At 64.9% G+C, this 56042-nt stretch carries 52 protein-coding genes and 1 tRNA gene (2 of these 53 running past the window's edge); 20 read left to right on the top strand and 33 right to left on the bottom strand.

Translation table 11 applies throughout. The features are described 5' to 3' along the window. The 3 genes from AC07PQ_RS05860 to AC07PQ_RS05850 all read left to right on the top strand — a co-directional run. Positions 1-291: the 3' end of a CoA transferase subunit B gene (locus tag AC07PQ_RS05860; RefSeq protein ID WP_007920581.1), read on the top strand. 369 nt of this gene lie to the left of the window's left edge; 291 of the gene's 660 nt are visible here — the last part of the coding sequence; the start codon falls outside the window, past its left edge; it ends in the stop codon at positions 289-291. A gap of 14 nt (positions 292-305) precedes the next feature. Further along, on the top strand, positions 306-1484 hold the full coding sequence (locus AC07PQ_RS05855) for an acetyl-CoA C-acetyltransferase (RefSeq protein WP_007924669.1): 1179 nt from the start codon (positions 306-308) through the stop codon (positions 1482-1484). Positions 1485-1831: 347 nt separating this feature from the next. Further along, a complete protein-coding gene (locus AC07PQ_RS05850; RefSeq protein ID WP_493185148.1) occupies positions 1832-2422 on the top strand; it encodes a hypothetical protein in 591 nt (196 codons plus the stop codon). 21 nt (positions 2423-2443) lie between these two features. Here AC07PQ_RS05850 and AC07PQ_RS05845 read toward each other — a convergent pair whose 3' ends face one another. Beyond that, entirely contained in the window at positions 2444-3634 is a 1191-nt protein-coding gene (locus AC07PQ_RS05845) for an MFS transporter (RefSeq protein WP_037036276.1), read from the bottom strand. Between the two features lie 90 nt (positions 3635-3724). Next, a complete protein-coding gene (locus AC07PQ_RS05840) occupies positions 3725-4648 on the bottom strand; it encodes a LysR family transcriptional regulator (protein WP_007932667.1) in 924 nt (307 codons plus the stop codon). Positions 4649-4784: 136 nt separating this feature from the next. Between AC07PQ_RS05840 and lysA the strand changes: the two genes are divergently transcribed. Next, on the top strand, positions 4785-6023 hold the full coding sequence (gene lysA / locus AC07PQ_RS05835; RefSeq protein ID WP_007932666.1) for a diaminopimelate decarboxylase: 1239 nt from the start codon (positions 4785-4787) through the stop codon (positions 6021-6023). A gap of 159 nt (positions 6024-6182) precedes the next feature. On the opposite strand, the gene AC07PQ_RS05830 is transcribed toward lysA, so the two are convergent. The 10 genes from AC07PQ_RS05830 to AC07PQ_RS05785 form a co-directional block, all read right to left on the bottom strand. Further along, positions 6183-6599, bottom strand: a complete 417-nt coding sequence (locus AC07PQ_RS05830) for a fascin domain-containing protein (RefSeq protein ID WP_007932660.1) — start codon at positions 6597-6599, stop codon at positions 6183-6185. A gap of 347 nt (positions 6600-6946) precedes the next feature. Further along, positions 6947-7240 (bottom strand): DUF3144 domain-containing protein, encoded by a 294-nt coding sequence (locus AC07PQ_RS05825; protein ID WP_007932658.1) that lies wholly within the window; start codon positions 7238-7240, stop codon positions 6947-6949. Between the two features lie 128 nt (positions 7241-7368). Next, positions 7369-7998 carry a glutathione S-transferase family protein gene (locus AC07PQ_RS05820; protein ID WP_007932656.1) on the bottom strand — a complete coding sequence of 210 codons (630 nt, stop codon included), beginning with the start codon at positions 7996-7998 and terminating at the stop codon, positions 7369-7371. A 43-nt stretch (positions 7999-8041) separates the two neighbouring features. Continuing rightward, entirely contained in the window at positions 8042-8956 is a 915-nt protein-coding gene (locus tag AC07PQ_RS05815) for a hypothetical protein (RefSeq protein WP_493185149.1), read from the bottom strand. Continuing rightward, positions 8956-10032: an RNA 3'-terminal phosphate cyclase gene (rtcA, locus tag AC07PQ_RS05810; RefSeq protein WP_493185150.1), complete on the bottom strand. Its 1077-nt coding sequence runs from the start codon at positions 10030-10032 to the stop codon at positions 8956-8958. The genes AC07PQ_RS05815 and rtcA overlap by 1 nt, the downstream gene beginning before the upstream one ends. Before the next feature lie 8 nt (positions 10033-10040). Next, positions 10041-10829: a nucleotidyltransferase domain-containing protein gene (locus tag AC07PQ_RS05805; protein ID WP_493185151.1), complete on the bottom strand. Its 789-nt coding sequence runs from the start codon at positions 10827-10829 to the stop codon at positions 10041-10043. Between the two features lie 71 nt (positions 10830-10900). After that, positions 10901-12244 carry a HEAT repeat domain-containing protein gene (locus AC07PQ_RS05800; RefSeq protein ID WP_493185152.1) on the bottom strand — a complete coding sequence of 448 codons (1344 nt, stop codon included), beginning with the start codon at positions 12242-12244 and terminating at the stop codon, positions 10901-10903. Positions 12245-12248: 4 nt separating this feature from the next. Next, on the bottom strand, positions 12249-13475 hold the full coding sequence (locus AC07PQ_RS05795; RefSeq protein WP_493185153.1) for an RtcB family protein: 1227 nt from the start codon (positions 13473-13475) through the stop codon (positions 12249-12251). Between the two features lie 124 nt (positions 13476-13599). After that, positions 13600-13736, bottom strand: a tRNA-OTHER gene (locus AC07PQ_RS05790). Positions 13737-14175: 439 nt separating this feature from the next. Beyond that, positions 14176-15726 carry an RNA-binding protein gene (locus AC07PQ_RS05785; protein ID WP_123574082.1) on the bottom strand — a complete coding sequence of 517 codons (1551 nt, stop codon included), beginning with the start codon at positions 15724-15726 and terminating at the stop codon, positions 14176-14178. Positions 15727-15930: 204 nt separating this feature from the next. Between AC07PQ_RS05785 and rtcR the strand changes: the two genes are divergently transcribed. Further along, positions 15931-17538, top strand: a complete 1608-nt coding sequence (gene rtcR / locus AC07PQ_RS05780; RefSeq protein ID WP_493185154.1) for an RNA repair transcriptional activator RtcR — start codon at positions 15931-15933, stop codon at positions 17536-17538. A gap of 56 nt (positions 17539-17594) precedes the next feature. Here the strand turns inward: rtcR and AC07PQ_RS05775 are convergent, their stop codons facing one another. Then, complete coding sequence (locus tag AC07PQ_RS05775; RefSeq protein ID WP_007932643.1) at positions 17595-18008, bottom strand: PaaI family thioesterase; 414 nt, start codon at positions 18006-18008, stop codon at positions 17595-17597. 216 nt (positions 18009-18224) lie between these two features. Here AC07PQ_RS05775 and AC07PQ_RS05770 point away from each other — a divergent pair, with 216 nt between their 5' ends. Continuing rightward, complete coding sequence (locus AC07PQ_RS05770) at positions 18225-19013, top strand: DUF4349 domain-containing protein (RefSeq protein ID WP_493185155.1); 789 nt, start codon at positions 18225-18227, stop codon at positions 19011-19013. 354 nt (positions 19014-19367) lie between these two features. Continuing rightward, positions 19368-19808 carry a phage infection protein gene (locus AC07PQ_RS05765; protein ID WP_493185156.1) on the top strand — a complete coding sequence of 147 codons (441 nt, stop codon included), beginning with the start codon at positions 19368-19370 and terminating at the stop codon, positions 19806-19808. A gap of 97 nt (positions 19809-19905) precedes the next feature. Here AC07PQ_RS05765 and AC07PQ_RS05760 read toward each other — a convergent pair whose 3' ends face one another. Continuing rightward, a complete protein-coding gene (locus tag AC07PQ_RS05760) occupies positions 19906-21003 on the bottom strand; it encodes a DUF1615 domain-containing protein (RefSeq protein ID WP_493185157.1) in 1098 nt (365 codons plus the stop codon). Positions 21004-21189: 186 nt separating this feature from the next. On the opposite strand from AC07PQ_RS05760, the gene AC07PQ_RS05755 reads away from it, so the two are divergent. The 3 genes from AC07PQ_RS05755 to AC07PQ_RS05745 are packed head-to-tail and all read left to right on the top strand — an operon-like array spanning position 21190 to position 23779. Next, on the top strand, positions 21190-21558 hold the full coding sequence (locus AC07PQ_RS05755) for a VOC family protein (RefSeq protein ID WP_493185158.1): 369 nt from the start codon (positions 21190-21192) through the stop codon (positions 21556-21558). A gap of 33 nt (positions 21559-21591) precedes the next feature. Then, positions 21592-22206, top strand: a complete 615-nt coding sequence (locus tag AC07PQ_RS05750) for a LysE family translocator (RefSeq protein WP_493185159.1) — start codon at positions 21592-21594, stop codon at positions 22204-22206. 52 nt (positions 22207-22258) lie between these two features. Further along, a complete protein-coding gene (locus AC07PQ_RS05745; RefSeq protein ID WP_493185160.1) occupies positions 22259-23779 on the top strand; it encodes an FAD-dependent oxidoreductase in 1521 nt (506 codons plus the stop codon). Positions 23780-23934: 155 nt separating this feature from the next. Here the strand turns inward: AC07PQ_RS05745 and hemB are convergent, their stop codons facing one another. After that, positions 23935-24909: a porphobilinogen synthase gene (gene hemB, locus AC07PQ_RS05740; protein ID WP_493185161.1), complete on the bottom strand. Its 975-nt coding sequence runs from the start codon at positions 24907-24909 to the stop codon at positions 23935-23937. A 499-nt stretch (positions 24910-25408) separates the two neighbouring features. On the opposite strand from hemB, the gene AC07PQ_RS05735 reads away from it, so the two are divergent. After that, complete coding sequence (locus tag AC07PQ_RS05735) at positions 25409-25951, top strand: Hsp20/alpha crystallin family protein (protein ID WP_493185162.1); 543 nt, start codon at positions 25409-25411, stop codon at positions 25949-25951. 67 nt (positions 25952-26018) lie between these two features. Here AC07PQ_RS05735 and AC07PQ_RS05730 read toward each other — a convergent pair whose 3' ends face one another. The 9 genes from AC07PQ_RS05730 to AC07PQ_RS05690 all read right to left on the bottom strand — a co-directional run bounded on the left by AC07PQ_RS05730 (position 26019) and on the right by AC07PQ_RS05690 (position 38020). Further along, complete coding sequence (locus AC07PQ_RS05730) at positions 26019-26423, bottom strand: DUF1801 domain-containing protein (protein ID WP_493185163.1); 405 nt, start codon at positions 26421-26423, stop codon at positions 26019-26021. A 300-nt stretch (positions 26424-26723) separates the two neighbouring features. After that, on the bottom strand, positions 26724-27959 hold the full coding sequence (locus tag AC07PQ_RS05725) for a saccharopine dehydrogenase family protein (protein WP_062822877.1): 1236 nt from the start codon (positions 27957-27959) through the stop codon (positions 26724-26726). A 26-nt stretch (positions 27960-27985) separates the two neighbouring features. Next, positions 27986-29083, bottom strand: coding sequence for a carboxynorspermidine decarboxylase (gene nspC, locus AC07PQ_RS05720; RefSeq protein ID WP_087089297.1), 1098 nt, complete (start codon positions 29081-29083; stop codon positions 27986-27988). 249 nt (positions 29084-29332) lie between these two features. Continuing rightward, positions 29333-30748: a sensor domain-containing diguanylate cyclase gene (locus AC07PQ_RS05715; RefSeq protein WP_493185164.1), complete on the bottom strand. Its 1416-nt coding sequence runs from the start codon at positions 30746-30748 to the stop codon at positions 29333-29335. 286 nt (positions 30749-31034) lie between these two features. Then, entirely contained in the window at positions 31035-32543 is a 1509-nt protein-coding gene (locus AC07PQ_RS05710) for a tripartite tricarboxylate transporter permease (RefSeq protein WP_007932619.1), read from the bottom strand. Between the two features lie 24 nt (positions 32544-32567). Then, positions 32568-33062, bottom strand: a complete 495-nt coding sequence (locus AC07PQ_RS05705; RefSeq protein ID WP_493185165.1) for a tripartite tricarboxylate transporter TctB family protein — start codon at positions 33060-33062, stop codon at positions 32568-32570. A 1-nt stretch (position 33063) separates the two neighbouring features. Next, complete coding sequence (locus AC07PQ_RS05700) at positions 33064-34035, bottom strand: Bug family tripartite tricarboxylate transporter substrate binding protein (protein WP_493185166.1); 972 nt, start codon at positions 34033-34035, stop codon at positions 33064-33066. A 251-nt stretch (positions 34036-34286) separates the two neighbouring features. Continuing rightward, positions 34287-35225, bottom strand: coding sequence for a Ppx/GppA phosphatase family protein (locus tag AC07PQ_RS05695; RefSeq protein WP_493185167.1), 939 nt, complete (start codon positions 35223-35225; stop codon positions 34287-34289). 293 nt (positions 35226-35518) lie between these two features. After that, the gene (locus AC07PQ_RS05690) at positions 35519-38020 is read right to left on the bottom strand and encodes a flavin-containing monooxygenase (protein WP_493185168.1); all 2502 of its coding nucleotides are present in this window, start codon (positions 38018-38020) and stop codon (positions 35519-35521) included. Between the two features lie 195 nt (positions 38021-38215). Between AC07PQ_RS05690 and AC07PQ_RS05685 the strand changes: the two genes are divergently transcribed. Continuing rightward, complete coding sequence (locus tag AC07PQ_RS05685) at positions 38216-39247, top strand: AraC family transcriptional regulator (protein WP_493185169.1); 1032 nt, start codon at positions 38216-38218, stop codon at positions 39245-39247. Positions 39248-39286: 39 nt separating this feature from the next. Here the strand turns inward: AC07PQ_RS05685 and AC07PQ_RS05680 are convergent, their stop codons facing one another. Then, entirely contained in the window at positions 39287-40129 is an 843-nt protein-coding gene (locus AC07PQ_RS05680; protein WP_493185170.1) for a PhzF family phenazine biosynthesis protein, read from the bottom strand. Between the two features lie 210 nt (positions 40130-40339). Beyond that, on the bottom strand, positions 40340-41044 hold the full coding sequence (locus AC07PQ_RS05675; RefSeq protein WP_087088322.1) for a glutathione S-transferase family protein: 705 nt from the start codon (positions 41042-41044) through the stop codon (positions 40340-40342). Positions 41045-41372: 328 nt separating this feature from the next. Here AC07PQ_RS05675 and AC07PQ_RS05670 point away from each other — a divergent pair, with 328 nt between their 5' ends. Together AC07PQ_RS05670 and AC07PQ_RS05665 are read left to right on the top strand one after the other, a co-directional pair. Next, on the top strand, positions 41373-42047 hold the full coding sequence (locus tag AC07PQ_RS05670) for a hypothetical protein (RefSeq protein ID WP_007932610.1): 675 nt from the start codon (positions 41373-41375) through the stop codon (positions 42045-42047). A gap of 182 nt (positions 42048-42229) precedes the next feature. Next, positions 42230-43285 (top strand): permease, encoded by a 1056-nt coding sequence (locus tag AC07PQ_RS05665; RefSeq protein ID WP_007932609.1) that lies wholly within the window; start codon positions 42230-42232, stop codon positions 43283-43285. A 123-nt stretch (positions 43286-43408) separates the two neighbouring features. Here the strand turns inward: AC07PQ_RS05665 and mnmH are convergent, their stop codons facing one another. Continuing rightward, positions 43409-44512, bottom strand: coding sequence for a tRNA 2-selenouridine(34) synthase MnmH (gene mnmH / locus AC07PQ_RS05660; protein ID WP_007932608.1), 1104 nt, complete (start codon positions 44510-44512; stop codon positions 43409-43411). Next, a complete protein-coding gene (selD, locus tag AC07PQ_RS05655; RefSeq protein ID WP_493185171.1) occupies positions 44512-45546 on the bottom strand; it encodes a selenide, water dikinase SelD in 1035 nt (344 codons plus the stop codon). The genes mnmH and selD overlap by 1 nt, the downstream gene beginning before the upstream one ends. Before the next feature lie 423 nt (positions 45547-45969). Here selD and AC07PQ_RS05650 point away from each other — a divergent pair, with 423 nt between their 5' ends. Together AC07PQ_RS05650 and AC07PQ_RS05645 are read left to right on the top strand one after the other, a co-directional pair. After that, complete coding sequence (locus AC07PQ_RS05650; protein WP_053260500.1) at positions 45970-46926, top strand: nucleoside-specific channel-forming protein Tsx; 957 nt, start codon at positions 45970-45972, stop codon at positions 46924-46926. A gap of 23 nt (positions 46927-46949) precedes the next feature. Beyond that, the gene (locus tag AC07PQ_RS05645; protein WP_493185172.1) at positions 46950-47993 is read left to right on the top strand and encodes a purine-nucleoside phosphorylase; all 1044 of its coding nucleotides are present in this window, start codon (positions 46950-46952) and stop codon (positions 47991-47993) included. Positions 47994-48142: 149 nt separating this feature from the next. Here the strand turns inward: AC07PQ_RS05645 and AC07PQ_RS05640 are convergent, their stop codons facing one another. From AC07PQ_RS05640 to AC07PQ_RS05630, 3 genes are all read right to left on the bottom strand, one after another. Continuing rightward, a complete protein-coding gene (locus AC07PQ_RS05640) occupies positions 48143-49099 on the bottom strand; it encodes a quinone oxidoreductase family protein (RefSeq protein ID WP_493185173.1) in 957 nt (318 codons plus the stop codon). 43 nt (positions 49100-49142) lie between these two features. Further along, positions 49143-49316, bottom strand: a complete 174-nt coding sequence (locus AC07PQ_RS05635) for a DUF1427 family protein (RefSeq protein WP_493185325.1) — start codon at positions 49314-49316, stop codon at positions 49143-49145. A gap of 388 nt (positions 49317-49704) precedes the next feature. After that, the gene (locus AC07PQ_RS05630; RefSeq protein WP_493185174.1) at positions 49705-50484 is read right to left on the bottom strand and encodes an AraC family transcriptional regulator; all 780 of its coding nucleotides are present in this window, start codon (positions 50482-50484) and stop codon (positions 49705-49707) included. A gap of 213 nt (positions 50485-50697) precedes the next feature. Between AC07PQ_RS05630 and AC07PQ_RS05625 the strand changes: the two genes are divergently transcribed. Continuing rightward, the gene (locus AC07PQ_RS05625) at positions 50698-50925 is read left to right on the top strand and encodes a DUF6555 family protein (protein WP_007930743.1); all 228 of its coding nucleotides are present in this window, start codon (positions 50698-50700) and stop codon (positions 50923-50925) included. Positions 50926-51076: 151 nt separating this feature from the next. Here the strand turns inward: AC07PQ_RS05625 and AC07PQ_RS05620 are convergent, their stop codons facing one another. Together AC07PQ_RS05620 and glcC are read right to left on the bottom strand one after the other, a co-directional pair. Further along, a complete protein-coding gene (locus AC07PQ_RS05620; protein ID WP_007930741.1) occupies positions 51077-51247 on the bottom strand; it encodes a metallothionein in 171 nt (56 codons plus the stop codon). A gap of 103 nt (positions 51248-51350) precedes the next feature. After that, positions 51351-52115, bottom strand: a complete 765-nt coding sequence (gene glcC, locus AC07PQ_RS05615) for a transcriptional regulator GlcC (protein ID WP_085530397.1) — start codon at positions 52113-52115, stop codon at positions 51351-51353. A 260-nt stretch (positions 52116-52375) separates the two neighbouring features. On the opposite strand from glcC, the gene glcD reads away from it, so the two are divergent. The 3 genes in view from glcD to glcF are tightly spaced (at most 15 nt apart) and all read left to right on the top strand, a layout consistent with a single transcriptional unit that may run on beyond the window. Then, positions 52376-53875: a glycolate oxidase subunit GlcD gene (gene glcD, locus AC07PQ_RS05610; RefSeq protein WP_493185175.1), complete on the top strand. Its 1500-nt coding sequence runs from the start codon at positions 52376-52378 to the stop codon at positions 53873-53875. Further along, the gene (gene glcE, locus AC07PQ_RS05605; RefSeq protein WP_493185176.1) at positions 53875-54939 is read left to right on the top strand and encodes a glycolate oxidase subunit GlcE; all 1065 of its coding nucleotides are present in this window, start codon (positions 53875-53877) and stop codon (positions 54937-54939) included. Before glcD ends, glcE begins: the two co-directional genes overlap by 1 nt. Positions 54940-54954: 15 nt before the next feature. Continuing rightward, on the top strand, positions 54955-56042 hold the 5' portion of the coding sequence (glcF, locus tag AC07PQ_RS05600) for a glycolate oxidase subunit GlcF (RefSeq protein WP_493185177.1). It continues 163 nt past the right edge of the window; the window shows 1088 of its 1251 coding nt (coding positions 1-1088); its start codon is at positions 54955-54957; the stop codon falls past the right edge of the window.

Below are 56042 nucleotides of genomic sequence, written 5' to 3'. Positions count from 1 at the left end.
AAGGGCATGGGCGGCGCCATGGACCTGGTGGCCGGCGCGGACAACATCATCGTCACCATGACCCACGCCTCGAAAGACGGCGAGTCGAAACTGCTGTCGCGCTGCAGCCTGCCGCTGACCGGCGCCAACTGCATCAAGCGCGTGCTGACCGACCTGGCTTACCTGGAGATCGAGAACGGCGCGTTCATCCTCAAGGAGCGCGCCCCGGGCGTGAGTGTCGAGGAAATCGTCAGCAAGACCGCCGGCAAGCTGATCGTGCCGGCCCACGTGCCTGAAATGCAGTTCGCCTGAGGAGCAACCAGACCATGCAAGACGTCGTAATCGTTGCCGCCACCCGCACCGCGGTCGGCAGTTTCCAGGGTTCGCTGGCGAACATTCCCGCGGTCGATCTGGGGGCCGCGGTGATCCGCCAGCTGTTGGCCCAGACCGGCCTGGACGGCGCCCAGGTCGATGAAGTGATCATGGGCCAGGTGCTCACCGCCGGCGCCGGGCAGAACCCCGCGCGCCAGGCCGCGATCAAGGCCGGCCTGCCCCACGCCGTGCCGGCGCTGACCCTGAACAAGGTCTGCGGCTCCGGCCTCAAGGCCCTGCACCTGGGCGCCCAGGCGATCCGCTGCGGCGACGCCGAAGTGATCATCGCCGGCGGCCAGGAGAACATGAGCCTGGCCAACTACGTGCTGCCCGGTGCCCGCACCGGTCTGCGCATGGGTCACAGCCAGATCGTCGATAGCATGATCAGCGACGGCCTGTGGGACGCCTTCAACGACTACCACATGGGCATCACCGCCGAGAACCTGGTGGACAAATACGCCATCAGCCGCGAAGCCCAGGATGCCTTTGCCGCCGCCTCGCAGCAGAAGGCCGTGGCCGCCATCGAGGGCGGACGTTTCGTCGATGAGATCACCCCGATCCTGATTCCCCAGCGCAAGGGCGAGCCCGTGGCCTTCGCCACCGACGAACAACCGCGCGCCGGCACCACCGCCGAATCCCTGGGCAAGCTCAAACCAGCCTTCAAGAAAGACGGCACGGTCACCGCCGGCAACGCCTCGTCGCTGAACGACGGCGCCGCCGCGGTGATCCTGATGAGCGCCGCCAAGGCCCGGGCCCTGGGCCTGCCAGTGCTGGCGAAGATCGCCGCCTACGCCAACGCCGGCGTCGACCCGGCGATCATGGGCATCGGCCCGGTGTCGGCCACCCGCCGCTGCCTGGACAAGGCCGGCTGGTCCCTGGAGCAGTTGGACCTGATCGAGGCCAACGAAGCCTTCGCCGCCCAGGCGCTGTCGGTGGGCAAGGAACTGGGTTGGGACGCGAGCAAGGTCAATGTCAACGGCGGCGCCATCGCCCTCGGCCACCCGATCGGCGCCTCGGGCTGCCGGGTGCTGGTGACCCTGCTGCATGAAATGCTCAAGCGCGATGCCAAGAAAGGCCTGGCCACCCTGTGCATCGGTGGCGGCCAGGGCGTGGCATTGGCCATCGAACGCTAACGCTTACCGCGCACCACGGCCCGCCCTCGGACCCACGACATCCGGCGGCTGGCCGGCAATACGCCCGGCGCACCCCATGGTGCGCCGGGTTCATTTTGCGGCCCGGCAGACGCCGGACAGAGGCCGCTGGCAGCCCCCCATCCGTCAGCTACATTCAACTCATGCGGCTGGCGAGACTCGTTTTCCACTCCTTCCTGCCCACTGACTCACGGCTGAAACAGTCCAGCCCGGTGCGTGGAGCCTTATCCGTAGAAGCCGGATCACAGCGCTCAAGCCCGAATGGGCAGAGCCCGGTATGCCACCCAGCCCTTCGCCTGCTTCATCGACCCGATAACGAGGAGCGGAACATGCGCCCGATCAGATGCCTGCTCTACACCGGCTTTTGCATAGTGCTGGCGGGGCTGGCCAGCCTCCAGGCCAGTGCCGGCCCCTCCTTCGACGCGGACAGAAAAGGACTCGAGAAACTCTCGACCAACGCCGGCGCCGAGCTGCACCGAGGCTTGCAGAAATTCCACGAAATGCTGATGTACCTCGAACTGCGGGACACCTTGCATGCCACCGAGGCCAAGGCAGCGGCCCTGGAGCACTTCAACGAGTCGGTCGCCCTGTACAAGAAAGTCACTGCAAGCGCCCCCGAGCAGAAGATCCTCTACCAGCCCCGGGATGACAGTGAAAAAGACGCCATCAGCGCCTTCCAGAACCGCTTGCAAGAGTTGGATATCGCGGTGCCCGACACTGAGAAACAGCTGGCCAACCTGGCCGTCACCGTGGTGACCAGGCATATCCATGTGCTGGAAAGGTCCAGCTTCAAGGCGACCAAGGCTGACTACCCATCCTTGCGCAAGGTCCTGCGCTCACAGGCCCTGTTGCTCGACCTGGGCATCCTCAGCTCGATTGTCTGGGGCCTGTCGGTCGATCAGCCCGGCGGGAGCCATTAGCGCCTTGCCCCCCTGAGGCTGTCACTGCGACTTCGGCTTGCCCATCAGCAACAGCAGCGACAAGCCGGCAAACCCCGCTCCGGCGTAGAACGTCAGCGCCGCGCCATGAGCCTGCCACAGCCAGCCGGCAATCACGCTGGCCAGCAGCAGGGCGATCCCGCTCAACAGGTTGAACACGCCAAAGGCCGTGCCCTTGAGGTCGGCAGGCGTGGTGTCGGCCACCAGGGTGGCGAGGATGCCCTGGCTGAAGCCCATGTGCAGGCCCCACAGGGCGACGCCGAGCAGCACCAGCGGCACCGATTCGGCATAGGCCAGCACCAGGTCGGCGAGGATCAGCAACAGCAGGCCGACGCTGAGCAAGGCGCTACGGTTGATGCGGTCCGACCATTTGCCGACCGGATAGGCCGAGACCATGTAGAACCCGGCCATGACCACCATCACCAGCGGCACCCAGGCGGCGGAGAAGCCCAGTTGCTGGGCCCGCAACACCAGGAACGCCTCACTGAAACGGGCCAGGGTGAAGGCCGCGCCGATGGCCACCACCCACCAGTAATGCCGGGAAAACCGTCGCAGCGAGGCCAGCCGCAATGGCGACTGGAAATGCCGGCTGCCGGGGGCGTGCTCGGGTTCGCGGATGGCGAAGACCAACAGGGCCACGGCCAGCGCCGCGGGAATCACCGCCAGCCACAAAACCTGGGCGATATCGTTGGCCAGCCACAGCATCAGGCCGATGGCCAGGATCGGGCCGAGGAACGCCCCCACGGTGTCCAGCGACTGGCGCAGGCCAAAACAGGCGCCGCGAATTTGTGCCGGGGCCACGTCCGCCACCAGGGCATCCCGTGGCGCGCCGCGAATGCCCTTGCCGATGCGGTCCAGCAGGCGCGCGCTGAACACCAGTTCCGCCGAGCTCGCCAGGGGGAACAGCGGTTTGGTCAGCGCCGCCAGGCCGTAACCCAAGAGCAGCAGTTCCTTGCGCCGGCCGATGAAGTCGCTGAGGGCGCCGGAAAAGACTTTCACGATCAGCGCCGTGGCTTCTGCCACGCCTTCGATGATGCCGACCGCCAGCATGCTGATGCCCAGGGTGCCGACCATGTACAGCGGCAACAAGCTGTGCACCAGCTCGGACGACACGTCCATGAACAGGCTGACGAATCCCAGCGCCCAGACCGTGCGCGGAATGCCGCGGCTCAGGGGCTTTCCGGTGTCGCTCATTGCAGGTTCCGACATGACAGACAGTCCTCAAGGGGTACAAACGCTACCGGTCGCTTCAAGCCTAGGCGCACAACGGCGGCCCTGCTGCCTTCACTCCCGTCGCAGCCGGCGCTCGAGAGCGGCGGCCAACACCGAGGCTTCCTGTTTCAAGGAGGCGCAGAAGGCCTCGACGAAAATCGACGACGGCCGGAAATCCGGGCGGATCAGCATGACCCGGTACGGCACCGACAACTGCAGCGGGCGGATCGCCAGGCCCCTGCCCGCCTCCTCCATGGCACTCAGCGGGTTGATGATCGCCACCCCCAGCTGCTGGCGCACCATGGCGCAGACCGAGGCGGCATTGGTGGTCTCGATCACCACCCGGCGGTCGACGCCGGCCTGGCGAAAATGCTCGTCGAGGGTCTGACGATAAATGTCCAGGCCTGACAGGTTGATGAAATCCACCCCGCGAAAGTCTTCGCTGTGCAGCAGCGGCTTGGCCAGCAACGGGTGCCCTTCCGGCAGGATGCACACCATGTCGGCGCAGAACAGCAGTTCGCCCTGGGTGCCCCGTGGCAGGTGTTCGCTTTCGGTCAGGCCCAGGTCGTGGCGCTGGGCGCTGAGGGACTCTTCCAGCAAGGGCGATTCCTGGGCGGTGATGCTCAGGCCGATGCCGGCGTGTTGCTCCTGGAAGTGCTTGCACACCCGCGGCAGCAAGGTCTGGGAGAACAGCGGCAGGCAGGTCAGGCTCAACTGGCCGTGCTCGAAGCGGCGGATCGATTGCGCCACGCTGTTGATCCGCTCCAGGCCGACATAGGCCCGCTCCACTTCTTCCAGCAACAGCATCGCCTGGGCGGTCGGCAACAGGCGGCCGCCCTCGCGATCGAACAGGCTCAGCCCGGACAGGCTCTCCAGCCGCGCCAGCTCGCGGCTGACCGTGGGTTGCGAGGTGAACAGCAGGCGCGCGGCGCCGGTGACGCTGCCGGCCTGCATGATGGCGCGGAACACCTCGATATGGCGCAGGGAAATGTCCACCGCTCGCTCCTTGGTTTGAGACGTTGATTCACACAACCCATATCAAAACTGAATCGAGATACAAAGAATAGATATTTTATTGAATACATCACCCTCGGCATCATGCAGGCCTCCTTCCTCGCCACAGACGATTGCCATGGCCATTCCCTTTTCTCCCGAGCAACTGACCGCCGCCGCCCGCCAGTACGGCACCCCGTTGTGGTGCTACGACGCGCGGACCATCAAGGTGCGCATCCAGCAATTGAAGGCCTTCGACGTGGTGCGTTACGCGCAGAAAGCCTGCTCCAACCTGCAGGTGCTGCGCCTGATCCGCGAGGCCGGGGTGCGGGTGGACGCGGTGTCCCTGGGGGAAATCGAGCGGGCGCTGCTGGCCGGTTTCAGCCCGCAAGGCGATCCGGCTGGTATCGTCTTCACCTGCGACCTGTTCGACACCGCCACCCTGCAACGGGTGGTGGAGCTGAACATCGAGGTCAACGCCGGTTCCATCGACATGCTGCGCCAGCTTGGTGAGAAATCCCCGGGCCACCGCGTGTGGCTGCGGATCAACCCGGGCTTCGGCCACGGCCATAGCCGCAAGACCAACACCGGCGGTGAAAACAGCAAGCACGGCATCTGGCACGAGCAGGTCGGCGAAGCCCTCGCGGTGATCCGCCAGTACGGCCTGAAGCTGGTGGGCCTGCACATGCACATCGGCTCCGGCGTGGACTACGGGCACCTGGAGCAGGTCGGCGCGGCCATGGTGGCCGCGGTCAAGTCCCTGGACCACGACATCGAGGCCTTCTCCATCGGCGGCGGCCTGTCCACCCCGTACCGCGCGGGCGATGAGCCGGTGGACGTGCGGCGCTACGCCAATGCCTGGCGCCAGGCCCGCGAAGAAATCGAAGCCTGGCTCGGCCACGGCGTGCGCATGGAAATCGAACCCGGGCGTTTCCTGGTGGCCGAGGCCGGCTGCCTGGTCAGCGAAGTGCGGGTGGTGAAAGACGCCGGTAACCATCACTTCGTGCTGGCCGACACCGGCTTCAACGACTTGATGCGCCCGGCCATGTACGGCGCCTATCACGCCATGAGCCTGATCGACGCCAACGGCCAGGCGGTGCAGCGTCCACTGCGGCCCACCGTGGTCGGCGGCCCGCTGTGCGAGTCCGGCGATATCTTCACCCAGGACGACGAAAGCCTGACCCCGCAGTTGCTGCCCCAGGCCCGGGTCGGCGACCTGCTGGTAATCCACGACACCGGTGCCTATGGCGCCAGCATGTCCTCCAACTACAACAGCCGGCCGCTGCTGCCGGAGGTGCTGTTCGAGGATGGCCAGGTGAGACTGATCCGCCGGCGCCAGCCGCTGGCGGACCTGCTGGAACTGGAGATGGGGTTGTAAGGGCCTGAGACGCAACATCCCAGGTAAGCGGGGGGACGATCTGCCTGTCCCCCCTTCCAGACATCGCCCCTTGATCGACGCCGGGACTTCGTGGCCAGCCGCTGGAGTGCTGGCCACGCCAATCAAGAAACCTGCCCCGACGCCGAGTACCGCCTGGCGCTAGCCCTCGACCACCACCAGGAACTGGCTGTAGCGATCGATGCCGTCCTTGGACAGTTCAAGCCCGGTCTCGCCCATGCGCGACATCCACTTGCCGTTGTCGCCACGCAGGGAAATCTGCCCGCTGGCGGTATCGATGGCATAGGAGAACTGGCAGTACTGATCGATGCTGTCCTTGGACAGTTCAAGCCCCGTCGCCCCCATCCGCGACATGAACTTGTTGGTGTCGCCCTGCAATGCCAGCTTCTTGTCGTTGCCGATCTGGATCAGGGTGACCCTGAACTTGCAGTACTGGTCGATGGCGCCCTTGGACAGTTCAAGCCCTGTCGCGCCCATCCGCGACATGTAGTTGCCCGAGTCGCCGCGTAGCGAGATGACAGTACCGTTTTCAATCACACGTTGAGGAAGAACGATCATGTTTGGCACTCCTTGCTGATTGGGTAGGTTCCCTGGTGTAACCACAGGCGCAGCAATGCCTTGGCAACTCATGACCGTGCTCATCCCGGAGGGATATTCAACGCCTCTGGATTGCCTGCCGCAGGCGCAGTGTAGTCGAGCCTTTGCCGGCTCCCGGGGCGCCCGGGAGACAACTGGACCAGCGGTTGCCGCGGCCCCGCCGCCCTCAGATCAAAGCGCTATGCACGGCCAAACGCAGACGCCACAAGGCTATAAAAAACCGCGGAGTGCCCATGCTCCGAAGAGCCAGGAGTCGAGTGTCGGGACAGCTTCACAGCTGGGCTGTGAAGCCTGTCGGGGGGAAGGATTCAGTCTTGCTGGGGGTTCATGTACCGCGAGAAATTCTCGATGTAGTCGGTGAGGTTCTCTTCCATCATCAGGCGGAATTCCTCGACGAAATAATCCACCGCCTGCTGCTTGGCCGCCGCCAGTTCTTCGGCGTTGCGGCAACCGCAGGCGCTGACCCAGGCGGCGAAACGCGAGTTGGCGTACATCAGCGAGGCACTGGCCTTGCCGCGGCTGCTGTCGCCGATATGGGTGTTTGCCAGTTCGATGATGGCATCGGCGCGGTTGTAGAAATCCTGATCCGTTTCGTTGGCCAAGGGGCATTCCTCTTGAAAGTGGGCAGTTGAGCAATAGGCAATGAAACATGAGCCTGAAGACAGCCGGCGAGTATAAGAGCCTCGCGCCCAACCATCGACGGCTTTTGCTGCCTCGCGCCCTGCCGTATTCAGCCAGGCCAATGCCGCGCCAGCACCTGCGCCACCTGCGGGTGGCGGTCGATGCGCTCCAGCAGATCACAACACTCGGGGCGTTCGCGCCGCAGATGCTCGCGCGTGCCGCACCAGCGCGACACCACCGCCGCCTGGAAATCCAGGGCCGCCAGGGGTGAACCACTGGCGTACAGCTGCGTGGCGAACTGATCGGCGAACACCTCCCAGTTGCGGTGCAGGCGCTCATGGGCCGCGTCCCGCACCCGCGCCTTCAGCGCTTCATCGGCGCCCTGCAGCCAGCGCTCCGGGTAATCGATCACGCTGATCGCCGAGTAGCAATTGGCAGCGATAAACACCAGGCCGCGAATGGCCTGCGCCCGGGCGCCCTCATCCTCGGGCAGCAGCGCCGAGCGCGGATAACGCAAACCCAGTTCGATCAGGATCGCCGCGCTCTCGGTGAGGACACTGCCGTCCGGCAGTTGCAGGGTCGGGACCTGTTTCAGCGGATTGAGCCGCGCCAGCTCGTCGGCCCCGGGCGACGGCGCCCAGGACGAGGCTTCGACGATACGGTACGGCACCTGGCAACACTCCAGGGCGATCTCGACGATGGCCGAGCCTGAGCCTTGTGTCCCATAAAGTTGATACATGACCATCCCCTCGCTTGACTGGGCCTTACATCTGACGGGTGGCTTACGTGGGTTGTTCACTCCAGTGCCGGAAGTCCGCGAGGCGATAGGTCGGATGCTGGTGAACAGCCTCGGCCGGCACGCGCAGAACGGTCCCACGGTAGCTCAGGCGATAGGTGAAACCGCCATACATGATCTTGCGGTCGGGGTCCGGATGCACCTTGAGGAAGGCTTGGCGATCGGGATAACCGGTAGGGTCCGGAAACCGTGCCAGCTTATCGAACAGCACCACGTCCTCGGCCACCTCCTCCTCGGCCAAATCAACCAGATAACGAGAATAGGTGATATTCATCGAAGGTAACCGTGGCCCCTTGGCAAGCAACCCATCAAGCCTGCGATCCAGATGCCCGAACACCGCGCGATAAGCACTCACCAGCAGCGCCCGCCGATAAAGGCTCATCGGTTTGGGAGCCCGCATACGCTGCACCAGAGAGTGGATCAATCGGTTGAGCATCCCGAAGCACGCGATCTCCAGCCTCATGCCGCCTTTTACTTCTAAAAACTTGCCGCACGCGGAAAATCGGGTCTTGTGATGGACAAGCTTGTTGCGCACCGTGATCGCGTAATCGAAAACCATGACCTCGATATGCCTGAGCAACGGATCGGGCTGCCGATTCTGGCGCCGGAAAATACTCAGCTTGTCCCGGAACAACTTGTCGCTCGTCCCGTAGTGCTGGTCGACTATCAGGTCCAGATAGTCAAAGACCACGGGGAACATCGAGAGATGCTCATGGCTGTCCAGAGACTTGCGGACCAACGAGGGGTGATAGGTTTTTGCATCGAAATAGCTATGCGACACCCCGTCCTTGATCGTGGTTTTCTGACCGTAGACCGCCAGATCATTGGCAATATCGAACCCCTGCAACAGCTGTTCGGTAAGGCGCAGTTTCTTCTGCAAAAAGACTTCCGTGATAGTCATCAAATACTCTCGTGTTCAGTAGGTCCGGCAACGCAGACATTGCGCTCAATGGCGCGGGGTAGAACCTCGATGCGCAGCACCCCGTGAGCGCCCGTCGAACAGTCGATACGCACCGGTAAAAATGCCTCGATCACCCGGATATTGCTCTGCAGGTGCTCGCTCATGCGCGGGGTGGTGAAGCTTCCGCCGCCGGCCAGGGCCATGGGCAGCAACAGTTGATCGGCCAGGTGCTCGGCCACCGCCGCGCCGGAATCCAGCCAGTCCCGGGCCTGGTCGATGGCGCGATCGGCCACGCTTTCGGCCCGCAGGCTGCTCTGGCCAAAACCGCTGAACAGCTCGGTCAGGTGCTCGAAGACGAACTCCAGCAACAGCACGTTGCCCGGGCCGCATTGCTCATCCAGGCGCACCGGGCTCAGGTGCTCCCGAGGCAGCTCCAGGCGAGTGCCGACCCGGCGCAATTCGCGCTCCGCCACATGCTCCGGCAGGCCGGCGCTCAGGGCCCAGGCCCGACGCCCGAGCAGCTCGCCACGCTGTTCCAGGTGCAGGGGTTGCAGGGTCGAGGGCTGGATAAAGGCTTGTAGCTCGCCACCGCCGGCGGGAACGAAGCCATGGCGCAGCAGCTGCAACTCCACCTGCCCGCCCATGCGCCGCAGTTGCGGCAGCCAGGCCTGCTGGAGGAAATCCACCGGCGGTGCCAGCGGGTTGTGGGTGCCGCCGCTGATGCTCACGCGGCTGGGCTCCGGGGCTTGCAACAGGGCTGGCAGCAGGGTCTGCAACACCAGGGTGCAGCTGCCGGCGGTGCCGATGGCGAAACGGTAGTCGCCGCCGCGAATCGGCCCCGGCTCGAAGGTCAGCGCCCGGGAACCCAGCTCGGCGCCCGAAACCCTGGCCGCGCAGACCTGCGCCGCCGCCAGCACCGCGGTCAGGTGCTGGCGCAGCAACCCCGGGCGACTGCGCCGGGCCCGTATGTTGTGGATGCGCAGGGTCTTGCCGGTGAGCATCGACAGGCTCAGGGCACTGCGCAGGACCTGGCCGCCGCCAATGGCGCCGTCCAGTTCGATGACATCCTGTTTCATCACATTCCTCAGGCATAACGCCGGACGCTGTCTCGCAAGTAGGCGTCCAGCACAGCGTTGTCTTGATGGGTGCGCGCCAGCTTGGGCACCGGGCGCTCCAGTTCAGCGGCGATAAAGGCGTGCAGCGCCGGGCGCCGCGGCCCGTAAGCAGACTCGTCGGCGCTGCGCTTCAAGACCAGCAACTCATCCACCTCGTCCAGCAGTGGCCGATGGTCGACGGTGCCCAGCAGCTCGGCGAAGGTCATCGGCGGTCGGCCGCGCCCCTGATCGATCCAGCGCACCGCCAGCAACGGCCGGAGCACGTAGAAGTACTTCTTGAACCGCACGCTGTCGCCTTGCAGGTAGCCACGGAAGTTCTTCCTGGCCATCGACAGGTAATGATTACGGGCCGCCGGCGGACTGTAGAAGGCCTCCGCCAACTCTCGCAGACGCGCGGTTGCCGCCGGCTCGCTGCGATACACCAGGGGCGAATCCAGCCACTCCAGCAGGGTCGGGTTGGACTTGCGCAGCAACCCGAGGGTCTTGCGCAATTCCCAGCCGCTGATGTCCAGCTCGTCGTCCAGCGGCCGCTCGATCACGTCCCGCCCGGTGTCCACCTGGATGAACCACTCGGGCTTCTCCACATAGACGAACCGCACATCGTAATCGCTGTCGGTGGAGGCAAAACCCCAGGCACGGCTGCCCGATTCGCAGGCATACAACACCTGCACGTTACGCTCGCGCTCGATCCGCGCCAGCTCATCCAGTACCCGCTCGCGCATGGCGCTGCTCAGCGGGTAGCGTTCATTGAATTGCATGATTCCTTGTCCTGTTCAATCGACGATCGCCAGCACCTCAGCGCTGGCCTGATCGCCTTGTACATCGGTATTCACAACAGGCGCTTGAGCGATCCCCGAGGCACTTCACCGGCCTCCTCCATCGCCTGCAACCGCTGCGCCAGTGCTTCTCGCAGTGGCTTGGGGGTCACCGGGTCGAACATCGCGTAACGGGCATCGCACCAACGGGCCAGGGTCTCGCGCCAATAAGCGGCTTCGCTGCCCGCCCGATCCAGGCGACACAGCAAGTACTGCAACTGGCGCCAGCCCGGCTTGAGCCCCAGCAAGGCCCAGCGACGCGCCTTCGGCAGCGCATGCCAGTGCTGGTCCAGACGCTGTTCCAGGGCCTCCTCGAACGCCGACCAGGGCTGCTCGCGCAGCAGGCCGAGGGCGCAGTCGAAGACCTTGTCCGACGGATCGTCCAGGGCCGCCAGCTGCTGGGCCAGGCCACGTTCGCCGAGGGTCTGCAGGGCCAGCAGGCGCACGTTCAGCGCCTTCGAGGCCAGGGTCTGTTGCAGCATGGCGTCGGCCTGTGGCTCCCGCAGTTCCTTGACCAGCCCCAGCAGGCCCAGCCACTGGCGCTTGTTGCCCGGAGCCGGCTGCTGCAACCGGGCCAGCAGCACTTGCCGTGGGTCCAGCCCATGGTGTGGCGCGGCCCAATGGGCCAGGCAACGCAAGGCCCCCGAAGGGTCGAGCAGGGCCTGCGCCAGGTACCCGCGACAATCGGCCAAGCGTGACAACAGCAGCCGCAAGGCCTTGACCCGCACACTGGCGCCACAGCTGCGCATCACCGCTTCCAGCAAAGGCACCGCCTGCTCGTCGGGCAGTTCGGCGCAGGCATCCACTGCCATCTGCCGCACGCTGACCTCGGGGTGGTGCAACGCCATGGCCAGCAGCGCCGGCCGGTCCTCGACGCCCTTGAGCAACAGCTCGAAGACAAAGCGCGCAGCCTTGCCCCGGCAATCGCCAAAGGCCCCTTGCACTTCGTCGCGCACCTGGGCCAGTTGCAACACCGCGGTGGCCCGCTCCAGAGTCGCGCCGTGGTCGGCCCGCCGCTTGCTGGTAAGGGCCAGCAACGGTGCCAGGGTCTGCAACAGCAGCCCGGCGTGCTCCGGCGCCCAATACGCCTCGACGGCCGCAGCCGCCTCCTGGCGAACCTGGGGCACCCAATCGTTGAGGCGTTCCAGCAAGGCGGCCAAAGCCTCGGCCGATGGCTGCGCGGACAACCCTCGCACCGCCGCCTGCCGCACGAACCCATTGCCGAAGCGGCTCAGTTCCAGCCAGGCGCTGTGCCTGTCCAGGGTATCCATCACTTCCCGCACCCGGCGGGCTTCGTAGTCGCTCAGCTGGTAATGCCAACTGGGCGGGGCCTCTATCACTGCGTCCATGTCGTGCATTGTTCTACCCCTTGACGCACACCACCTGACGCAGGGTGTGCAGCACTTCCACCAGCTCGCGCTGAGCGTGCATGACGTGGTCGATGTCCTTGTAGGCCATCGGGATTTCATCGATCACCGCGGTGTCCTTGCGGCATTCCACATGGGCGGTGGCGCGGATCTGGTCGGCCAGGGTGAAGGTGTTCTTGGCCTTGGTGCGGCTCATGGTGCGCCCGGCACCGTGGCTGCAGGAGCAGAACGCCTCCTCGTTGCCCAGCCCGCGAACGATGAAGCTCTTGGCGCCCATCGATCCCGGGATGATCCCCAGCTCGCCCTTCTTCGCCGATACCGCGCCCTTGCGGGTCACCAGCACCTCTTCACCGAAATGACGCTCCTTCTGCACGTAGTTGTGGTGGCAGTTCACGGCCTCCAGCGCCACCTCGAAGGGCTTGCGGATCACCTGGCGGGTGGCCTGGATCACCAACTGCATCATCAGTTCACGGTTGTGCCGGGCAAAATCCTGGGCCCAAGCCACGGCCTCGACGTAATCGTCGAAGTGCTGGCTGCCTTCCTCGAAGTAGGCCAGGTCGCGGTCCGGCAGATTGGCGATGTGCTGGCGCATGTCCGCCTGGGCCAGGTGGATGAACAGGTTGCCGATGGCGTTGCCCACGCCACGGGAACCGCTGTGGAGCATGAACCAGACCCGGTTGGCCTCATCCAGGCAGACCTCGATGAAGTGGTTGCCGCCGCCGAGGGTGCCCAGGTGCTGGCGGTTGTTGCTGTTGGCCAGCGCCGGGTACTTGTCGGTGATCGCCTTGAAGCGTGGCTGCAAGGCCGCCCAGGCGTGGTCGGCCTGGCGCGGCACGTCGCCCCAGGCGCCCTTGTCGCGGCCGCTGCGCGGCGAGGTGCGGCCATGGGGCACCGCCTGTTCGATGGCGCTGCGCAAACCGTGCAGGTTATCCGGCAGGTCGGCTGCGGTCAGCGAAGTGCGGGCGGCGATCATGCCGCAACCGATATCCACCCCGACTGCCGCCGGGATGATCGCGCCCAGGGTGGGGATCACGCTGCCGATGGTCGAGCCCTTGCCCAGGTGCACATCCGGCATCACCGCCAGGTGCTTGAAGATGAACGGCATCTTCGCGGTGTTCATCAGTTGCTGGCGGGCTTCGTTTTCCACGGGCACGCCCTCGGTCCACATCTTGATCGGCTTGCCGTTGGCGACTTCCAGCAGTTGGTAGGTCTTGTGTTCCATGTTCCTGACTCTTTTTTCTGTGGCTGAAAATCCAGCCTTGTTCGGTGGCCGGTGGTCCGGCATAAAACGGCGACCCGTGAAGGCGGAACATGCAGCGCGCTCTGCCACTGAGCTAGCCCCTTGCGGTTGGCGGGAATCGAACCCGCGACCACGCTGTCCTGTAGTTCCACCGGCATTCGCCGGGTCAATCGGTGCAGGCCAGGCCTGCGGACAGCGACAAGAGAACAGGCACATGCGCTCTACCGACTGAGCTACAGCCTTGCGGCTGGCGGGATTCGAACCCGCGACACGATGTAGTACCTGTGGCATTCGCTGCCATCCCGCTCGGGCGGGAGAAAAAACTGCGACGACAAGGGTCGATGAAACCGTGCACTCGTGTTCTGACCTTTGAACTACGGCGCCTTTTCAGGCACCGGCGGGACTCGAACCCGCATCACGAATCTGGGATGTAGTTCCATCAGCATTCGTCGCTGAAATCGCAAAACAAAAAAAGGTGGCACGACAAAAGGAGTGACTGATCGCCGGAATCGAACCGGCATAACCAGGATGTACAGCCACTGGCATTCGTGCCTTCACAGGCCCTGACAAGATTTGCTGAGACGTCTTTGGATGTAGTCACAGCGGCATTCGGGGCCTATGAACAAAAATTCTTCGGCGTGCGCCGGGTGAGCGGCGCACGGTTTATCTCATGCCTTGCCGATCAGGGCGCCATCGCCTCGATCGCCTCGACCCAGTGCTGCGCACCGTAGTTGCCTGCGGTGAACTGCTGGATCACATCGAACACCGCGTCACTGAAACCGCCGACGTTGAGGATGTCCTCGCGGTCCGGCGCCTGGGTGGTGGCCCCGGGTTGCATATCGATGCACACCAGCCGCGCCTGCGGGTTGATGGCCTTGATCCGCTCCCACTGGCGCAGGGTCTCGGTCGCCCCATGGCGCCGCGCATCGATCCACGACTCGTTGTCCGAGACCAGGATCAGGGTGTCCACCTTGCACTTGGCGTTGGCCAGTTGTGCCAGGGGCGCCGAGCAGTTGGTCCCGCCACCGCCGATGGCCGCCAGTTTCTGCGCATTGCTCATCACGCTGTCCCGCGGGTTGAGGCGGATATCCACCACCCCGACCTCGAACGGCATGACCCGCGCCGCCGGCTGCTTGCGCAACACCGCTGCCGCCACCAGGGCCGCCACATCGATGCAACGCACCGCCGTGGTGGCGCCCTGGCGATAACCGGTGACCGGGCTGTGCATCGACCCCGAGACATCCGGGCACACCACCACCGCGCCTTGCAGCGCCGGCACGTTGGCCAGCGACAGTTCCAGGGCATCCTGCAACGCCTCGCGCACCGGCTGCGGCACCTCGTCTCCGGCCATACGGTAGGCCGCCAGCAACTGGTACGGGTAGACCCGGGCCTTGGCCACTTCGGCGGCATCCGCCAGCCGCGCCGCCACATACTCGGTGCAACCCGGCACCTGGAACGCACCGTGGCGGGCCAGGGTATTGAGGTTCATGCGCAGCCCCTGCCAGCCCATATTGTGCGCCTGTTCGGCCCATTGCTCGCGGCTCAGGGTTTCATTGCCGAGCAACTGGAACGGCACCTGCGGCACCGCCGTGGTCGCACCGCTGCGAAAGGCCAGCAAGGCGCGGGTCAGCTCAGGCAACGCCTGCGCATCCACCGGCTTGCCGATCAACCAGGCGAAGAAGGCTGCGCGCCAGGCCTCGCCTGGCTTGGGGTGAACCATCTTGACCACGTCCGCCAGCGACGGCTGGTTGCCCACCGCAGCCTGCAACAGCTGACGCTCGGTGGCGCTGTTCAACCAGTTCTGCACCAGGCGCTTGGGCTGCGACCCCAGGGATTTACGCCCGGTCGCCCCGCTGCGCAGGATCTGCACGAAGTTGCGCAGCATCTTGCCGTTGTCCACCACCTGGGCGAACAGCTCCGGCACCAGGGCCGAGCGTTGCGCGGTCAACGCCGCCAGCAGCAAGGCCGGCATGTCTTTCATATGACCCTGTTGCCGAGCGTAACGCGCGGCCTGGGCGACGAAACGGCTGTCGACTTCGTTCACCAGTTGCAGCACCGCTTCCAGCTGACCTTCGGGCGAGGTGTAGAAGGTCGAGTTCAAGCAACCGGTCACCGCCAGTTGGGCCAGGCGATGCTTGGCGTTGTAGGCATAGGCCGGGGCCTGGGCGGCGTTCAGGGTGTTGCTCGCTGGCGCTTTGGCCTGTTGGGTGTTGAACAGCTGGAAGTTGGCCATCTTGGCGTCTCGCTCTGTTGTCTTGTTCGTTGCCAGAGAGATTGCAGCCGCTGTGCCAGTTTTATTTTTTTCCGCGAATTATTTTTTAAATGATTGATTTATAACGATTTTATTTTTAGATGATTTTTCCTTGGCGAGTCTGCGAGACAAAGCTTCTGATAATTTTATATCTTTGTTTATCGTTTTTTATCTTCAGGTATAAACATGTCGGGCAAGCCCACGGTCGCCATAGGTTTTGTCGGTTCCACCCTCGATCGCGTCGGCAAGGGCGCCAACCGCTGGAACCATTGGCGCCCCAGTGTCGGCCTGTGCCAGCAGCAGGACGTGCTGATCCACCGCCTGGAGCTGATCCACGGCATTGACGCCCGGGACGTCAGCCTGGCCGAGCGGGTGGCCAACGACATTCGCCAGGTATCGCCGCAGACCGAGGTGCGCCTGCACCCCATGGGCCTGAAGAACCCCTGGGATTTCGAAGAGGTGTACGGCGCCCTGCACGACTTCACCAGCGCCTACCCCTTCGACACCGAGCGCGAGGACTACCTGGTGCACATCACCACCGGAACCCACGTGGCACAGATCTGCTGGTTCCTGCTGACCGAGGCGCGCTACCTGCCGGCGCGGCTGATCCAGACCTCACCGGCGCGGCGCCGCGACCCGGAGCAGCACGCCACCGGCACCCACGCCCTGATCGACCTCGACCTGTCGCGCTACGACCGCATCGCCTCGCGCTTCGCCGGCAAACGCCTGGAGGGCCTGGCCTTCCTCAAGTCCGGGATCGCCACCCGCAACGCCGCGTTCAACCGTTCCATCGAACAGATCGAGCGGGTGGCCCTGCGCTCCAGGGCACCGATGCTGCTGATCGGCCCCACCGGGGCCGGCAAGTCGTTCCTGGCCCGGCGCATCTATGAACTCAAGCGCGGCCGGCATCAGGTCCAGGGGCGTTTTGTCGAGGTCAACTGCGCCACCCTGCGCGGCGACGGCGCCATGTCGGCGTTGTTCGGGCATATCAAGGGCGCCTTCACCGGCGCCCAGAACGCCCGCGACGGCCTGCTGCGGGCAGCGGACGGCGGCATGCTGTTTCTCGACGAGATTGGCGAGTTGGGGCTCGATGAACAGGCGATGCTGCTCAAGGCCATCGAGGAGAAACGCTTCTTCCCCATGGGCTCGGACAAGGAAGTGGACAGCGACTTCCTGATCATCGCCGGCACCCACCGCGACCTGCGCGGCCGAGTCGCCCAGGGCCTGTTCCGCGAGGACCTGTATGCGCGGATCAACCTCTGGACCTTCAACCTGCCGGGGCTGGCCGGGCGGCGCGAGGACATCGAGCCAAACATCGATTTCGAACTGGAACGCCACGCCCGCGAGCAAGGGCGCCTGGTGCGCTTCAACCTCGAGGCACGGCGGCGCTACCTGGCGTTTGCCAGTTCCAGCGAGGCGGCGTGGCTGGGCAACTTCCGCGAGCTGTCGGCGTCCATTACCCGCATGGCCACCCTGGCCGACAGCGGGCGTATCGACGAAGCCCAGGCCGAGGAAGAAATCGAGCGGCTACGGTATGCCTGGGGCTTGAGCCAGGAGCAGGATCCGCTGGCCACCCTGCTGGGCGACACGGCCGAACTCGACCTGTTCGACCGCCTGCAACTGCAGGCGGTGATCGAAGTCTGCCGCCAGGCCGACAGCCTGTCCGATGCCGGGCGCAAGCTGTTTGGCGTGTCCCGCCAGACCAAGGCCCAGCCCAATGACGCCGACCGCCTGCGCAAGTACCTGGCGCGCTTCGGCCTGGAGTGGAAGCAGATAGTGGCGCCCGCGGATTAAGGAGAACTGCCTGCGGCAGCGGCTACACAAAGCTGTCGCTGGCGATACGTCCACTCTCAACCGCCGGGCACCGCGAACACCGCGTTGGCCCTGGCCACCACCCGCTCGCCGACCTGCAGGGTGACGGTGGCAAAGGCCATCTGCCGGCCGCGCTTGGAATGTTCCAGGCGCACGTCGATCCACTCGCCGACCTGCACCGCGCCGAGGTAGTCCAGGTGCATGCTGGCGGTGATCAGCGGCAGCGGCGGGTCGCTGGCGAAGGCCATGGCGTAGCCCATGCCGATATCGGCCAGGGTGGCGAGGATGCCGCCGTGCACGGTGCCACGACCGTTGGCGTGACGGCGGTCGGCGCGCAGGCCGATCTCCAGCTGCAGGCCGCTGCCACGGCAATACACCGGTCCGATCAGCTCCAGCAGCGGGCTGCTGCGGGACAAGGGGGCATAACCTTCGGGTAACTCGAGCGAGCTCATGACGGGTCTCCGTTGCCGATGGCGATGACCGAGGCACGGGTCATCGGTCCCCGAGGTGTACCCCGAAGCGGTGCCCGCGCCCAGCCGAATCCATCCGGCAAATCCCTGGCGATAAGTCGCGGCGACACGACATCCGCCCCTCCCCGGGCAATCGACGATAAGATACGCAGCCGTCCCGCCTGCCCCGGGCACGATCATTTATTTCAAGGAGCGACCATGCACCCTCAGGACGACACCCCCACCCCGCTGCGCAGCCTCGCCGTGGTGCTGCTCAGCACCCTGCTGGCCGCCTGTTCCCCCAGCGATCGTTCGTCCTCGGTGGCGGTCGGCGGCGCCCAGGGCAAGGCCGGCGCGCAACTGGCCTATGAACATGAACTGAGCCTGTCGCTGCCCTCGGCGCAGATCGCGCCGCGCCTGGCCGCCACCCGCGAAGCCTGCGAAAACGCCACGTTCGGCGCCTGCAATATCCTGCGCCTGCAACAAGGCCAGTACCGCGCCCAGGTGATCCTGCGTATCGTGCCCGACGGCGTCGAACCGATAGTCGCGCTGGCCGCCCAGGGCGCCGAGATCGGTGAACGCATCACCAGCGCCGAAGACCTGGCCGACGCCGTGGCCGACGTGCAGCGCCAGCAGGAACGGCTCAAGGCCCAGCAGCAACGCCTCGACCAGTTGGCAGCGCGCAAGGACATCACCGTCAGCGACCTGATCGCCCTGAGCAAGGAACAGGCGAGCATCGAGAACGACCTGCAGGCCCTGGCCCAGGTCGCCGCCGGGCACCAGCGCCGGCTCGACACCAACCGCCTGACCCTGAACTTTGTGCCCACCGACAGCAGCCAGCGCGGCTCGAAACTGCAACAGGCCTTCGACAACCTGCTGGACAACCTCGCCTACGGCACCGCCGAAGCCCTGGAGAAAGGCAGCTATGTGCTGCCGTTCCTGATCCTGGCCTTCCCGCTGGTGATGATCTGGGTCTGGCTGTGGCGCCGGTTCGTGCGCCGTCGTTGAGTCGATGGAGCGCAACCCGATAAAAAGCCCGGCCTGATGTGCCGGGCTTTTTTATGTTGGCGTTTGGCAACGGCGGGGCCTGGGATTTTTATCGCGAGCAAGCTCGCTCCTACAGGTAACGCGCAAGGCATGAGACATGGGTGCTGGAGGATGCCGCCCTCTCTGTAGGAGCGAGCTTGCTCGCGATCCGCACCGCGGCCTGCCCCCCGAACTTAATGCGAGGCTCTATTCCAGGCCTTCCCGCAGCTATCATTGGCGTCGATGGTCACCATCGACCCAATGAAATTCTCAAAAAAAATCCGCCACGTAACATCTGCTCCATACCAACCAAACAACACCCCGGAGCACACCACCATGAAACGCCAAATTCTTCTCAGCATCGCTTTCTCGGTTCTTGCAGCAAACGCTTTTGCCGCGTCCTCGGCCTACCCGGTGGTCGCCGAAGGCGGCTCGGATCGCCTGATTGAAAAACGTCTCGCCGAAGGTGGCGCCGATCGCTTGATCGAACGCCGTGTAGCCGAAGGTGGTTCCGATCGCTTGATCGAACGCCGTGTTGCGGAAGGTGGTTCTGATCGCTTGATCGAGCGCCGTGTTGCCGAAGGTGGTTCCGATCGCTTGATCGAACGCCGCGTTGCCGAAGGTGGCTCCGATCGTCTGATCGAGCGCCGTGTCGCTGAAGGTGGTGCTGATCGTCTGATCGAGCGTCGCGTCGCTGAAGGTGGTGCAGATCGTCTGATCGAACGTCGTGTAGCTGAAGGTGGTTCCGACCGTCTGATCGAGCGTCGCGCCGTATGATTGCGCGGTCCGCAGTACTCGAAAAAAAGCCCGGCCTTATCAGCCGGGCTTTTTTCATTTCAGGGCGTCGGGATTCCCCGATCGATCGCTATCACCCTCACCTCGCCATGCACCGCTGATACCGCTCGTCCACCCGTTTGGCGAACCAGGCGGTGGTCAGTTTGCGGGTGATCTTCGGGCTCTTCAGCTGGATACCCGGCAGGATCTGCCGCGGCAAAGCCTTGCCCTGGGCCTGATCGGCCAAGGCGAATACCCGCTTGTACAGCGTGGTGTCCTCAAACTCGAGGCTGTTGCCCTTCTCCAGCTGGTTGCGAATGGTCGGGTTGCGCATGTCCAGGGATTTGCCCAGGGCGCGCGCCGCCAGCTCGGTGCTGCCGGGCATGATCGAGTCGTAGCGGATCAGGTCGCCGTCCAGCGCCAGGGAAATCCCCGAGGCCACGCTCAGGGCGTTCTGGAACGCGGCATTGCGGCTGGCGTACCAGCCGGCGTTGAAGTCGGCGAAGCGGTACAGCGGCTGCGGGTAATTCACCGGGTAACCGAGCAAGTGGGCGATGCCGAAATACATGCCGCCACGCCGGCTGAACACCTCGCGGCGGATCGAGCCGTCCACGCTGTAGGGGTAATTGCGCGCCTGCTGCTCGGCGAAGTCGATGCTGACCTGCATCGGCCCGCCGGTGTTCACCGGGTTGAAACCGCCGAACAGGGTCTTGCCCATGGGCACGCTGCCGATGAAGTCGTCGAAGATCGTGCTCAGTTCCTTCTCCGTGCGCGCCCCGGCCAGGCGCTCGCTGTAGGACTTGCCGTTCGGCGAACGCACCTGTAACGCCGCACTGACCAGCATCGACGGCACATGCACCTTGGCCGCGCGGCGGTCGATTTCGCTGCGGGCGATCTTGCCCAGCCCCGGCACCGGCGGGTCAACCTGATAGGTCGACTCCTGCTCGGCCACCGCCAATACCGCGCAGAGGTTGCTCTTGCTCGGCTCGATGCCCTGGGCGGTAAAGGCCACCTGGATATCCCGGGCCCAGCCCTGACGATCGGCGACCTTGGCCGGCAACAGGCGCGCCACCTGAGCCTGGACCTGGGCCGGGCTGGGCGCCGGCGCCTTTGAACCGAACTGGCCGGCACAGCCGGCCAGGGCCAGCGAGGCCGCGACAGCGGCCCAGCGAAGTGAATGCAGAGGTTTTATAGACATGGCTTCCCAGTAATTCCGAAGGTGGCCCGCGCTTGAGGTGCATGCGTCGCCGCGGATATCGACCCTCAAGGCGCCGCGCTGTTCCGTGCCAGCGACAGGCCATTTGAGCATTCCCCGTGACCGACGGCGAATTTCACCTAATCTGAAACCTCATCGCCCACAGAAAAACAACACAGGGGGCCCATCGTGAGCGTGCAACTCAACCACACCATCGTCTGGTGCCGCGACAAGCAACGGTCGGCGGATTTTCTCGTGCAGGTGCTCGGCCTGCCGCCACCTGTGCCCTTCGGCCCGATGCTGGTGGTGCAGCTGGATAACGGCGTGTCCCTGGATTACTACGACAACGACCCGCCCATCGCTTCCCAGCACTACGCCTTTCTGGTCGCCGCCGACGACTTCGAACCGATACTGCAACGCATTCGCCAGCGCAACCTGGCGTTCTGGGCCGACCCGGGCAAGCAGCGACCCAATGAAATCAACCGCCACGAAGGCGGACGCCGGGTGTATTTTGATGACCCCGACGGCCACCTGCTGGAAGTGTTCAGCCAGACCTGAGCGTCCTTTACCTGTCCTGGAGTTCCCTGCGCCATGCTCTCACTGGATTTTCTCATCACCTCGCTGATCGTCGTGCTGATCCCCGGCAGCGGCGTGATCCTGACCATTTCCACGGCGCTGGTGGCCGGCAAGCGCGCCAGCCTGTTCACCGCCATCGGCTGCACCGCCGGGATAGTCCCGCACCTGCTGGCCTCGGTGCTGGGCCTGTCGGCCATCCTGCACACCAGCGCGCTGGCCTTCCAGGGCCTGAAGTTCGCGGGGGTCGCCTACCTGCTGTACCTGGCCTACGCCACCTGGCGCGACCGCTCGGCCTTCGCCGTGGACACCAGCGCTCCTGCCACCAGCGCTGGCGGCCTGGTGCTCAAGGCCTGCCTGCTGAACATCCTCAACCCCAAGCTGACGATTTTCTTCCTGGCCTTCCTGCCGCAGTTCATCCGCCACGACGGCCCGTCGCCGGCCATGCAGATGCTCGGCCTGAGCGGTGTGTTCATGGCGATGACCTTCGCTGTATTCGTGGTCTACGGCCTGCTGGCCAACCTGTTCCGCAAGGCGGTGATCGAATCGCCCCAGGTGCAGAACTGGCTGCGCCGCAGCTTTGCCGCGAGCTTCGCCGCCCTGGGCCTGAACCTGGCGTTCGCCCAGCGCTGAAACCTGGTACACGAAACCGGCATGACATTGATCTCTCGACGAGGGCAAGGACATGAACCGCAGCGACGTACTGATCATTGGCGCCGGCCCCACCGGCCTGGTTCTAGCGCTGTGGCTGAGCCGGCAAGGGGTCAAGGTGCGCATCCTCGACCAGACCGCCGGCCCCGGCACCACCTCCCGGGCCCTGGCGGTGCAGGCCCGGACCCTTGAGCTGTACCGCCAGCTGGACCTGACCCAGGCCATCCTCGACCAGGGTCACCGGGTGCCGGCCGCCAACCTCTGGGTCAAGGGCGAACAGGCCGCCCACCTGCCCCTGAGCAGCATCGGCGCCGACCTGACGCCCTACCCCTTCCTGGAAATCTACCCGCAAGACCAGCACGAGCAACTGCTGATCGAGCGTCTGCAGCGTTTCGGCGTGACGGTCGAGCGCCAGACCGAACTGCTGGGCTTCATCGACCACGGCCACCTGGTCAGCGCCCAGCTGCGCGGCCCCGACGGCCAGGAGGAAACCTGCCAGGCCTTCTACCTGGCCGGCTGCGACGGCGCCCATTCGACAGTGCGCAAGACCCTGGGCCTCGACTTTCCCGGCGGCACCTATCAGCAGGTGTTTTATGTGGCCGATGTCGACGCCCGCGGGCCGGCGCTCAATGGCGAGTTGCACGCGGACCTCGACGAGGCGGACTTCCTCGCGGTCTTTCCGCTGGCCGGCGAAGGCCGGGCACGGCTGATCGGCACGGTGCGCGACGAACGTGCCGAACAGGCGCAAACCCTCAGGTTCGAGGACGTCAGCCGGCGCGCCATGGACAACCTCAAGGTCCAGGTCGACAAGGTCAACTGGTTCTCCACCTACCGCGTGCATCATCGGGTGGCCGAGCGCTTCTTCAGCGGCCGCGCCTTTCTGCTTGGCGATGCCGCCCACGTGCACAGCCCGGCCGGCGGCCAGGGCATGAACACCGGGATCGGCGACGCCATCAACCTGGCCTGGAAGCTCGCCGCGGTGCTCAACGGCAAGGCCGAGGAGCACCTGCTGGCGACCTATGAGTTCGAACGCATCGAATTCGCCCGGCGCCTGGTGGCCACCACCGACCGGGTGTTCAGCTTCGTCACCGCCGACGGGCCGATCGCCAACCTGCTGCGCACCCGCCTGGCGCCGCTGCTGATCCCCAAGGTGACTGCGGTGGAAGCGGCGCGCGAGTTCCTGTTTCGCACGGTGTCGCAGATCACCCTCAACTACCGCGACATGCCCCTGAGCTGCGGCAGCGCCGGCCATGTCCACGGCGGCGACCGCCTGCCCTGGGCCCACGGCGCGGTCACCGACAATTTCGCCAGCCTCGACTACCTGGGGTGGCAGGTGCATGTGTACGGCGTCACCAGCGACGCCCTGCGCGCCTGGTGCGCCGAGCGGCAGATGCCGCTGACGGTGTTCGACTGGGAACCGGCGCACCAGGCCGCTGGCCTCGCGCGCAACGGCTTCTACCTGCTGCGGCCGGACACTTACGTGGCGCTGGCGGAGAAATCGGCGGACCCGAAGGTGCTGGAACGGTATTTCGAGGAGCACAAGATTACGCTGTGAGGGGGGCAGATAAATTCGTCGACGGGATTATGCAGCGCCTGGATTGACGTCATCGCGGGCAAGCCTCGCTCCTACAAAATCGGTAGGAGCGAGGCTTGCCCGCGATAGGGCCCTTGAGGGCGATACATTTACATCTGGAACACCGCTGGAGCGCGTCAGATCCCGGCGAGCGCCAGGTCCATCGCGAAGTAGGTGAAGATCAGGTCGGCGCCGGCACGCTTGATCGAGCCCAGGCTTTCGCGCACCACCCGCGCTTCGTCGATGGCCCCGGCCTGGGCGCCGAACTTGATCATCGCGTACTCGCCGCTGACCTGGTACGCCGTCACCGGCAGGCGCGAGGCTTCGCGGATGTCGCGGATGATGTCCAGGTAAGCGCCGGCCGGCTTGACCATCAGCGAGTCCGCGCCTTCCTGCTCGTCCAGCAAGGACTCGCGCACCGCTTCGCGGCGGTTCATCGGGTTCATCTGGTAGCTCTTGCGGTCGCCCTTCAACGCGCTGCCGCCGGCCTCGCGGAACGGACCGTAGAGCGCCGAGGCGAACTTGGTGGAATAGGCCATGATCGCGGTCTGGCTGAAGCCGGCCTCATCCAGGGCGCGGCGGATGGCCTGGACCTGCCCGTCCATGGCCGCCGACGGCGCGATCACATCGGCGCCGGCGCGGGCCGCGGCCACCGCCTGCTTGCCGAGGTTGACCAGGGTCTGGTCGTTGTCCACTTCATGGCCGTGCAGCACGCCGCAGTGGCCGTGGTCGGTGTACTCGCAAAAGCAGGTGTCGGACATCACGATCATTTCCGGCACTGCGTCCTTGGCGATCCGCGACATGCGCGACACCAGGCCGTTGTCGTTCCAGGTGTCGCTGCCGTTGCTGTCCAGGTGGTGCGACACGCCGAAGGTCATCACCGATTTGATCCCGGCGCGGGCGTAACGCTCGATCTCCCCGGCCAGCTTCGATTCCGGAATGCGCATCACCCCCGGCATGCTCTTGATCTGCACGAAATCGTCGATCTCTTCCTCGACGAAAATCGGCAGCACCAGGTCGTTGAGGGTGAACTCGGTTTCCTGGAACAGGCTGCGCATCTGTTCGCTGCGGCGCAGGCGACGGGGACGGGCTTGGGGGAACTGGCTGGACATGGGATTTCCTCAGGGCAGGCCAAGTAAGACGAGGCTGGGCGCGAAAAGACCGCAGCCAAAAAGAGCGAAGCTTATGCCCCAAGCCCCGACCGGCACAAACACCGCGTCGCCAAAACTGTGTTTGCGCTTTGGTAACAATGCCGTGAAAGCAGGGGGTTACGCCTGTCAGGCAAATGCTCCACGGCGAAACTGTCGCGTCGATTTTCGATCTAAATAAGACACGCAGAGCTGCGCAGGCCGGCCTTGAAGACCAGTGCCTGCGGCACGTGCTCGCCGCGTGTGCAGGACCTTGCGCCCGATAGAAGCGGGCCCGGGCGAATCATCTGCCGGGGACGACATCGAGGATTCCAGTCGAGCTCCCTGGCAGCACATTCGCGCGATGGCTGTCGCGGGCACAAGAACCGGGCTTGCAGGCTGTGAGCCCGGTTGTCGTTCTGTCGTGTCGGGTCGCCACAGGGACGTTCGCGGCCCGCCCCTTGACCCGGGAGGAGAAGCGAAAATGACCAACTCCGTGAAAAAAATGCCGATCCAGACTGAAGACAAGGCCACCCGGCGCTCGAGCATGAGCGACCTGTGGCAACCCCTGGAAAAACTGCGGCAACAGGTCGATCACCTGTTCGATGACTTCAATCGCGGCCCCGGCCTGTCACCCTTCAGCCGCGGGCTGTTCGATGTGGATCCGTTCTGGCGGCGCGAGCTGATCGGCCGCGGCATGCCTGCCGTCGACATCACCGAGAAAGACGAGAGCTTCGAAATCACTGCCGAATTACCCGGCATGGATCAGAAGAATATCGAGATCAAACTCTCTGACGGCAGCCTGGTCATCAAGGGTGAAAAGCGCGAGGAAACCCAAGAAAACAGAAAAGGCTATCACCTGAGCGAACGTCATTACGGTTCCTTCGAGCGGGTGTTCAACCTGCCCAAAGGGGTCGATGCCGAAAAGATCGAGGCGAGCTTCAGCAAAGGCGTGCTGAGTATCTCGCTGCCGAAAAAACCCGCCGCCATGACGGCGGACAAGGTCGTGCAGATCAAAGGCGAATGACCCAGGCCAGCCAGCCCCTTGCCGGGAAAACGGCAAGGGGCTTTTTTGTGCCGGCCGGCACATCCGCTCAGCGCGTCGTATTGAGCGCCACGGCCGCCAGGATCAGCGCCTTCAAGGCGGCCTCGTCAAGCTTGTCACCCTCATGCAGATCGATCGCCCGCCGGGTATTGCCCTCGAGGCTGGCGTTGAACAGGCCTGCCGGATCGTCCAGCGCGGCGCCCTTGGCGAAGGTCAGTTTCACCACGTTCTTGTAGGTCTCGCCGGTGCAGAGGATGCCGCCGTGGGACCACACCGGCACCCCGCGCCACTTCCACTCCTCGACCACCTGCGGGTCGGCCTGGCGGATCAGCCCCCGGACCCGGGCCAGCCTCTCGCCGCGCCAGTCGCCCAGCTCTTCGATGCGCCCGTCTATCAGCTGTGAAGCGCAACCGCTCTGCTCTGCCGGCGTGGCGTCGCTGCTCTGTTTCTTCATCCTGGTCATCCTCTGGAGGGGTCGCCCGACATTTGAGTATCGCTGACGGGGCATTTCCCTCCAGGTAACCGACGAGCGTCACACCGGCAGCGCGGTGCCCGGTTTGTTTTTTGGCATGGGGATTTCCGTCTTCAGGCGCCGCACGCCCACGATGCGGGCTTGCTTCTGGCGTCGCTCGGATACGCTGGCGCCCCTGAGATTGAAGGCAGGAGGCAGTTGTCTTGACAGGAGGGAGTAGCGGGAATCGAGAGCCAGGCACGCCATCCATGCGCACCTGGTTTCTTTACAGCGAGAGGTGAATCAGTTCCACGGACGGTCGCCGTGCTCGTCCTTGACCCGGGTCGGCAGGCCCATCAGGTCCAGCGCCTTGAGGAACGGCTCGGCCGGCAGCTCCTCGACGTTGACCATGCGCTGCACGTCCCACTCGCCACGGGCCACCAGCAGGGCCGCGGCCACCGGCGGTACGCCTGCGGTGTAGGAAATGCCCTGGCTGTCGGTTTCGGCAAAGGCTTCTTCGTGGCAGGCCACGTTATAGATGAACACTTCGCGCGGCTGGCCATCCTTGGTGCCCTTGACCAGATCGCCGATGCAGGTCTTGCCGGTGTAGCCCGGCGCCAGCGACGCAGGATCGGGCAGCACGGCCTTGACCACTTTCAGCGGCACCACTTCCAGGCCTTCGGCGGTCTTGACCGGTTGCTCGGAGAGCAGGCCGAGATTCTTGAGCACGGTGAACACGTTGATGTAGTGCTCGCCGAAGCTCATCCAGAAGCGCACGTTGGGCACGTCGAGGTTCTTCGACAGCGAGTGCACTTCATCGTGACCGGTCAGGTACAGGTTCTGCGAACCGACCACCGGCAGGTCGTCGGTACGCTTGACTTCGAACATGGTGTTGCTGGTCCACTGGCTGTCCTGCCAGCTCCACACCTGCCCGGTGAATTCACGGAAATTGATTTCCGGATCGAAATTGGTGGCGAAATATTTGCCATGGGAACCGGCATTGACGTCGAGAATGTCGATCGAATCAATGCGGTCGAAATACTGTTGCTTGGCCAGGGCCGCATAGGCGTTGACCACGCCCGGATCGAAGCCCACGCCAAGAATGGCGGTGACGTTCTTCTGCTGGCATTCCTCGAGGTGTTTCCACTCGTAGTTGCCATACCAGGGCGGCGTCTCGCAGATCTTGCCCGGTTCTTCGTGAATGGCGGTGTCCAGGTAGGCCACGCCGGTATCGATGCAGGCACGCAGCACCGACATGTTGAGGAAGGCGGAGCCGACGTTGATGACGATCTGCGATTCGGTCTCGCGGATCAGCGCCTTGGTCGCCTCGATATCCAGCGCATTGAGCGCATAGGCCTTGATTTCAGCAGGCTGTTTGAGGCTGCCCTTGGCCTTGACGCTGTCGATGATGGCCTGGCATTTGGAGATGTTGCGCGACGCGATAGCAATACGACCGAGTTCGTCGTTGTGCTGCGCGCACTTGTGGGCCACCACCTTGGCGACACCTCCTGCACCAATGATAAGAACGTTCTTCTTCAATTTCTTTATCTCTCCTTTCCGCCAGCTTACGAGAGGCTGGACAGGTAGTCTTCGAACCCAAATTCACGAACCACCTCGACACTACCGTCGAGTTGTTTCACTACGATGGACGGCATTTTCAGGCCGTTGAACCAGTTTTTCTTGACCATGGTGTAACCCGCCGCGTCAACGAACGACAGCCGATCGCCGATGGTCAGCGGACGATCGAATTGATACTCGCCGAAGATGTCTCCGGCCAGGCAAGACTTGCCGCACACCATGTAGGTGTGTTCGCCCGCGCTGGGGGCCAGCTTGGCGTTCAGGCGATAGATCAAAAGATCGAGCATGTGCGCCTCGATGGAGCTGTCGACCACCGCCAGGTGCTTGCCGTTGTAGAGGGTGTCGAGCACGGTGACTTCCAGCGACGCGCTCTGGGTGATCGCCGCTTCGCCCGGCTCCAGGTAGACCTGCACGCCGTACTGCTCGGAGAACGCCTTGAGGCGCGCGCAGAAGGCGTCCAGGTCGTAGCCTTCGCCGGTGAAGTGGATGCCGCCGCCGAGGCTGACCCATTCGACCTTGTGCAGCAGGTGGCCGAAGCGTTCCTCGATGGTGCCCAGCATCTGGTCGAACAGGCCGAAGTCGGCGTTCTCGCAGTTGTTGTGGAACATGAAGCCGGATATCTGCTCGATGACCGCCTCGACCTTCACCGGGTCCCATTCGCCCAGGCGGCTGAACGGACGCGCCGGGTCGGCCAGCAGGTAATCGGAACTGCTCACCTGGGGGTTGACCCGCAGACCGCGGACCTTGCCCGCGGACGCCTCGGCGAAGCGCTGCAGCTGGCCGATGGAGTTGAAGATGATCTTGTCACAGTTGTCGAGCATCTCTTCGATTTCGTCGTCGGCCCAGGCCACGCTGTAGGCATGGGTCTCGCCGGCGAACTTCTGCCGGCCGAGCTTGAGCTCGTACAGCGACGACGAGGTGGTGCCGTCCATGTACTGCTGCATCAGGTCGAACACCGACCAGGTGGCGAAGCACTTGAGCGCCAGCAGGGCCTTGGCGCCGGACTGTTCGCGCACGTAGGCGATCTTCTCCATGTTGCCGAGCAGTTTCTGTTTGTCGATGAGGTAGTACGGCGTTTTGATCATTTCGAGGCCTCCGGCCAGGCCAGCCAAAAAAAGGATGCGCATTGTGCCTTCACTGAAGGCATATCGAAAGGGCGGACGGTCAGTTCGCTGAGTCAGGGCTTCGTCTCATGCTCGGAGCAAGCCGCCCGCAGGTCCGTTCCGGGCATCGCCGGGTACCCTCCGAGGACTGATGACAAATGCCCCGGTGGCAGGTCCGACCGGTCGAACCGCTTTGTGGCCCAGCTACGCAGACAGCCCGATGATTGGCGGTCATTTGCCGACTTGGGCAACCCTGCCCGGCCCCTCGCTTTGCGCGAACACGTATCTGTTTTTCCCCAGTTTCTTGGCCAGGTACATGGCCTGGTCCGCGGCCCGTAACAGCTGATCCGCTTCCACCCCATGGGTCTGGTAGAACGCCGCGCCGAGGCTTGCGGAAACATCGGCCTTCACTCCCGAGATCATCAGCGGCTGGCCGACCACATGAATAATCCGGTCGAGAATCGGGGCCACTTCGTCGATCGATCCAAGGTCATCCAGGACCACAACGAACTCATCGCCGCCCACGCGTGCCAGAAGGTCACATTCCCTCAGACAGGACTGCAGGCGATCGGCGATGATGATCAGCAACTGGTCACCCGCCGCATGCCCCAGGTTATCGTTGACCAACTTGAAGCCATCCAGGTCCAGATAGCAGACCACCACCTTGGCGTTGCGCCCTTGCACTCTTTCGAGAATCGCATCGAGCTTCATGCCCAGCAGCCGTCTATTGGGAAGGTGGGTCAAGGGGTCATACATGGCGATTTCATGCAGTCTTTTTCGCTGCTGGTCCAAGGTCGCCAGGGAGTAAGCGAGCCAGGCCATCAGCGTGGCCCCCAGCAGCACCAGAAAAGCCTGGAACAGCAGCAGACCGGTATTTCGCCAGTCGGCGATCCTGGAAACCCGAAGCTCCCACTGCGCCTCGTACAGGGTTACCGGAATGCGCGCGGCCGCCGCGCCCAAGGGCGCGGCGGATGCCTGGATCACCTCTTCCTGCCCGGTTTCCGGGTTCACCCCGGAAAACCTGTAGGCATAACCCAGCTTCTCCAGGGACGGCAAATCGGAGTCGGCAAAGGCATCCGGAAACTTCAAGGTCACGACCGTGTACCCCCAGAAGTACTTCCTGCCATTCGGTTCTTGCAGAAATACCGGCAACGTTCCTATCGCACCCTGCGGCCCCTGGATCAAGGTGAACGGCCCGCGGAACCGCAACTCGCCTTCGCGAACGTTCTTGATGACTTCGACCCGATCCTTGCCCTCGAAAAGATCATGGTTCTTGATCAGGATATTGGGAGCGGCCGGCTCTATTTGCCGGATCACGCCCTCCGGCGCCAGCGACAGCGCAAAGGCGCCTTTGTACATAGGCAGCATGTAGCGCACTAGCCGTTCAAAGTGCGGGACCCTGCCCTCGCCCTGATGAACCATGACCGCCAGGGTATGGGTCGATGACAAAGCGTGCTGTATGACTTTTTCGATCGAACTGGCGTAACTGCTGGCTACTTGAATGGTATGGGCCGAGTCAGCCTCGCGCGCGGCCGAATTCAATTTGACGACAACAAAAGCCCCCGCCAACAAACACAGGACAAACATCGACACCGAGACTTTTATCTTGTCGAAGCCAGAGAAAACCTTGGTTACCACTTCTTGCATCACCGGCACCCTGTTTTATTGCTATTGGTCGTAGGGATCTCGACTGGGGCAAAGGCGCTTGCCGCCCCGTCAGACACAGGAAATCATTCCTTATCCTTTACTTCGTCCTTGAAGAACCCTGGCCAGGGCTGGGACATTACCGGGAAGTGCAGCCGTTGACCCTGGTAAAGTCCCTAGGTTCCATGCTCCATTTACCTATTCCAGCTCATTGCCGGGCGCCAGGCGCACCGCACGATGCGGCACGACCTTACCCGGCTCCAGAAGCCTATCGCAGGGCCCGCACCACTCAATCATCCTCCTGCAATTTGATGCCCCGGGCGTGCAGCAGGTGAGGCACCACCAGCACCAGCAGGGTCAAGCCGAGGAAGGCCGCGGCGATGGGTTGGGTGACGAAGATCGACCAGTCGCCCTGGCTGATGGACAAGGCGTTGCGCAGTTGTTTTTCCGCCATCGGCCCCAGCAGCATGCCGACGATCACTGGCGCGACGGGGAAGTCGAAACGCCGCATCAGCACCCCGCCCCAACCGATCGCCAGCATCAGCAACAGGTCGAAGGACGAATGGCGCATGCCGTATACGCCGATGGAGGCGAACACCAGGATCCCGGCATTGAGGTACGGCCGCGGGATCTGCAGCAGTTTCACCCAGAGCCCGACCAACGGCAGGTTCAATACCAGCAGGATAACGTTACCGATATACAACGAGGCCACCAGGGTCCAGACCAGCTCGCCCGAGGTCTGGAACAGCAGCGGCCCCGGCTGCAGGTTGTAGTTCTGGAACGCCGCCAACAGGATCGCCGCGGTGGCGGAGGTCGGAATGCCCAGGGTCAGCAACGGCACCAGGGAACCGGTGGCGCTGGCGTTGTTGGCGGCTTCCGGGCCGGCCACCCCTTCGATGGCACCCGGCCCTTTGCTGGCGGCAAAGTCTTGCGGGTGCTTGCTCAGCTTGCGTTCGGTGGAATAGGACAGGAAGGTCGGGATTTCCGCACCACCGGCCGGGATCGAACCGAACGGAAAGCCGATCAGGGTGCCGCGCAGCCAGGCGGGAATCGAGCGTTTCCAGTCCTCGCGGGTCATCCACAAGGACGTCAGGCGATGCCGGCCGGACGCTTCCTCCTTCTGATACAGCAGGCTGTACAAGGCCTCCCCCACGGCAAACAGGCCGACCGCCACCAGCACCACTTCGATGCCATCGACCAGCTCGGGAACGCCCAGGGTGTAGCGGGCAATGCCCGAGGTCGAGTCGAGGCCGATCAGGCCAATGCCCAAGCCCAGCCCCAGGGAAGCGAATCCGCGCAGCATGGACGCACCGAGCACCGCCGACACCGTGGTGAAGGACAGCACCAGGATCGCGAAATACTCCGCGGGGCCGAACTTCAGCGCCAGCATGGCGACGATGGGGGCGAACAGGGTCAGCAGCACCGTGGCGATGGTCCCGGCGAAAAACGAGCCGATCGCCGCGGTGGCCAGGGCCGGTCCGGCGCGGCCGTTGCGGGCCATGAGATTGCCCTCCAGGGCGGTGACCATCGAGGACGACTCGCCCGGGGTATTGAGCAGGATCGAGGTGGTCGAACCACCGAACTGCGCGCCGTAATAGATGCCGGCGAACATGATCAGCGCGCCGGTGGGATCGACCTTGGCGGTGATCGGCAACAGCAGGGCCACGGTCAGCGCCGGGCCGATCCCCGGCAACACGCCGATCGCCGTGCCCAGCAGGCAGCCGATAAACCCCCAGAGCAGATTGATCGGCGCCAGCGCCGCGGAGAAACCTGTCGCCAGGCTCAAGAGAATGTCCACCGTGTGACCTCCTTCGGGCCCGGTTCAGATCCAGGCGTTGACCAGGGGTGGCAGGGCCACGCCCAGCCCGGCATTGAACAGCCAGTAGATCGGCAGGGTCAGGGCGATGCCGATAGCCAGGTCACGCAGCGGACGCCGGCTGCCGAAACCCCGTGCCGAGCAGGCAAACAGCAAGCCGGCAGCCAGGACGAAACCGATCAGGTCGATCAGCACGGCAAGCGCCACCAGGCCGGCGGTGATCCAGGCCACGCCCAGCCTGCCACCGGGCAGGGCCTGGGCGGTTTCGTCGTCAGGGGCGGCCAGTTCGCGGAAACCTCCGGTACAGGCCTGATAGCTCAGCAACAGGCCCACGGCGCCGAGGAAGGCGGCGACCGCGCTGGGATAGACATGGGCACCGAGGATGACGAAGCCCATCTCGGGCGGAAAGCGCAAGGCGCCGATGACCAGCACCAGGCTGATGGCGATCAGCCCCAGGCCAATCGCCAACTGCGACAGTACGACCCTGCTGCGCCCGGCCATCTCAAAGCAGCCCGACCTTGACCAGCATCGCTCGCAGGCGCAGGTGTTCCTCGTCGACAAACTGGCCGAACTCGTCACCGGTGAGGACGCTCGGCGACCAGGCGTTGGCTTTCACATTGTCCTGCCAGACCTTGCTGTTGGTGGCGGCCAGCACTGCGTCGGTGACTTGCTTGCGCTGCTCGGCGCTGAGGTTGGCCGCGCCATAGACACCGCGCCAGTTGCCGATGATCACGTCGTAGCCCTTCTCCTTGAGGGTCGGCGCATCGATGCCGGGAACGCGCTCCGGAGCGCCGATGGCGAGCAGGCGGAACTGCTTGGACTGCACGTACTTGGCCAGCTCGGCATAACCGCCGGTGATCACCGTGATGTGGCCGCCCAGGGTCGCGGCCACCACTTCGCCGCCGCCGGCGTAGGCGACGTAGTTCACCTTGTTCACCGGCACGTCCATCTTGCTCGCCAGCTCGGCGATGCCGATATGGTCGATGGACCCCTTGGAGCCGCCGCCCCACTTGATGCTGGCCGGGTTGGCCTTGAAGTCCTTGAGCAGGTCGTCGAGGCTCTTGTAGGGCGAATCCTCACGCACCGCCAGCACGTTGTATTCGGTGAACAGCCGGGCGATCGGCGTCACGTCCTTGAGGCTGATCTGCGGCTTGTTCTGCTCCACCGCCGTGACCATGATCGCCCCCACCACCAGCAGCGCATTCGGGTCGCCCTTGGTGCTGTTGGCGAACTGCGCCAGCCCCAGGGTGCCCCCGGCTCCGCCCTTGTTCTCGAAGGTCACGGACTTGGCCGTGCCGGCCTCGAGCAAGGCCTTGCCCAAAACCCGCGCGGTCTGGTCATAACCGCCGCCCACGGAACCCGGGGCCATGAACTTGACCGTATCCAGGGCAAACGCCGGGGTTGCGAGGGTGAGCGTGGCGAGGCTGGCGGCAAGGGCCATGCCGCGGCTGAATCGACGCAGTGCTGTAAACATCAGGTTTCTCCCGAGACTATTGTTTTTGTTGATACCGGTTGAATGCGCCCAGGGCGTAACCCTGCGGGGCCTGCGGATAAGTGTAGACGGCCGGCGCTTCGTGGCCGCCAGAGCAGCCTAGCTGAACAAAGCCCCCAGGGCCGGGTGCCGCCGCCAAGGGGCCGCCTGGGGAGGCTTGATTGGGAGGGGTTGGCCGGCATGAAGCCCGGCCGGCTGGAGGAAGGCCAGCCGCTTGTGCGGATAAAGCTCGGTCATCCGTTATTACATATCAGGCCATGCAGCACGCCGAAGCGCAGCCCCGGTTCGGAAGCCGTCATATGGGTGACGCCAAACACCTTGAACGCGGCCAGCATCACCGCCAGGCCACCGGGCAGGATGCCCAGGCGATGGGATTGCAGCCCGGCCAGCCGCAGGCGCTTGACGTGCCCGGCCTCCAGCAGGCGCAACGACAAGCGCAACAGCCCGCCGTAGGTGATGCCGTCCTGGCCATAGTCGTTCAGGCCGTTGGCCTTGAGCACCTTGGCCAGGAACCGGGCGGTGCCCGAGGAGCCTATGGCCTGCTGCCAACCGAGCTGGCGATAACGCCGGGCGACTTTCTCGAACTTCAGGCTGGCCAGGTGTTCGGCTTCCTGCAGGGCATGAGCCGAGACCGCGCCGCCCGGAAAGTAGCGCGCGCCGAAGCTCCCGCTGCCAATGGCGATGCTCTCGGTCAGCAAGGGCTGGGTGCCCTGCCCGAGGATCAACTCGGTGGAGCCGCCGCCGATGTCCACCACCAGCCGCATGCTTTCGCTGCCCGGCACGGTATGGGCGACGCCGGCATACACCAACCGCGCCTCCTCATGCCCGGAAATGACATCGATGCGAAACCCCAGGTGGCGCTCCGCGCTGGCCAGGAACAGCGGCGCATTGTCGGCTTCGCGCACGGCGCTGGTGGCCACCGCCCGCACCCGACCGGCCTCGAAACCGCGCAGCTTCTTGCCAAAGCGCGCCAGTGCCTGCCAGCCCCGGTCCAGCGCCAGCTCGTCCAGGGTGCCCTCCTGAAACCCCTCCGCCAAGCGCACCGGCTCACGCAGGGTCTTCACTTCCTGGATCATGAACCCCTGGCTGCGCCGGACCGGCTGGCCAATCATCAGGCGAAACGCATTGGACCCAAGATCAATGGCTGCGAACAGAGAGGCGTCGCCTTTCATGGGGGATTCCTGGCAGGTTCATCGACCGGCAGGCCGCGGCCTGTCGAGCACTCAAGACGGTTTGCGGCGATCTTGCCATGACGTCGATGACGCCAAGATGACAGCCGCCTGCCTTGATCCGCCCGGTAACGAAAGGCTTTTCGGCGGCAAGGGGACTGTCATCATTTGGTCATTTCCCGTGGCGATACTCGCGTTATCAGCAACGCGTGCTCTCCTTTAACGCTGCCATCTTGGGCGGCTTTTTTTTTGCCCGAAAATCCTCGCGACAACCTTGCCGGATCGAGACAGCCTGCCTACCCATCAAGGGCTGCGACATCCACCGCCGCTGCTGCAACCGCGTCGGCACAAGGCTCGCCGCGATCGTCCAGGCGGCGGCGAGCGAACAGGGCCGCTGAACGCAGGGCTTGCCTGGCCGAACGCAAGTAGAACGCCTGCAACTGAAACACATGCCACCTCGCGGCATGCACTTCCAGGCGACAGGCCACGCCGCAGTGCAGCGCCCGCTCGGCCAGGCGTGTGGCGTCCGCCAGCAGCAATTCCTGGTCCCCCACCTGAATCAGCATCGGCGGCAGCCCGCGCAAGTCGGCGCTCAATGGACTGTGCAACGGGCTCTGGGCAGGCGCTGCGTAGGCGCGCAGCCCTTGCTCGAGCCAATCGCGCCGCAGCATGGGATCGGCGTACTGGCGGGTAATAAGGGTTGGCCCGCTCAACGTCGTATCCGTCACCGGGGACAACAGCAGCAGGCCCGCGGCAAAGGGCTCGCCCCGTTGTTGCAACGTCAGCGCCAGGGCCAGGACGAGAGAGCCGCCCGCGGAGTCGCCGGCCAGCAGGGTCTGCCGCGCCGGATAGCCTTGCGCCCGGATCGCCTGGTAGCAGGCCAACGCATCTTCCAGGGCCGCGGGAAACGGCTGTTCCGGCGCCAACCGATAGTCCGGGACCCAGACGGCCATCCCCGCGGCCCGGGCCAGGCGGCTGGTAACGCTGCGGTGAGTGGCAGGACCGCCCAGGCAGAAGGCACCGCCATGCAGATAAAGCATCACCCCACCCGCCTCGGCATGGCCCGGGGTCAGGATTCGCAGCGGTACGCCCGAGACCTGCGCCCGTGCCTGGGTCACGCCAGCGCAGCCCGGCATCAGCCAGGACAGGCCGTTGACGATACGCCGCTGGGTGGCAATGCTTCGCGGCGGACCGATCAGCGCCCGGAAGCTCACCCGCAAGAGTTGGCGCAACACGCCGGCACTGAGGACTTCGAGGCCATCGCGGGGCTCGGCAATCACCCGCCCGTAGACCTGCCCCGACTCGCTGGCCAACGCCCTGGAAAAACCATAGGCGCGCAATGCCGAATAACGGGTCAGCCAGCGATAGGACAAGGTGAAGCCCGGCCAGTTGGTGCTGTTGTTGCCCGCTGCATCGACATACCAGCTCTTGCAACCGCTCCACACGGAACCGGCCAGGCGACGCTGTATCCGTTGATGAAAACGCTGCTCAGCCCGGTCATCGACCTCGACGGTGGTGGCCGCAGCCTTCTGCATCGCGCGCCAGCAGCGCATGACATGGGATATCTGGCTTTCCAGCATGTAGACGATCGAGTTGTGCCCCAGGTTGGTATTGGGGCCATACAGCATGAAGAAGTTGGGAAAGCCCGGCACCGCCAGCCCCAGATACGCGCGTGCGCCCTGCTCCCAGGCATGCTGCAGCTCCACCCCGCCGCGCCCGACGATCGTCATCGGTGCAAGGAACTGCGTCGCCGCGAACCCCGTGCCGTAGATAATCGCATCGACCTGGTGGTGCTTGCCGTCCAGCGTCTCGATGCCCTGCTCGGTGATGCGCCCGATCCCCTCGGTGATCAACTGCACATTGGGCCGGGCCAGGGTCTTGAGGTAATCGCTGGACAGCAGGATGCGCTTGCAGCCGATGGGGTAATCCGGGATCAGTTGCCGGCGCAGCTGCGGGTCACTGACCGACTGGTTCAACAAGCGGCGAAACGGCAGGCCAACCGCCCATTTCATCAACCCCTTGAAGCGGGTAAAACCCAGGGCCCTGGATTCGTAGCGCAGATAAATGGCGGCACGATGCAGCGCCATGCGCCACGGTCTCCTGGCGAACAGCTGCTTTTCTTCGTCGCTGTAGGCGCGATCGGGCCGGGGCAAGATGTAGGCCGGCGAACGCTGGAATACCTTGAGCTGCGCCACCGGGTCGGCGATGGCCGGCACGAACTGAATCGCCGAAGCGCCCGTCCCTATCACCGCCACCCGTTTCCCCGCCAACGAGTAGCCGTGATCCCAACTTGAGGAATGGAACACATGCCCCTTGAACGCCTGCATGCCTTCGAATGTCGGCAGCGCCGGCCGGCTGAGCTGGCCAGTGGCGCTAATCAGCAAGGCAGCGCGATGCACCCGCCCACCGACTTCGGTGATGCACCACTGCGCGCTGGCCTCGTCGAATCGCGCCGCCCGCACTTCAGCGCCGAAGCGGATGTGCCGCGCCACCTCATACTTGCGTACGCAATGCTGCAGATACCCCTGTATTTCGGCTTGCGGGGCAAACATCCGCGTCCAGCCAGGGTTGGGTTCGAATGAAAACGAATACAGGTGCGACGGCACATCGCAGGCAGCGCCCGGGTAACTGTTGTCCCGCCAGACGCCGCCGACATCCTGCTGTTTTTCCAGAATGATGAAGTCCGTGACGCCGGCCTTGCGCAGCGCGATGGCCATGCCGATGCCGGCAAAACCGCTGCCGATGATCACGGCGGTGAGTGGTGCCGTCGATTGCAGGTCAGGTTCGAGTTGGGGCATGCAGCACCTCTTTTGTTGTTTTTTTCATGGGCAGGCACAGGTCTTCGCATGATCAGGTCCCAGGGCTTCCCGCTAATCCCGATCAGCGTAGCCTGCGCGCCCATGATGCTTGCCCGCCCTCGCCAGTCCCATGACGTAACGGGACAGATACTTTAGTATTCAGGCCAATTCCTTTCCCTGACCCGGGTAGCGAGCATGAACATGCTGGAGTTGTCGCGGGGACCGGCCAGTGCCCTGCTGATGGTGGATTTCGGCCGCGAAAGAGGCTTCTCGCCTGCGCAATTGCTGGCCGGTTCGGGCCTGTCGCTGGCCCGGCTGGCAGATCCCAACTTCGAGCTGTCATGCGCCCAGGAACTGCGCCTGATCCATAACCTGCTCAACCTGTCGGGACACCCGCAGGGGCTGGGCTATCAAGTGGGCGAGCGCTATCACTTCTCGACCTATGGGCTGTTCGGTTATGGCCTGATCAGCAGTGCGACCGCGGGTGACGCCCTGAAGCTGGCCCTGCGCTTCTTGCCGCTGACCTACGCGTTCACCCGGATCGCCTACCATGAGCAACCCCCGCTCGGCATCCTGACGTTCACCGAACCGGCGCTGGCGGACGAGTCGCTCAGAGACTTTATGATCGAACGCGACATGGCCGCCGCCGCGGTGCTGCTCAAGGAAATAGCTGGCCGCGAGTTCTCGCTGGCGGGTTTTACCCTGAAGAAGAAACGCCCGGCCGATCAGGCGGCGGCCAGTGCCGGCAATATTCTTGGCGTGCGCCCCGCCTACCTCGCCGACCACAACAGCCTGGCCTTCGATCGTTCGCTGCTGAGCCGCCCGCTCCCCCAGGCAAACACCGTCACCGTCGCGATGTGCGAGCAGATGTGCGCGCAATTGATGGAACGTCGCAGCCCCCGCACGGGCACCGCCGAGCTGGTCCGCCAGTACCTGAACATCGCCCCCCTGGGCGTACCGCCAGACCTGCCGGGCATGGCCGGCCTGATCAATGTCAGCGAGCGGACCTTGAAACGACGCCTGCACGAGGAAGGCACCTGTTACCGGCACCTGCTGGAGCAGTCACGCAGCGCCGCGGCTCTGGAGTTGCTCGGCGACCCGACGCTGAAACTGACAGACATCGCCGAAAAGCTGGGCTACAGCGACCTGTCGAGTTTCTCCCAGACCTTCAAACGCTGGTACGGCGTATCCCCCAGAAGCTATCGCCACGCGTCCAAGGCCACTTAGGCAACAGACAGGTCGGACCTGACTGCAAAGCGCCCTCGCCTACAACCGCAGGCTGCCCTCGATACAGGTCACCGCCGAGCCGCCGATCCAGATTTCATCGCCGACCTGCTCGACCTGGATGCGCCCGGCCCGGCCCATGCTCAAACCCTGGCTGACCACGTAGGACGCCGGCGCCAACCCCGCGCCCAGCAGCCATTGGGCGATGCCGGCGTTGAGGCTGCCGGTGGCCGGGTCTTCCGGCATGCCATCGCCGGCGATAAAGGCGCGCACTTCGAACTGCGCCGCGTCGCCATCGTGCTCGGGGTTCCAGGGGGCGATCACTCCGACCGCAAGGCCCTTGAGCTGCGCATAGTCAGGTTGCAGCTCGAGCACCTGGCCGCGCTCGGCCAGCAGCACCGCCAGCCATCCGGCGCCGTTGTCCACCCATTGCGCGTCGACGATGGCGTCGGGCGCCAGCCTCAGGCCCTGGCGCACCTGCTCCAGCAACCCGTCATCGACCGGGCCGGACTTGAGCAAAGGCGGTGCGAGAAACGCCAGCTCGGCGCCGTTGCGGCGAATGCGCACCAAGCCGACCGCGCACTCCTGGACGATCTCCTCGCCCTTGGGCACGCCGCCGGCTTCCAGCCAGGCATGGCAGCTGCCGAGGGTCGGATGGCCGGCGAACGGCAGCTCCTGCAGGGTGGTGAAGATCCGCAGGCGATAGTCGGCCCGCGGGTCCCGGGGCTCGAGAATAAAGGTGGTTTCGCTGAGGTTGGTCCAGTTGGCGAATGCCGCCATGCGCGCGTCGCTCAACTCATCGGCGCCGAACACCACCGCCAGCGGGTTGCCCTTGAGTGGCTGGCTGCTGAAGACATCCACCTGCTTGAAATCGAATCGGCTCATTGCGGGTCCTTGTCTGAATGAACACGGCCAGGCCTGGAACCGGCCTGACCTGCAAAAAAGCATACCTGTAGCCGCTGGCGAAGCCTGCGATCGATGACGCAGTCATCGCCAAGGCGCTACACGTTGTGCCAGGAAGGACGCGTTGCCAGGTTCTACGACGACTGCGTCATCGATCGCAGCCTGCGGCAGCGGCTACAGGGTTACGGGATGTCAGACGGGCTTGGGGATTTCCAGGCCGCGGATCACCGCCGGGCGCGCGAGGAAACGCTCCAGCACACGCTGCACGTTGGGGAAGTCCTTGAAGCCCACCAGATCGCCCGCTTCATAGAAGCCGATCAGGTTGCGCACCCAGGGGAAGGTGGCGATATCGGCGATGGTGTAGCGCTCGCCCATGATCCAGTCGCGACCTTGCAGGCGGCCCTCGAGCACGCTCAGCAGGCGGCGGGACTCGGCGACGTAGCGGTCGCGCGGACGCTTGTCCTCGTAGTCCTTGCCGGCGAATTTATTGAAGAAGCCCAGCTGGCCGAACATCGGGCCGATGCCGCCCATCTGGAACATCAGCCACTGAATGGTCTCGTAACGCGCCGCGGACTCCTGGGCCAGCAGTTGCCCGCTCTTGTCCGCCAGGTAGATCAGGATCGCCCCCGACTCGAACAGCGCCAGCGGCTGGTCGCCCGGGCCGTGGGGGTCGAGGATCGCCGGGATCTTGTTGTTCGGGTTCAGCGAGAGGAACTCGGGGGACATCTGGTCGTTGGTTTCGAAACTGACGCGATGGGGCTCGTAGGGCAGCCCGATCTCTTCGAGCATGATCGAGACCTTGACGCCGTTGGGGGTCGGCAAGGAATACAGCTGAATCCAGTCGGCGTACTGCGCCGGCCATTTCTGGGTGATGGGGAATGCACAGAGATCAGTCATGACAGGCTTCCAATGACAGTCAGATGAAAGGCCGTGGCCCGGGGCCGGGCGCGACGGCGCTAGATTACAGGCATCGGTCCGCGGCGCGCATTCTTAAATTCGAAATATCCGGTGGTTAAGCTTCCCGGCAGCCAGACAGCGGTGCGGATAAAGTAACGGGCCACGCTCGCAGCCCCACGCCCGGATCGAACCAAAAGGCGTTCTGGGACTCTGAGCACTACCTACGGGTAGAACACACGTTCAACGACAGGGAAAACCACGCGAAGCGGGAGCTGGCTGTGGAAAGGTTTGTCAGCCTTAACCGATTGCGCTGAAGTACCGACAATCCATGAAGAATCTGCTGAGTTTCACCCAACGCCTGCAACGCCGGTCCTACGTGTTCTTCCCGGCGCTGCTGCTGACCAGTGCGCTGCTGCTGTCGCTGGAGTCCAGCGAAAGTCGCGCCCAGCCGGTGGACGGCACCCAGACCCTGGTCTTTTTGCGCCACGCGGAAAAACCCGCCGGCGGCCTCGGCCAGCTCAACTGCCAGGGCCTGAACCGCGCCATCGACCTGGCGTCTTTGCTGCCGGAAAAATTCGGCAAGGCCAATTACGTGTTCGCCGCCAACCCGACGCGCAATGTCGAGGAAGGCGAGCTCGACAACTCCTACAGCTACATCCGCCCGCTGATGACCATCAGCCCCAGTGCCATCAAGCTCGGCCTGCCGGTGAACATCGAGTTCTCGGCCAACGACACCAGCGAGCTGGCCGACGAGCTGCTGCATGACCGCTATCACAACTCGATCATCTACACCGCTTGGTCCCACGGCTACCTGCCGGAGCTGATCAACAAGGTGGCGCGCGAAGCCGTCGGCGAAAAACGCACCATCACCGACGACTGGGCCTCCAACGACTTCGACTCGCTCTACGTGCTGACCCTGACCTGGCACAACGGCAAGGCCACCCTCGACAGCCGCAGCTACAAGCAGGGCCTGGATAACGGCGAGGAAAACTGCCCGACCTGATGCGCCCGGCTCCTGTAGCCGCTGCCGAGCCCGCGAGGCTGCGACAGACCCGCAGGGTCTCCAGCCCCCCACGAGCGTGCCGCTCGATCGCAGCCTGCGGCAGCGGCTACAGCAAGTTCAGCACCGACCGGGCCGCTGCGCTAAGATTCGCGACCTAACGTCATTGCCCGGAATCACTGTTCATGTCCAGCCTTGCCCCTGCCAGCCCCGTCCGGGGCTGGTCGTTCTGGTGGAAACCCGCCCTGTTCGTCCTGGTGGCGTGCGTCGGCCTCTACTTCGTCAAGTGGTCGCCCTACTACGCCAAGGCCTTTATCGCCGCCGACAGCCACAGCATCGGCGCCTCGATCATCAACGACCAGCCCTCCTCGCCTCTGAACGCCGCCCTGGCCTACGCCCAGGTGTATTTCCTGGCGATCTGGAAGGCCGCGGTGCTGGCGGTGATCCTCGGTTCGCTGCTGCAAGTGCTGATTCCGCGGGACTGGCTGCTGCGCCTGTTCGGCCGCGCCGGTTTCGGCTCGACTCTGCGCGGCGGGCTGTTCGCCCTGCCGGGCATGATGTGTTCCTGCTGCGCCGCGCCCGTGGCGGCGAGCATGCGCCGGCAGAATGTCTCGGTGGGCGCGGCACTGGCCTTCTGGATCGCCAACCCGGTGCTCAACCCGGCGACCCTGGTGTTCATGGGCTTTGTCCTGGGCTGGGGTTTCACCGCGCTGCGGCTGGTGGCGGGCATCGTGCTAGTGCTGGGAGTGTCGCTGGTGGCCCAGCGCATCGCCCGTCCCGAGCAACTGCCGGAAGCGGCGGTGGAGGCCGTGGTCGAGGCCAGCACGGGCAATGAAGGTGCGTTCTTCAGCCGCTGGGCACGCAGCCTGTGGCAACTGTTCTGGAGCACCATTCCGATCTATGTGCTGGCGGTGCTGGTGCTGGGCGCGGCGCGGGTCTGGCTGTTCCCCCATGTCGAGGGCGCGATTGGCGACAGCCTGCTGTGGCTGGTGCCGCTGGCGATTGTCGGCACGCTGTTCGTGATTCCCACCGCCGCGGAAATCCCCATCGTGCAGACCATGATGACACTGGGCATGGGCACCGGCCCGGCGGTGGCCTTGCTGATGACCCTGCCGAGCATCAGCCTGCCGTCGCTTTTGATGCTGCGCAAGGATTTCGACGCGCGGGTGCTGATGACCGTCGCCGGCCTGACCATGCTGATTGGCGTGGTGTGCGGGTTGATTGGCGCGGCGCTGTTGTAACCAGAAGTTCGATGGCGTCCGCCCGGACGCCATCGCGAGCAAGCTTCGCTCCTACAGAAGCATCTGCAGGAGCGGCCGGTCGATTGCCCGCGATGGGGCCAAAGGCCCCGCCCTTCTACCGACTCAACCGCGCTGACGAGCCCGTTCGCGCAAATACTCCAGCACCGCCGCCTGCTCGCCGACGAACTCGATGCGCGCGCCCTTGCTTTCGCGCTGGAAGGCATACATCGGGTCGTAATATTCCTTGAGCAAGCCTTCGATCCAGGCCCGGTGCAGGTCCACGCTGCCGCTGCGGGCCTGCTCGGCCAGGGCGGCCTCCAGCAGCTGGTACAGGCGCTGGTGACGCTCGCCCCCCAGGCGTTTGCGGATGTTGTTCAGGCTTTCCAGCAGGCGCTCGGAAAACCGCGCGAAACCGTCCTCGCCATGCACCGCGACGAACTCCGCGCACAGGTCGATCACGTAGTCGCGCAGGATCCGCTCGACTCGCCCCTCCAGGCCATCCTCCAGCCAGACCATCGGGAAACGCTGCATGCCCTGGTACAGCGGCAACGGCAAGGCGCAGCTGCCGATCATGCGGTTCTCGTCTTCCAGCACGAACCCGCCGATGCCGCGCTCGCGCTTTTTCAGGATGTCCACCGCCAGGCGGTTCTCGAAGTCGATGTTCGACGGCTGGCCGCTGGCGCGCTTGCCGAAACTGGAGCCGCGATGGTTGGCGTGGCCTTCCAGGTCCAGGCCGTTGGCCAGTTGGTTGAGCACCTCGGTCTTGCCGATGCCGGTCATGCCGCCGAGCAGGACAAAATCACACTCGGCCACCGCTCCTTCGAGGGTGTCGAGCAGGAAGGTACGCATGGCCTTGTAGCCGCCGCCGACCCGCGGGTAGTCGATGCCGGCCTCGTCCTTGAGCCACTGCTGGACGATCTGCGAACGCAGGCCGCCACGGAAGCAGTACAGGTAGCCATCGGGGTGGGCCCGGGCGAAGTCGGCCCAGGCCTGGATGCGCTCGGCCTTGATCGCCCCGGACACCAGCTGGTGCCCGAGGACGATCGCCGCCTGCTGGCCCTGCTGCTTGTAGCAGGTGCCGACCCGCTGCCGCTCGTGGTCGGTCATCAGCGGCAGGTTGACCACCCCGGGAAAGGCGCCCTTGCTGAATTCGACCGGCGCACGGGTATCCATCATCGGCCGGTCGTTGAGGAAGATTTCGCGGTAGTCGGTGATATCGATGGGCATCAGATCACCTCGACCGCGTTGCTCTGTCGTTCCACCAGCTCACCGATCGGCGCCAGTTCCAGGCCCAGTTCGGCGGCCAGCGCGAGGAAGGCCGCATTGCCTTCCGGGGTGACAGCGATCAACAGCCCGCCACTGGTCTGCGGGTCGCACAGCACCAGCTTGTGCAGGGCCTGGATACGCCCGAGCTTGTCGGCGTAGCTGTCGAAATTGCGCTGGGTGCCGCCCGGTATGCAGCCCTGGTCCAGGTAGTACTCGACCCCGGGCAGGCGCGGCACGCGATCGTAGTGAATGCGCGCGGTCAGGTTGCTGCCGTCGGCCATTTCCACCAGGTGCCCGAGCAGGCCGAAACCGGTGACGTCGGTCATCGCGGTCACGCCGTCGAGCTTGCCGAAGCGGCTGCCGGGTTTGTTCAGGGTGCACATCCAGTCGCGGGCCAGGCCGACGTCGGCGCTGCGCAACTTGCCCTTCTTCTCGGCCGTGGTCAGCACGCCGATGCCCAGGGGCTTGGTCAGGTACAGCAGGCAACCGGCGGTGGCGGTGTCGTTGCGCTTCATATTGCGCTTTTCCACCAGGCCGGTCACGGCCAGGCCGAAGATCGGTTCCGGGGCGTCGATCGAGTGGCCACCGGCCAGGGGGATGCCGGCCGCGTCGCACACCGCGCGGCCGCCGCGAATCACCTCGCGGGCGATTTCCGGCGCCAGCACGCTCACTGGCCAGCCAAGGATGGCGATGGCCATCAACGGGTCGCCGCCCATGGCGTAGATGTCGCTGATGGCGTTGGTCGCGGCGATGCGCCCGAAGTCGAACGGGTCGTCGACGATCGGCATGAAAAAGTCGGTGGTCGAGACCACGCCGCGCTCTTCGTCGATGGCGTACACCGCCGCATCGTCGCGCGAAGCGTTGCCGACCCAGAGTTTCGGGTCGAGGTTCTGCGCGCCGCTGCCGGCCAGAATCACCTCCAGGACCTGGGGAGAAATCTTGCAACCGCAACCCGCGCCGTGGCTGTACTGGGTCAGGCGAATCGGCTCGCTCATGGGGCACCTCTGGAAGTCGTGGAGCGGCGATTCTAGCAGAGCGACCCGAGCAGAACGTCAAGCACCCTTTCCCTGCACTGCAGAACCAGCATCGAACGAACGCAGCCAGATAGTCAGCGAATACTCGACCCGAGGCCGCGAAGGTCGTTGATTGCCATCATCTCGATGATTGAACGAGGGCGCATCGGCCCTGTGCCAGGCGCCAGCGCCTTCGCCCTTTCTTCGCGCACAACGCCCAGGCGTAGTGCAACGTCCTGACCGAAAAGACAGCTTATGGGTAGGTTTCACCTTTATTTCAATCAGATACTTCAAGTTGGTACAGCATATGCAAACGTTTGCGAGGTCAGCCTTCGAGAGCTTTCGCCGCCAGTTCGGCCAGGCCGGGCCACTCGGGCTTCAGAACCGCACGAACAGGGATTTTCAATGCACGTACCTTTCACCCCCTCCGCGTCCCGCCACACCTTGGTTGTTTCCTTGCTACTAAGCGCCGTTACAGGACTACTCAGCGCTACCGCCCAGGCCGAGGAAAAAACCCTCGACGACTCGGCCCAGGGCGAGAGCCTGAGCCCCGCCGCCGCACCGGCGAAACCAGGCCCCTACCTGTCGGACTGGTACAACCAGGACCTGACTCTGATCGGCAGCAAGGACATCAGTTTCGGCCCGCAGCCGGCCGACGATATCTACCTGGAGTACGAATACTTCGGTCGCAAGGGGCCGTTCGAGCTGTACGGCTACATCGACATCCCGAAGATCTTCAACATCGGCAACAGCCACGACAAAGGCGTGTGGGACCACGGCTCGCCGGTGTTCATGGAGCACGAGCCGCGGATCTCCATCGACTACCTGGCCGGACGCAGCCTGGCCATCGGCCCGTTCAAGGAGTGGTACGTGGCCTTCGACTGGATCTACGACCACGGCAGCAACAGCGCCAACCGCGCCAATACCCTGTACAGCGGCCTGGGCACCGACATCGACACCCATTCGCGGGTCAACCTGTCGGCCAACTTCTACGGGCGCTACCAGTGGGAAAATTACGGCGCCAGCAATGAATATTCCTGGGACGGCTACCGCGCCCAGCTCAAGTACATCGTGCCCATCAGCAAGTTCGGCAACGGCGCGTCGCTGACCTATATCGGCTTCACCAACTTCGATTTCGGCTCGGACCTGCACAAGGACAACCCGGCCCGCACGGCCAACGCCACGGTGGCCACCAACGTATTGCTGTATTCCTTCACCCACCTGCGGTTCACCCTGGTCGGCCGTTACTTCCACAATGGCGGCAACTGGCAGGACGGCAGCGAGTTGAATTTCGGCGATGGCGATTTCCGCGCCCGGTCCAATGGCTGGGGTTACTACGCCGGCATCGGTTACCAGTTCTGATCACTCAAGCAATGGAGGCTTTCATGCACGCGATGACCCGTCTTTCCCTTTCCGTGGGCCTGGCCTGCGGCGCCCTGCTCGCTTCGACGGCCTGGGCCGCCGAGGCCCCGGCGACCCCGATCAAACCCAAGGTGATGCTGATCACCATGTTCGCCCCCGAGGCCCAGCACTGGATCGAGCGCCTGGAGCTGAAGCAGGAAGTGCGCGTACCCGGCCTGTCGGCGGAGTACCCGGCGATCCGCTGCAACACCAGGGACGTCTGCCTGCTGGTCACCGGCATGGGCCAGACCAACGCCGCGGCCTCGACCCTGGCACTGGCGCTGTCGCCAAAATTCGACCTGCGCAAAAGCTACTTCCTGGTCGCCGGAATCGCCGGCATCAGCCCTAAACACGGGACCATCGGCACCACCGCCTGGGCCCATTACCTGGTGGAATTCGGTACCCAGTGGGAACTGGATTCGCGGGACGCGCCCAAGGACTGGCCGACCGGCTACCTGGGCATCAATACCAAAGGCCCGAACGAGAAACCGCCGCTGGACTACAAGACCGAAGTCTTCGAGCTCAACCCGAAACTCCAGGCCAAGGCCTTCGCCCTGTCGCGTCGGGTAAGCCTGAGCGAAAGCAAGGAATCGGCGACCTGGCGCCTCAAGTACCCGGCGGCCCCGGCCAACCAGCCGCCGGTGGTGACCCAGTGCGACACCCTGGCGGGCAACACCTGGTTCTCCGGCACGCGCCTGAGCGAGCGGGCCGAGGTCTGGACCCGCCTGCTGACCGACAACAAGGGCGAGTACTGCACCACCCAGCAGGAAGACAACTCGACCTACGAGGCCCTGCTGCGCGCCAGCCGCGAAGGCCGGGTGGACGTGCAGCGGCTGGCGGTGGTCCGCGCCGGCTCCGACTTCGACCGCCCCGAGCCGGGCGGCAGCGAGGTCGACAACCTGCTCAAGTACGCCGACCAGGGCGGTTTCGTCCCGGCCCTGGAAAACCTCTATCGCACCGGCAACCCGCTGGTGCAGGACATCCTGAAGAACTGGTCGGCGTGGGAGAAAGGCGTGCCGGGGGCGTAAGCCAACCTGTAGCCGCTGCCGCAGGCTGCGATCGACCCGAAGGGGCGTGGCGATCTTGCGATTGCCGAGGTCCTGCGGACCTATCGCAGCCTTCGGCAGCGGCTACACAAAGCCGTGCCAGCCTGCCGATTCAGGCAGGTTGGCCACCCTTACGGCAGCAGAATCACCTTCTCGCCGCTGCCCTTGTTCACCTCGTGATAACGCTCGACGCCCTGCTCCAGCGGCGATTCGAACAGCCCCTGCGGCAAGGGCAACAACCCCTCATCGAAGAACCGGCCGAACTGCTCGAGCATGGCCGCGCAGGCCTGCACGCCGTACAGCAACGAGTTGATCCCGACCACCGAACCGCCCTTGCGATACAGGCCCAGGGCCGGCAGTTGCACATGACCGTCCACCGGCGCGGCAATGATGGCGATCCGGCCGAACGGCGCCAGGGCCGCGACCGAGGCCGGCAGCCAGAAACCGGTGGTGTCGAAGATCACCTCGGCGCCGCCGGCGAACACCTCGTTGACCTGCGCCCCGAGGTCTTCCGGCTGGTCCAGTTGCACGGCCTGGAACCCTTGCGCCTGCAAGGCCTTGACCTGTTCCGGGCGCCGCGCGGCGGCCAGCACCCGGGCTCCGCGAGCCTTCGCCAGGGCCAGGGCGGCGCTGCCCACCGCCCCGCCGCCAATCACCAGCAAAGTGGTGCCGGCGCTTACCCCGCTGCGTTCCAGGGCATCCCAGGCAGTGGTGTAAGGCACGCCCAGGCTGGCGGCCTGGGCGAAGCTCAGCTGCGCCGGCTTGTGCGCCACGCCCTTGGCCGACAGCGCCACGTACTGGGCATGGGAGCCGTCCGCGTAGAACCCCAGCTCCTTGCCGGTGCCCCAGACCTCCTGTCCCACCCACTCCTGCGGCCCGTCCACCACCACTCCGGCAAAGTCCCGCCCGGGAATGCGCGGCACGGTGGTGTAGGGAAAACGCCCGAGCACGTTTTTCACGTCGCTGGGGTTGAGGCCGGCAGCCTTGATCCGCACCAGTACCTGATCGGCGGCCGGCACCGGGGTCGGCACCTCGACGTAGTGCAGCGACGAGAGATCGCCGGTCTTGGAAAATTGCAGGGCGTGCATAAGCACCTCCATAAACAGGAATACATAAAAGAATCGAAAGGCCTCAGGACAACCAGTTGCTCACCAGTTGCCGGCCCATGGGCCACAGCTGTTCGCCGGCAAGCATGCCGAGCAGCCCGACCAGGGCGATGGCCGGCGGCGCCGGCGAGCGAAAACTCAAGGCGCCGTAGAGCAATCCGACGCCGAGGCCGATGGCCAGGGAGATGAGGTAATGCATGACGAACTCCAGGCAGTGCGCCGCGCCAGAGCGGCGACGATTGGGCATGCCGGGAGTCTAGGGAACGCCGAACCGGGCAACCGGCCAAGCACTTCAGGATTTCGGCCAATCTGTGGGTGGGCGCCGTGGCGGCCTGGTTGGTTGGCGATGCCGATACTGTGGTGTGCCAGACAGGACGCTATCGCGAGCAAGCTTCGCTCCTACGGGATTGCAGCGCACACACAATGGATGCCTGTCCGCAAAGCCCCGTAGCCGCTGCCGAGCCGCGCGAGGCTGCGATCGACTGCGCAGCAGGCGCAAAACCTGAGAATGCAGTGGGTCTGGGTAAACGCGGTGGCCCGGTCGCAGCCTCGCAGAGCTCGGCAGCGGCTACAGGGATGACAGGCACTCAGGCGCGGGCTTCCCCGGCCGCGTATTGCGACGGGGCCAGCCCCAGCTCGCGGCGGAACATGTCGCTGAAGCTGCCGGGGGAATACCCCAGCTCACGGGCGATAGTGCTCACCGGCACGCCCTGGATCAGCTCGGCGGCGGCCGTGGCCAGTTGCACCTGGCGGCGCCACTCGGCGAAGCCCATGCCCAGGCCGTCCTTGAACAGCCGCGCCAGGGTGCGCACGCTGGCGCCCGCCGCCTCGGCGTGGCGTTCGAAGGGAATGTCCAGCGAAGGCGCGGCCATCACCGCCTGGCAGAGGCTGATCAGGCGCCGGTCGGAACTGTCCGGCAGGACGATCTTCAGCTGCGAGCGCCGGGCGCGCTTGAGCTCCAGCAGGGCCAGGCCCACCAGCGCGTCGTAGTACTCCGGCTGCGGCGCACCGTCATGCTCCACCAGGCGCACGATCAGCTCGCGCAGCAGGTTGTCCACCTGCAACACCTGCACCTGGCTGTCGAGGGTCGCCGCCAGGCACGGGCGCAGATAGATATTGCGCATCTGCAGGTCGGTGACCACGCGGATCCCGTGGGGCACGCCCGGCGGCAGCCACACCGCCCGTTGCGGCGGCACCACCAGCGCCTCGTTCGGCGTCTCGACCCACATCACCCCGCTCATGGCGTACAGCAGCTGCCCCCAGGCGTGTTCGTGGGGCTCGATGAACAGGCCACGCGGATAGGTGCGCGCCAGGGGTTGCACCGGTACGTCGGTGTCGCTGAGGTCGGGAGGTGCGGCAAGGGCCATGGCCGGGCATCGTCGTCAAGCAAGGGGAGCCCATGGTAACCCCGCCGATCCGCCTGGAAAACCGCGAGAAAACATCCGAACGGGCGCCACAGCGACAGGCAATAAGCCGTTCGGATGCTTGCCCGACCGCTGATACCCTTGCTCGACAATCCGAGTGAATTTTTCCCTGCCCGCGCGGGTCACTAAACCATCACAGGGAGGATTGATAGCTTTATGAACAACGCAAAACTTTTCGTCATCGAATACACCCTGCACGGCACCCCCAAGTCCTTCATCATCCGCTCGGAGAAGATGGACAACGCCGAGGCGTGGCACTGGGCAAGCTGCGACGCCGGTGTCGGCCGCATCGGCCGCTTTGGCCTGGAACGGGTGAAAAAGACCAGCAAGCCCCTGGCGGAAAAATTCGGTATCGAAAACGTCACCTGGCGACCGTCGACCTGAGCCAAGCGAGGTCGATGCCTTGTGCGGCGTGCGCTGCCAAAGCCGCCGGCCAGCCGCCTTGCCAGCGAAAACGGTACCTGCACCCGCGCAATTGAAAGTGGAGCCACGACAGGCTCCACTGTTTTTTTCGCCCCGCCACTGTTGCAGCACGTCAGTGATGCGCGCCCTTGGCGCAATCGCAGCCTTCGGTAGAAGCGCAGGGTTCGCCGTTGGCGTGGTGGCTGGCGCAGGCCTGGCAGCAGTAGTGCTTGCCGTGACGCACGATGGCATGGGCACCGACCTTGCAGGTGCAGCCCGGACAGGCACAAGTCTCGTTGGACATAAGGTGACTCCTTTGTGGTGGTCGTCGACGACGCGGATGTTGCCGCGTCTCTAGCAGTGTAGTAACTGCCCATCGCCGCCATTGGCCCCTGGTCGCGGCGGCTTCAGTTCCAGCCTTCCAGGCGCAAGGTCGCGCGCACCAGGCGCTGCTCTTCGTTTTCGATCTCCCGCAGGTTGTCGCAGAGGCCCTGGATATGCGCGATGGCGGCCTTGCGCGCCTGCTCCGGCAGGCGTCCGGTGACGGCGTTGTAGAGCCGCGCGTGCTGGCGGTCGATCTGGCGCTTCTGCGCCTGGCGGTGATAGAGGTTGTTGACCGAGGCGAACACCGAATTGAGCAGCAGGTCGGTCAGCGAGCGCAGGGTCTGCACCAGCACCGGGTTGTGCGAAGCCTCGCAGATCGCCAGGTGGAAAGCGTGATCCAGGCGCGCATGGGCCGAGGCATCAAGGGCCTGGTCGTGGGCGTCCAGCAACGCCTGGTAAGCACGGCCGATCAGCACGAAATCGGCCTCAGTGCCGCGCAACGCCGCCAGCCGCGCCGACTCGCCTTCCAGCAGGCTGCGCACTTCGAACAGGTCGTAGAGGGTGCGCGGCTGAGAGCTGAACAGATGCATCAGCGCCGAGGTCGCGCCCTGCCCCGACAGTTGGGCGACAAACGAGCCCTTGCCCTGTTCGGTTTCGATGATGCCCCGCGCCCGCAGCAGCTTCAGGCCCTCGCGCAAGGCCGTGCGCGATACGCCGAGTTTTTCCGTCAGGCGCCGCTCCGAGGGCAGCAGTTGGCCGGTCTTGAGTACGCCGTCGACGATCAGGCGCTCGATGCGTTCACACACCACATCCGCCACCTGGTGCCGGCCCGAATCGCTCCTGTGCATGCGCCCTCCACTGGTATGACCAGCTGTGAAGAAAAAACCCGATCAAACGGACCGCCAGGCCATCCTGCTGATATACCTGGCTTTTTATAAAAAAACCGGCATCGACGGCAAAACAAACTGGTTCGACCAGCGCTCGGCCCCGTGGACAGTAAGGCCAGCCGGGCCAATGATGCAACCAAGCGGCCCAGGGTCTGTTCCCGTGGTGACAGACCCTGGCCAGCCGAGCGCCCATAAAAACAACTCAGGGTCGTCAGCCACCCATGAATATCCTCTACGACGAACGCGTCGACGGCGCGCTGCCCAGCGTCGATAAAGCGGCATTGCTCCAAGCGCTGCGCCAGCGCCTGCCCGACCTCGACCTGCTGCACCAGACGGAAGACCTCAAGCCCTACGAATGCGACGGCCTCTCGGCCTATCGCACCACGCCGATGCTGGTGGCCCTGCCGCGGCATATCGAGCAGGTGCAGGAACTGCTGCGGATCTGCCATGAACGGCGCGTGCCGGTGGTCGCCCGGGGGGCTGGCACCGGCCTCTCCGGCGGCGCCCTGCCCCTGGAACAGGGCGTACTGCTGGTGATGGCGCGCTTCAACCAGATCCTGCATATCGACCCCGCCGCCCGCACCGCGCGGGTCCAGCCCGGGGTGCGCAACCTGGCGATCTCCCAGGCCGCCGCGCCGTTCGGCCTGTACTACGCCCCCGACCCGTCCTCGCAGATCGCCTGCTCGATCGGCGGCAACGTCGCGGAAAACGCCGGCGGCGTGCACTGCCTGAAATACGGCCTGACCGTGCACAACCTGCTCAAGGTGGAGATCCTCAGCGTCGAAGGCGAACGCCTGACCCTGGGCAGCGACGCCCTGGACGCGCCGGGTTTCGACCTGCTGGCGCTGTTCACCGGCTCCGAAGGCCTGCTCGGGATCATCACCGAAGTCACGGTCAAGCTGCTGCCCAAGCCGCAACTGGCCAAGGTGCTGCTGGCGGCCTTCGACTCGGTGGAAAAAGCCGGCCGCGCGGTGGCCGATATCATCGCCGCCGGCATCATCCCCGGCGGCCTGGAGATGATGGACAACCTGGCGCTCCGCGCCGCCGAGGACTTCATTCACGCCGGTTACCCGGTGGACGCCGAGGCCATCCTGTTGTGCGAGCTGGACGGTGTCGAAGCCGATGTTCACGACGATTGCGACCGGGTCCGCGCGGTGCTCGAACGGGCCGGCGCCACCGAGGTCCGCCAGGCCCGCGACGAAGCCGAGCGGGTGCGTTTCTGGGCCGGGCGCAAGAACGCCTTCCCGGCGGTGGGACGGCTGTCGCCGGACTACTACTGCATGGACGGCACCATTCCGCGCCGCGCACTGCCGGAGGTGCTCAAGGCCATCGCCGCGCTGGCCGCCGAGTACCAGCTGCGGGTGGCCAATGTGTTCCATGCCGGCGACGGCAACATGCACCCGTTGATCCTATTCGACGCCAACCAGCCCGGCGAACTGGACCGCGCCGAAGCCCTGGGCGGCAGGATCCTCGAGCTGTGCGTGGCAGTCGGCGGCAGCATCACCGGCGAACACGGGGTCGGCCGGGAGAAAATCAACCAGATGTGCGCCCAGTTCAACAGCGACGAGTTGACCCTGTTCCACGCGGTCAAGGCGGCCTTCGACCCCGGTGGCCTGCTCAACCCCGGCAAGAACATCCCGACCCTGCACCGCTGCGCCGAATTCGGCGCCATGCATGTGCACGCCGGGCAATTGCCCTTCCCCGAGCTGGAGCGTTTCTGATGACGGCACACGCGGATAACGACGCCAGCGGCGAACTGCTGGAACAGGTCGGGCAGGCGCTGGCCGGCAATACCCCATTGCTGATCCAGGGCGGCAACAGCAAGGCCTTTCTCGGGCGGATGAGCGCTGGAGAAGTGCTCGACACCCGCGGCCATCGCGGCATCCTCAGCTACGACCCCACCGAGCTGGTGGTGACGGTCCGCGCCGGCACGCCGCTTGCGGAACTGCTGGCCACGCTGGACGCCGCCGGGCAAATGCTGGCCTGCGAACCGCCGGCCTTCGGCGACGGCGCCACGGTCGGCGGCATGGTCGCCACCGGCTTGTCCGGCCCGCGGCGGCCCTGGGCCGGCTCGGTGCGCGACTTCGTCCTCGGCAGCCGGGTGATCACCGGCACCGGCAAGCTCCTGCGCTTTGGCGGCGAGGTGATGAAAAACGTCGCCGGCTACGACCTCTCGCGCTTGCTGGTGGGCAGCTACGGTTGCCTGGGGGTGCTCACCGAGGTGTCACTCAAGGTCCTGCCCAAACCCCGCCAGTGCCTCAGCCTGAGCCTGGAAATGGACAGCGCCAAGGCCCTGGCCCGGCTCGCCGACTGGGGCCAGCAACCGTTGCCCATCAGCGCCGCCAGCCATGACGGCCAGCGCCTGCACCTGCGCCTGGAGGGCGGCGAAGGCTCGGTGGCCGCGGCCCGCGACCGCCTGGGTGGCGAGCCGTTGGCGGCCGATTACTGGGCCAACCTCAACGAACAACGGCTGGCATTCTTCGACGAAGGCCTGCCGTTATGGCGCCTGTCGCTGCCCAACAATACGGGGCCCCTGGAGCTGCCCGGCCAGCAGTTAATAGATTGGGCCGGCGCCCAGCGCTGGCTGAAATCCGCGGCGCCCGCGGAGCGCATCCGCAGCCTGGTCGAGCGCGTCGGCGGCCATGCCACCTGCTACAGCCACGGCCTGGTGGACAGCCCGTTCCAGCCGCTGCCGGCAGTGCTGCTGCGCTACCACCGCCAGCTCAAGGCGCAACTGGACCCGCAAGGGATCTTCAACCCCGGCCGGCTCTACGCCGAGCTCTGAACGCAGACCCCGAGCATGCAAACCACCTTGAGCGAACAGGCGCGCCAGCTGCCCCGCGCCGCGGAGGCCGAGAGCATCTTGCGCACCTGTGTGCACTGCGGTTTCTGCAACGCCACCTGCCCCACCTATCAGTTGCTGGGCGATGAGCTGGACGGACCGCGGGGGCGCATCTACCTGATCAAGCAGGTGCTGGAAGGCCACGAGGCCACGGCCAAGACCCAGCTGCACTTGGACCGCTGCCTGTCGTGCCGCAACTGCGAAACCACCTGCCCGTCCGGGGTGGATTACCACAACCTGCTGGACATCGGCCGCGCCGTGGTCGATGCCGCCGTGCCCCGGCCCCTCGGCCAACGCCTGCTGCGCCAGGGCCTGCGCGCCCTGGCGCCGAACCCGGCGCTGTTCAAGGCGCTGCTCGGCACCGGCGCCACCTTGCGTCCGTGGCTGCCCGAGGCCGTGCAAGGCAAGCTGCCGCGCCAGGTGCAGCCGGCCAAGGCACGCCCGGCCACGGCCCACGCGCGGCGTATCTTGCTGCTGGAAGGCTGCGTGCAGGCGAGCCTGTCACCCAACACCAACGCCGCGACGGCGCGAGTCCTCGACCGCCTGGGCATCGCCGTGCAAGCCGTGAGCGAGGCCGGCTGCTGTGGCGCCGTGGATTACCACCTGGACGCCCAGGAGGCCGGCCTGGAGCGGGCCCGGCGCAATATCGACGCCTGGTGGCCGCACCTGGAAAACGGCGCCGAAGCCCTGGTGCAGACCGCCAGCGGCTGCGGCGCTTTTATCAAGGATTACGGCCACCTGCTGGCCCACGACCCGCGTTATGCCGCCCGCGCCGAGCGGGTCAGCGCCCTGGCCAGGGACCTGGTGGAAGTGCTGCGCGACGAACCGCTGGAACAGTTGCACGTCCACAGCGACCAGCGCCTGGCCTTCCACTGCCCGTGCAGCCTGCAACACGCGCAGAAACTCGGCGGCGCGGTGGAGGCCGTGCTCAAGCGCCTGGGCTTCGAGCTCACCGAAGTGCCCGACAGCCACCTGTGCTGCGGTTCGGCGGGCACCTATTCGCTGACCCAGCCCGAGCTGGCGCGGCAACTGCGCGACAACAAGCT

It is taken from the genome of Pseudomonas sp. GW821-FHT09E12 (genome assembly GCF_059416085.1).
This window is presented reverse-complemented; position numbering and strand designations above follow the sequence as displayed.

What these genes read in the sequence shown, in the direction of transcription:
- AC07PQ_RS05855 (WP_007924669.1), top strand. Translation starts at nt 306, where the DNA reads ATGCAAGACGTCGTAATCGTTGCCGCCACCCGCACCGCGGTCGGCAGT.
- AC07PQ_RS05850 (WP_493185148.1), top strand. Translation starts at nt 1,832, where the DNA reads ATGCGCCCGATCAGATGCCTGCTCTACACCGGCTTTTGCATAGTGCTG.
- AC07PQ_RS05845 (WP_037036276.1), bottom strand. Translation starts at nt 3,634, where the DNA reads ATGAGCGACACCGGAAAGCCCCTGAGCCGCGGCATTCCGCGCACGGTC.
- lysA (WP_007932666.1), top strand. Translation starts at nt 4,785, where the DNA reads ATGGCCATTCCCTTTTCTCCCGAGCAACTGACCGCCGCCGCCCGCCAG.
- AC07PQ_RS05830 (WP_007932660.1), bottom strand. Translation starts at nt 6,599, where the DNA reads ATGATCGTTCTTCCTCAACGTGTGATTGAAAACGGTACTGTCATCTCG.
- AC07PQ_RS05820 (WP_007932656.1), bottom strand. Translation starts at nt 7,998, where the DNA reads ATGTATCAACTTTATGGGACACAAGGCTCAGGCTCGGCCATCGTCGAG.
- AC07PQ_RS05815 (WP_493185149.1), bottom strand. Translation starts at nt 8,956, where the DNA reads ATGACTATCACGGAAGTCTTTTTGCAGAAGAAACTGCGCCTTACCGAA.
- rtcA (WP_493185150.1), bottom strand. Translation starts at nt 10,032, where the DNA reads ATGAAACAGGATGTCATCGAACTGGACGGCGCCATTGGCGGCGGCCAG.
- AC07PQ_RS05805 (WP_493185151.1), bottom strand. Translation starts at nt 10,829, where the DNA reads ATGCAATTCAATGAACGCTACCCGCTGAGCAGCGCCATGCGCGAGCGG.
- AC07PQ_RS05800 (WP_493185152.1), bottom strand. Translation starts at nt 12,244, where the DNA reads ATGCACGACATGGACGCAGTGATAGAGGCCCCGCCCAGTTGGCATTAC.
- AC07PQ_RS05795 (WP_493185153.1), bottom strand. Translation starts at nt 13,475, where the DNA reads ATGGAACACAAGACCTACCAACTGCTGGAAGTCGCCAACGGCAAGCCG.
- AC07PQ_RS05785 (WP_123574082.1), bottom strand. Translation starts at nt 15,726, where the DNA reads ATGGCCAACTTCCAGCTGTTCAACACCCAACAGGCCAAAGCGCCAGCG.
- rtcR (WP_493185154.1), top strand. Translation starts at nt 15,931, where the DNA reads ATGTCGGGCAAGCCCACGGTCGCCATAGGTTTTGTCGGTTCCACCCTC.
- AC07PQ_RS05775 (WP_007932643.1), bottom strand. Translation starts at nt 18,008, where the DNA reads ATGAGCTCGCTCGAGTTACCCGAAGGTTATGCCCCCTTGTCCCGCAGC.
- AC07PQ_RS05770 (WP_493185155.1), top strand. Translation starts at nt 18,225, where the DNA reads ATGCACCCTCAGGACGACACCCCCACCCCGCTGCGCAGCCTCGCCGTG.
- AC07PQ_RS05765 (WP_493185156.1), top strand. Translation starts at nt 19,368, where the DNA reads ATGAAACGCCAAATTCTTCTCAGCATCGCTTTCTCGGTTCTTGCAGCA.
- AC07PQ_RS05760 (WP_493185157.1), bottom strand. Translation starts at nt 21,003, where the DNA reads ATGTCTATAAAACCTCTGCATTCACTTCGCTGGGCCGCTGTCGCGGCC.
- AC07PQ_RS05750 (WP_493185159.1), top strand. Translation starts at nt 21,592, where the DNA reads ATGCTCTCACTGGATTTTCTCATCACCTCGCTGATCGTCGTGCTGATC.
- AC07PQ_RS05745 (WP_493185160.1), top strand. Translation starts at nt 22,259, where the DNA reads ATGAACCGCAGCGACGTACTGATCATTGGCGCCGGCCCCACCGGCCTG.
- hemB (WP_493185161.1), bottom strand. Translation starts at nt 24,909, where the DNA reads ATGTCCAGCCAGTTCCCCCAAGCCCGTCCCCGTCGCCTGCGCCGCAGC.
- AC07PQ_RS05735 (WP_493185162.1), top strand. Translation starts at nt 25,409, where the DNA reads ATGACCAACTCCGTGAAAAAAATGCCGATCCAGACTGAAGACAAGGCC.
- AC07PQ_RS05730 (WP_493185163.1), bottom strand. Translation starts at nt 26,423, where the DNA reads ATGAAGAAACAGAGCAGCGACGCCACGCCGGCAGAGCAGAGCGGTTGC.
- nspC (WP_087089297.1), bottom strand. Translation starts at nt 29,083, where the DNA reads ATGATCAAAACGCCGTACTACCTCATCGACAAACAGAAACTGCTCGGC.
- AC07PQ_RS05715 (WP_493185164.1), bottom strand. Translation starts at nt 30,748, where the DNA reads ATGCAAGAAGTGGTAACCAAGGTTTTCTCTGGCTTCGACAAGATAAAA.
- AC07PQ_RS05705 (WP_493185165.1), bottom strand. Translation starts at nt 33,062, where the DNA reads ATGGCCGGGCGCAGCAGGGTCGTACTGTCGCAGTTGGCGATTGGCCTG.
- AC07PQ_RS05700 (WP_493185166.1), bottom strand. Translation starts at nt 34,035, where the DNA reads ATGTTTACAGCACTGCGTCGATTCAGCCGCGGCATGGCCCTTGCCGCC.
- AC07PQ_RS05695 (WP_493185167.1), bottom strand. Translation starts at nt 35,225, where the DNA reads ATGAAAGGCGACGCCTCTCTGTTCGCAGCCATTGATCTTGGGTCCAAT.
- AC07PQ_RS05690 (WP_493185168.1), bottom strand. Translation starts at nt 38,020, where the DNA reads ATGCCCCAACTCGAACCTGACCTGCAATCGACGGCACCACTCACCGCC.
- AC07PQ_RS05685 (WP_493185169.1), top strand. Translation starts at nt 38,216, where the DNA reads ATGAACATGCTGGAGTTGTCGCGGGGACCGGCCAGTGCCCTGCTGATG.
- AC07PQ_RS05680 (WP_493185170.1), bottom strand. Translation starts at nt 40,129, where the DNA reads ATGAGCCGATTCGATTTCAAGCAGGTGGATGTCTTCAGCAGCCAGCCA.
- AC07PQ_RS05675 (WP_087088322.1), bottom strand. Translation starts at nt 41,044, where the DNA reads ATGACTGATCTCTGTGCATTCCCCATCACCCAGAAATGGCCGGCGCAG.
- AC07PQ_RS05670 (WP_007932610.1), top strand. Translation starts at nt 41,373, where the DNA reads ATGAAGAATCTGCTGAGTTTCACCCAACGCCTGCAACGCCGGTCCTAC.
- AC07PQ_RS05665 (WP_007932609.1), top strand. Translation starts at nt 42,230, where the DNA reads ATGTCCAGCCTTGCCCCTGCCAGCCCCGTCCGGGGCTGGTCGTTCTGG.
- mnmH (WP_007932608.1), bottom strand. Translation starts at nt 44,512, where the DNA reads ATGCCCATCGATATCACCGACTACCGCGAAATCTTCCTCAACGACCGG.
- selD (WP_493185171.1), bottom strand. Translation starts at nt 45,546, where the DNA reads ATGAGCGAGCCGATTCGCCTGACCCAGTACAGCCACGGCGCGGGTTGC.
- AC07PQ_RS05650 (WP_053260500.1), top strand. Translation starts at nt 45,970, where the DNA reads ATGCACGTACCTTTCACCCCCTCCGCGTCCCGCCACACCTTGGTTGTT.
- AC07PQ_RS05645 (WP_493185172.1), top strand. Translation starts at nt 46,950, where the DNA reads ATGCACGCGATGACCCGTCTTTCCCTTTCCGTGGGCCTGGCCTGCGGC.
- AC07PQ_RS05640 (WP_493185173.1), bottom strand. Translation starts at nt 49,099, where the DNA reads ATGCACGCCCTGCAATTTTCCAAGACCGGCGATCTCTCGTCGCTGCAC.
- AC07PQ_RS05635 (WP_493185325.1), bottom strand. Translation starts at nt 49,316, where the DNA reads ATGCATTACCTCATCTCCCTGGCCATCGGCCTCGGCGTCGGATTGCTC.
- AC07PQ_RS05630 (WP_493185174.1), bottom strand. Translation starts at nt 50,484, where the DNA reads ATGGCCCTTGCCGCACCTCCCGACCTCAGCGACACCGACGTACCGGTG.
- AC07PQ_RS05625 (WP_007930743.1), top strand. Translation starts at nt 50,698, where the DNA reads ATGAACAACGCAAAACTTTTCGTCATCGAATACACCCTGCACGGCACC.
- AC07PQ_RS05620 (WP_007930741.1), bottom strand. Translation starts at nt 51,247, where the DNA reads ATGTCCAACGAGACTTGTGCCTGTCCGGGCTGCACCTGCAAGGTCGGT.
- glcC (WP_085530397.1), bottom strand. Translation starts at nt 52,115, where the DNA reads ATGCACAGGAGCGATTCGGGCCGGCACCAGGTGGCGGATGTGGTGTGT.
- glcD (WP_493185175.1), top strand. Translation starts at nt 52,376, where the DNA reads ATGAATATCCTCTACGACGAACGCGTCGACGGCGCGCTGCCCAGCGTC.
- glcE (WP_493185176.1), top strand. Translation starts at nt 53,875, where the DNA reads ATGACGGCACACGCGGATAACGACGCCAGCGGCGAACTGCTGGAACAG.